This window comes from Aerosakkonema sp. BLCC-F183 (assembly GCF_041929145.1).
GTDB lineage: Bacteria > Cyanobacteriota > Cyanobacteriia > Cyanobacteriales > Aerosakkonemataceae > Aerosakkonema.
This window is the reverse complement of record NZ_JBHFNU010000111.1, coordinates 1-57671: the sequence shown is the minus strand read 5'-3', so window position 1 is coordinate 57671 and position 57671 is coordinate 1. Positions and strand designations below refer to the sequence as shown.

Here is a 57671-nt window from a genome sequence, read left to right as displayed (position 1 = left end):
CGGTCGGAGTGCCATCCAATTCTGGAACGAACCCCTTGAGTGGCTGTGGATTTTAGCTTGGGCGGTAGTAGGTGCTGCATTGGCTTGGTTACAGCGAGATATAGGAGTCACTAAAAAAGAAATCCTTCTGCTATCCGCTGGCTTTGTAGTTGCTGGCGGCAGTCTGGTCGGCGGCAGTTTTTTAGCATTTATAAATGGTTGGTGGATTCCCGTAATTCCCCCGCTTTTGGCAATGGGAGGTTCTGTTGTTGCTATCACCGCTTATGTTGCCAAAACCGCTAAAGATATTCGCAAAACCTTCGGTCGCTATCTCACCGATGATGTGGTCGCCAATTTATTAGAAAATCCCACAGGAGCTAAACTCGGCGGCGAACGACGAAAAATTACCATATTAACTTCAGATTTACGAGGATTCACAGCCACATCCGAACGATTGCCTCCGGAAGAAGTAGTTAAAATTCTCAACATTTATTTGGGATATATGGCTGATGCCATTACCGAATATAAGGGCACCATTGATGAGTTTATGGGCGATGGCATTTTAGTTTTATTTGGTGCGCCTACAGCCAGAGAAGATGATGCGGAAAGAGCGATTGCTTGTGCTATTGCCATGCAGTCGGCGATGATTCCCGTTAACGAAGAGATGAACAAGTTAGGTGTTTCGCCCTTAAAAATGGGGATCGGGATCAACACTGGTGAAGTAGTTGTGGGCAATATCGGCTCAAGCAAACGCACTAAGTATGGTGTGGTTGGCTCTCAGGTGAATTTGACTTATCGCATCGAATCTTATACCACAGAAGGTCAAATTCTCATATCTCAATCTACCTTAGATACAGTTAAAGCCAAACTGAGAATTGACGGCAAAAAGCAGGTACAGCCGAAAGGAGTAAAAGAGCCGATTACTATCTACGATATTGGCGGGATCGACGAACCGTATAACCTCTATTTAAATAAACAGGAAGAACTATTCTTTTCCCTTTCTGAAAAAATGTCGTTGCAATATGCTGTTCTGGATGGCAAGCACGTCAGCGACGCGATGTTAAGCGGCTGTTTGGTAGAGCTTTCGGCTAAGGGAGGAAAGATAACTTGTGAAAGTGGAATTCCTCCTTTAACGAATATCAAACTGAACTTTTTAATGGCAGATGAGTCAGGCAAACCTAGTGAAGATGTCTATGCCAAAGTTATAGAGAAGAAGTCAGATAGCGGCGGTTTTTACATTTATTTTTCGGCGATGCCGCCAGAGATAGAAAAGATGATTGAGAATCTCTATAAATCGATTTCTTCTGGCCATTGATAGAGCGATCGCTCATACCCATTTATACAGGAATCATAGCGCTGCGAGATGCGATCGCATCAGGTGGGCTAAGGTGGGCATTGTCCACCCTACTGGTAATCTTGTGCGGGAACGAGTCGCCAATTACTATTTCCTTCTATTTCCAAAACTTGCTGGTGAAATGCCAACAAACTGGGACGATGACCGACACTAATTAAAGTTGTACCGTTCGCTTGCAAATGCTGATAAAGAAGTCGCTCGTTTTTGACATCCAAAGCGCTGGTAGATTCATCTAAAATGGCATAGCGAGGTTTTGTCAGCAGCAATCGCGCAAATGCCAAACGCTGTTGTTCTCCCAAGGATAAAATATTTGCCCAGTCTAATTCGACATCAAAACCACCAACTCTTTCCGGTAACTCAGCTAAATTTACCATCTTCAAAACTTCATAAAGTCGATCGTCTGGAATATGGCGATCGGTTTTGGGATACAATAGCTGGAGGCGCAGGGAACCCAAAAGCATATAAGGTCGCTGGGGTAAGAATAACATTTCTTCCAGTTGCGGTCGCACCAAACGCCCGGTACCAGCAGTCCACAAACCGGCGATCGCTCTCAATAAAGAACTCTTTCCCGAACCGCTTTGCCCCATAATTAACAACCCTTCTCCCGGTTGTACCGCAACTGAAACATCTCTGACTAAAAGCTTTTCTTGCTTTGGGGTAAACAAAGTAATATGTTCCAAAGACACCTCAGAATCGACAACTGTATCGATCGAAGTAGCGCCAGAACGAGGCGAAGAATGCGGTGCTGATAAAGTTTCTTCAAAGGTTGTTAAGCGATGCACTCCAGCCGCAAAAGCACTCAGATTATCGAAATTATTTACTATAATCGACAAGGAATCTAAAACATTTTTAAAAGCCTTAATTGATTGCAGGATTACTCCAAATTTAACTTGTCCGGCAAAATACATAGGAGCCACAATTAAAGCTGGTATGGCATTGTCAATATTGTTATAACCTCTGGTAATAAGCTCTAGATTTCGCTGCCAATTAATGATGCGATCGAAGTTGCTGTAAACTTTATCAAAACGCTCTTTCACTTGCCCTAATTCTTGAGCTTCGCCCCGATAAAAAGCAATGGATTCGGCATTTTCTCGCACATGAATTAAGCCAAAACGAAAGTCAGCTTCTCGTTTGAGTTGAATAAAGTTTAATTTTATTAATACCCTCATTCCCAAAACTACGATCGCAGTACCCAAAGCTGAGTATAGGCTGACTACAGCCACTAGGGTAGGAGAAATAGACCAAAGAACGCCTATAAAAAGAATCAGGTCAAAACCCTCACCTATGATAATTAATAAAAATGTGAGAGCGCCCTTGGTAAACGATTTGATATCTTCGGAAATTCGCTGGTCTGGGTTATCAACTTTGTTGTTATGTTCGATTTCGTAGTAAGCGCGATCGCGGAAATATTTATTCAGAAAATTATCGGTCATCCACCTCCGCCAGTGCAAGCCTAATTTTTCTTCTACATATCGGCGTGCTGTCTGTACGGGAGTAGCTAAAACAAACATACAGAAGTAGATGGATAGTACTTGAAAAAATGTTTCTACTTGCTTTTCAGAAATCGCGGTCATAAAGTCTCTTTCCAGATAAATTCTGTATACCTGAATTAGACTGACCGCTATTCTCAAAACGACCAATGCTAACAGCAGCGCGATCGCTCCCTTTTTTTCTGGCGAAACCCAGTAAGGTTTGGCGATGGCCCACAACTGTTGCCAAAAGTTTCTGTTAAGCAGATTCAAATTATCCGCTCTATTCATAATATTAATTTTAATTCCACTGTAACTCTTCGTTCTCTTGGCCCGCTATTTCTTGAAACAAGCTTTGAATAGCCGGATCGAGTTCCTGCTTCCAACGATCGTCTAACTTAATTCCCAAGTTATGATTCCGGTAATAATCGATCTTCCAGTTAGAACTATTGACAAAAGCTTCTTTTCCCTTTTCTGCTTGTCCTTTGGCAACTAAAAGCAGAGTACCGTCATTTCCACCCAACGGATGATGCTCGTGTTGGTAGAAATTCAGCATATCTGGCTGATAATCTATTTCTAGAAATTTACAGATATTGCCAACGACTAAATCTGGATTTGTTGCTAGTTCCTCATAACGAACTTTCATTTTTTTGTTTTCAAAACGATCGAACAAAGCATTGCTTCTCCGAATTTTGGCAACCCACTTCTCGATTAATTCTTTAATATCTCTTTCCGGATACCTTTTTATATAGGAATTAATAGACGCTCTCCCATCTCTCTGCATTAAAATCAAAAAAGTTTCTACAGAAGAGTTTCTCACAGTTGCCATTTGCTGTTCTATCCAAGGGCCGTTCTTTGTCGAGTCTATGATGAAGGGTTGTTTCGTCTTATCCGATATTTCTTCGTACAGCTTTGGGCTGTATTCAATATTGCCCCAAATCGCGCATTCTGGGCCACATATTTTACAAACGCCCTTACCATAAGGCTTATTTGCTTCTTGTAAGATTCTAGTATTTTCCGTTTCTCCACAGAAAAAACCATCCGAGTGACTGCCCAAAATCAAGCCCAGTAGAGTTGTGCCTGAGTGTCCTACGCCAGTGATAAAACAGACTTTCATACTATTCTTCAAAAAATACCTCCGGCAATTTCTTACTTTTAGAGCGCTTACGCTTCGTTCTTAAGCTCGTCAATAAATTTTCTCATGTGCAAGATTTTCGGCATTGCCTCTTCCTCAGTCCAAACATCAAGATATTTTTCGTACCTGATGTTGTACTCTGGGGGCAGTACATAGATTTGCAAGTCGCTTTCCCATACCAGTTCTCTTAGAGTTAACTGATCTTTTCCGAGATTTGCCTCATGAAAAGCTGTTTTCCAGCTTTCCAAAAACTCGATCGCCTTTTCTGTTTTTCGATAAAGAATAACGCCGCCGTTCAACTGCGGAAAAGCCGCAGAAAATTCCCGACGCCATTTCCTTTGGCTTTTAGGGCCCGATCTTCTGTGGGCATGACTCATTGCAATATCGAATCGATCGAGCAACTCGAACATTTCTGTTATATCGCTGACTACCCTGGTATCGGCGTCTAAATACAGAGTTCTCTGAAACGGAGTTTCGGGCAAATAATCCACCTTCGATCGACGATGTGGATTGACAATTTGCCCTACCGAGTCAAATACTCCAGCATCTTTACATAGATCGGGCAGATCGGCCCAAATGTGTATTTTGATGCGATCGCCCATGTGTTCCCTAGCACTTTTGGCGCTTAGGATAGCAGCCCTTATATACAGTTCTTTTGCCGCTATGTAAACGAGACCGCAATCATCTGAAGCCAATCTTTCGCTAGTTTTGGACGTATTTCCACCTTGCTCCATAAAAACCTTTTCCTTTTTCTACAAAAGAGAAACTTCATCTATGCTAACGATTCTTGTTAAGCAATTTTATCGACTTGCAGGCGACAATATTGTCTCCACAAGCTCTGGGGTTGCTTCCGTTTCGGTTTTTTGCGGGAATTGCAGAGCGTGCAATTGAGCGTACCTGCCGCTTTGAGTCAGTAACTCGGCGTGAGTGCCAGTTTCTACGATGCGTCCTTGTTCCATTACAACTATTAAATCGGCATTTTGGATAGTGGAAAGGCGGTGAGCAATTACCAAGCTTGTACGATTTTTAAATAACCTTTCCAAAGATTCTTGAATCAAATTTTCTGATTCTGTATCCAGAGCCGAAGTTGCTTCATCCAGTACAATAAAGCGAGTATTCTTCAACAAAACTCTGGCAATAGCCAAACGCTGTCTCTGTCCCCCCGATAGTCTCACTCCCCGTTCGCCAATTATAGAATTATACCCTTCTGGGAAGCTCATAATAAAGTCGTGAGCGTTAGCTGCTTTCGCTGCTTCCACAATCTCTTCTTCAGTCGCGTCTAACTTGCCGTAAGCAATATTATCGCGCACCGTACCGTACAGAAGAAAAGTTTCTTGAGAAACTATACCGATTTGCTCCCGCAGCGATTCTACAGTTAAATCTCGCAGGTCGTATTCATCAAGCAAAATTCGTCCCTTTGTTGGGTCGTAAAAGCGAGCTGCTAGTTTGGCAACCGTGCTTTTTCCCGCACCGGAAGAACCAACTAAAGCGACAGTCGTACCGGGTTTGATTTCTAAATTAAAGTCGTGCAGGATAGGCTCACCTTTATTGTAGGCAAACTCCACATTTTCAAACTTCATTCTCCCCAAAACGGAAGAAATAGTCAGCGCTTCTTGTTTTTCCACTACCTCCGGTTGGGTATCCATAATTTCAAAAACTCGCTCTGCCGCTACTAGAGCCAGTTGCAGGAGATTCATTAGTTTAGTGGAACGTTTGATCGGTTGAGTAACTAAATTAATGTATCCCAGAAAAGCTGCCAACTCGCCAATTGTGATCCGACCGACCATCACTTCCCAAGCGCCGAATACCAGCACGACAACGTTACTGAGGTTATTCAAAATATCGATAATTGGGAAGAACAAAGACCACAAGCGAACGGCACGAATATTTGCTTCCATGTAGCTGCGACTCTGTTCGGAAAAACGGTCTATTTCATACTTTTCATTGCCGAAAGATTTGATAACGTTAATATTTGTTATTGTCTCTTGGATTTGATTGTTTACTGCTGCTGCTTGTTGCTGCACATCTCGGTAAGCACCTCGCAGCACTTTGGCAAAAAATCGGTTAAGATAAATCATCAACGGCCAAGTAATTAGCAGTAGCAGCGTCATTTGCCAATCGGCGGTGAAAAGATAGGCAGCAATCACCACAAACGTGAAAATGTCGGCAAATATGTCAGCTATATCGGTGTTAACTAAGTTGCCGATCGCATTCACATCTTGAGACAATCGCGACATCAGATCCCCTGTCCGCTGATTGTCAAAGAAACTGATGGAGAGCTTTTGGATGTGTCTGTATAGGTCGTTTCTGATGCTGTCGATCGTTCTTTGTCCGAACAGCGACATCATGTAACTGCGTAAGAAATTCAGCACCCCTACTACCAGGGAAATAGATACGATCGCACCTGCTACCCAAGGCAAAGCTTTAAAATCTTTTGTTGGTATAATATAGTCGATCGTGTAGCGAGTAATCTGCGGAATCAACACCTGAACGCAAGAAAGGCAAAAAATTACTAACAAAGCGACAAAGAACGGTAACTTATTCTGCCAAACGTAGCTGAATAGGCGTCCGATTAACTGAGTGAACGATGCTCTTGTCTGTAATTTGTCCGGTTCTTCTTTGGCAATTTTAAGAATTATGTTTGCTTTCACTTTTTTTCCTCTTGCGGAGTTAAAACTAAAGGTCGCCTATATCTTTAATCTATACCTAATTATTCACTAGCTTTTTTACGAGCTGGCTCTTTCTTCAGATACAATCATCTTTTCTAGAAGATTTTTTGTAAATTTTGATTCAAATGACACTAGGGACTTTACGTACATCTTTAGTAAGATTAGCGTAATGATTCTAAAATTTTCAAGAGGAAAATTATGAAAAATTCTTTACAGCTAAACTCAGCAATATTCGGGATGCCTTTGTTTGTCGGTGTTATCGCTGTTGGTTGGGGATCGGAAGCGATCGCATCTGAAACAGATGCAACTGCCTATAGCATAAAAATACGAGAAACACAAGTATCCCAGGTAGTGCCTGCCACCGTTTCCGGTAACACCACTTTAGATCGAATTCGACAATATAGCAAAGACAGCCAGACCAACAGACGATCGACCGGGATGGGCCAAATCACCTCAGTTTCCCAACTAACAGACGTACAACCCACAGACTGGGCCTTCCAAGCCCTACAATCCCTAGTAGAGCGCTACGGTTGCATCGAAGGATATCCAGACCGCACCTATCGAGGCAACCGCGCCATGACCCGCTACGAATTTGCCGCCGGTTTAAATGCTTGCTTAAACCGAATTCAAGAATTAATTGCCGCCGCAAGCAGTGGCGGCGTGACCCAAGAAGATCTAGAAAAAATCCGGCGTCTCCAAACCGAATTTAGCAGCGAACTGGGCAGCTTGCGTGGTAGGATCGACACTCTAGAAACTCGCACGACGCGACTGGAAGCGCAACAGTTTTCTGCCACCACCAAGCTACAGGGTACTGCAAATTTTCTGCTACGCGATAGCTTTGCCGGAAACAACATTTTTGATGCCAGCAATTTCACTGCCATTGATGCCAATTCTCAGCCCGTATTGCAATATAACGCTCGTTTAGATTTTGTCAGCAGCTTCACTGGCAAAGACCGCTTGAGAGTTCGCCTGCAAGCAGCAAATACCGAATCTTTAAATAGAAACATTGACTTTGGCTCGTTGTTCCAGGAACCGCTGAGTTCGGACGAGGGAATATTCGATGAAGAAGGGGAAGAATTAATAGTAGAAGAAGAAGAAGAAGAAGAATTGGATCTCCCACCAGAAGCCGAACCACTTCTAGATAAAATTGATGAAATCGCAGCACAAAGGGATAACCTTATCGAACAAGGAATCGATAAATCTGCACCGGAAATTACCACACTGGAAGCACAGATTGAGGATATCGAAACGCAGATTGACAAGCTGGTAGAACAAAGTGATAGCTCTTCAGGTACTCAGGATTCCAGTTCGGGAAAACCTCGCCGCCAGCGCAATCGCAACACGGTGCGTATGCGCCTCTTAGATTACAGATTTCCCATCGGCAGAAATCTCCGCGTAAACATCTTCGCCATCGGAGGCAGACACTCTACCTATGCCGATAAAATTACTCAAGGTGCTAGCAATCCCCTTTATAATATCGGCGAGTCTGGGGCGGGAATTGGGATTAATTACCAGTTGAGCGACCTGTTCAAAGTGGAATTAGGTTACATAGCCGGACAACCTAATTCCCCCGATGTGGAAAAAGGTTTGTTTGATGGCAACTATTCAGCTTTGGCACAGCTAGTAATGGAGCCAAGTAAGAAATTCAAGCTGGGATTAACTTACGTTAATAGTTATACAGTCGATCGCAAATTGAGATTTGGGGGAGCAGGATCTTACCTGAGCAATCTTCTCCAAGGCGAAGATGTGGAAACTCCTACTTTAAGCAACTCCTTTGGTATAGCCGCTTCTTATAGAGTTAGCCGCCGATTTATTGTGGGCGGTTGGGCTAGCTACACAAATGTGGATTTGCTTGCATCTGGGGGAGCAGAAATTTGGAATTACGCACTTACCTTCTCTTTACCGGATCTTGGCAAAAAAGGTAATCAAGCCGTGTTAACTGTGGGGGTAGACACAACGCTCAGGGGTCTTTTTGACAGCGATATTGACATTCCCCAAAGTGATAATGCGCTGTTTGTCAATGCTTCTTATAAATACCGACTTACCGATAATATCTCGATTACTCCCTCATTGCGGTGGCAACCTGCGATCGCGCAAGATTTTGATAACGATGATATTTTCCTCGGAACTCTCAAAACCACTTTTTCTTTTTAAACAGGACTGGTAATTGGTAGTAGGTAATTGGTAAATTGTTAATTGTCCGTTGTGCGTTGTTATTTACTACTACCCACTACCCACTGGCATTAAAATTATTATTCTTTGTCCTTACCCAATTATGTCAAACCACCACAGCCATCACAGCCATCACAGCCATCACAGCCACGAACCAGCAAATTATAACCGCGCCTTCGCGATCGGCATTGCCCTTAACGCCGGCTTTGTCATCTGCGAAGCCTTTTTTGGCATTTTCAGTCACTCCCTAGCCCTGCTAGCCGATGCAGGCCACAATCTCAGCGATGTTTTGGGACTGCTGCTAGCTTGGGGAGCTGCTATTCTCACCCGTCGCCCCACCACCCCCCGTTACACCTATGGCTGGCGTCGTTCTTCAATTTTGGCAGCTTTATTAAATGCGATTTTCCTCCTTATTGCCACAGGTGCGATCGCTTGGGAAGCCATCCAACGCTTAATTCAACCCACCCCGGTAACAGGTAGTGTCGTGATCGGAGTCGCAGCTGTGGGAATTGCCATCAATACAGCAACTGCCTTACTTTTCGCATCCGGACGCAAGGGAGATTTGAATATTCGCGCCGCTTTTTGGCATATGGCTAGCGATGCTTTAGTATCTGTTGGCGTTGTACTCGCTGGGATCGCCATTTTGTCAACTGGTTGGTTGTGGTTCGATCCAGTTGTGAGCTTAATTATCGTTGTAGTTATTGTCTTCGGTACTTGGGAACTGTTCAAAGATTCGCTTAATTTAGCGTTAGATGCCGTACCGGAAGGTATCGAACCGCTGGCAGTACAAACTTACTTATCTGAACTCGCCGATGTAACTCAAGTTCACGACCTCCACATCTGGGGTATGAGTACGACAGAAATTGCACTAACCGCTCATTTGGTGATGCCGGAAGGACACCCAGGCGATCGTTTTTTAGCACGGGTAGCCCAAGAGCTTCACGATCGATTTGCGATCGAACACGTTACCCTCCAGATAGAAACTGGCAGTGACGCGAGCCTCTGTCCCCAGATAGATTGTTCTAATTGATGTAAGTAAAAATCAACCCTCGTATTCTCATACGCAGCCAGATTCCTGACTAAGTAAAAGTCAGCAAATTGTATAGCCCGATACTCAGTAATATTTCTGCCCATACCTGGGTCAGGCTGAGTGCAAGGACTTATCGCAGTTTGTGGATGAGTGAGGTACATAATTTTTTCCACTTCCCGACTCCCTCCCACAATAACGAGGGTAATCGAAGCGGATTTGGTATACATCGGTGCGATCGTTTTCCAAAATAACTGTCAGTCAGATCGCATCCAGTTTTCAAATTGATGCGCGTAAAATTTATCCCCTGATAGCCTTTCGTTAAATACAGACTCTACAAAAGTACTATCTCAATATTTACACAGAGCCATTTTCAAAAGCATTTAAGTGTATTTATCAATTTACATAACAAAAAAAATTATTAAAAATTAAAGAAAAAGCGCGTTGATTGAACTGGCTTAATCAGCAGACAAAGAGAAGGAAAAGAAAATGAAAGCACACTTTTTCAAAGCAGTAACTGCTGTGACAGCATTAACAGCAGTTATGGCAACTAACGACATTGCTAAGGCAGCTAGCTTTACTTGCTCTACCATCTATGGTGCAGGTAATGATGCTACTCGCATCTGCTCTACTTCCTTAGCTCCCAGTCTCACAGATATCATCGACGAATCTCTTTTTTTGCCACAATTCAATTCATCAGAACTAGGCACACTCAATAGTGTAACCCTTGAATTTACAGGCTTGCTTGCAGGAGGCGCGGGTTTTGAAAGTAAAGATGCAAAGTCAACTACCATCACAGTAGAGTTGGGCGGTTTGCTCACATTACAAGACTTAAACGGGCAGTCTTTATTTGCATTAAATCCCAAAAAATCATACAATTATAGCGTCACAAACTACGACGGTATAATAAATTTTGCTGGCACTTCCGGAAAGACGATCGACGGAGTAACAGCCCAACAAACCGGACAAAAAATTTACACTGGTAGCGAATTAGCTACCTTTATTGGTGCGGCAAACATAGAATATTTGTTTTCCGCCGAAGCTAAATCGAAAGTAACAGGAACAGGCAACATCATTTCCTATGTCGATACATTTGCCGGTGCGGATTTGAAAGTATCTTATCAGTACACCCGCAAAGTTCCCGAACCCTCTGTTATATTTGGACTTGGTGCAGCCGTCATACTTGCAATCCTAGTAGAAAGAAAGAAATTTAGTAAGAAGGCGTCAAATAAACTAGAAGTTGAGCTACAGACAAAAATCGATACCGAATTATAGCATAGTGCATCTAAGTTTGGCAATAAACTCACCTAAAAAGAGGTATAGTCTGTTCTAGCAAAGTTTTATTTTTGCTGACAATAAGCTATTAAGGCATTAGTATTTATTAGCATATTTTTCAGTGCCTGCAATGCTTCCGGTTTGTGCCGAATATGAGCCTCGATAAACAAACCCACAATTTCGCTTAGCAGAGAACGAATTCTCTCTTCCGGTTGAGTAGCTGGCAAATCGAAAAGCGATGAACCAGTCGTGGCATCTGGCGGATAAGTAATAGAAAAATGATTCGCTCCTTCTAAAAGTACCAAATAGCAATCTTCTCGCCCCCCAACAATCGCCTTATCAAAAGTTTCCTCAATCGACTTACCGGGATCTGCCTTACTCAGTCCGTACATTCCCCTGCTAGCAGCAATTACCCCATCTCTAGTGCCACCGATCAGAAGCATTGGCAACTCAGAAGGCAGAGGTAAAAAAGTACCCGGTGCAAACCCCAGCATAGTAGCGGCGGCGCTGTGGGCACCATAAGAAAAAGCTGCCGCTACTTGAGGATAAAATCGCGGGTCAGCATTTTCTAATGCTAATCTGCCACCACCGGAATGTCCGCCCAAAACGATTTTTTGCAAGTCCAGCATTCCTGCCAAAATTCCCTGCATCTGGAGGCGATCGAGTTCTGCTAATATTGCAGGTAAAGCCAAGGCAGTCGCACCAGTGCCGTAAGTATCAGGTGCGGACATTGCTATGTTAACGCCTGGAGTGATACCGACTATTCCTGGCAAATATTCAGCCACCCAAGCAAATGTAACTACCACCAATCCGCGTTCCACAAGCTCAACCGCCAACCATTGATATAATGCCGGTTCGCAGTTAAATCCGCTAAAAAAAATCACAACTGGAAATGGAGCCTTTGCGGAGTCGGCAGGTATAACGCCTTGATAAGCTTGGATATTTTCACTTGCTATTCGCGCTGGATATAGCACCTTTAAAAAAATTGTGTCGTGGGGTGCAGTGGTATTCTCTACTTTAACTGACCGGAAAAAAGCGCGAACTGTCATATTAAGTGCCGAGTGCTTGAGTATGTAGTTAACTAATTGTAGGGTGTGTTAGCTGTCTTCGTAACACACCTCATTTCCACAAACTACTCACTTTAGGCATTCCCTCAGCGAATCAGTTGTTTGATTTCTCTCCAAATGGCAAATCCTTTAGTATCGGAATGGCGTTGTGTGAAGATACCGTAACTGGGACTAAACAGCAGCGCCAGTACAAATAATCCCGATGCTACCAACACAATAGCTGGGCCAGAAGGCAAATTAAAAAAGTAGCTCAAATACATTCCGCTGATACTGGAAATAATCCCAATTATCGCACCCAAAATCATCACTTGATGCAATCTTTTCACTAATAAATATGCCGTCGCTCCCGGTGTTATTAATAGCGATAAAACTAGGATAACTCCTACAGCTTTCATGCTGGCAACTATCGTTAATGCGATCAGCAGCATTAAGCCAAAATTGAGCAGATTAACTGGCAAACCAGCGGCTTGAGCGCCCAAGGCATCGAAGGTATAAAAAAGTAATTCTTTATATAGCAAACCAACAACAAAAAGTACAATTCCGGCAATGAATGCAGTCTGCCAAACTTCTTCACTTGTAACGCCTAAAATATTGCCGAATAAAAAGTGATTCAGGTCAATTTTGTTATCTTTTTGGATAATAGTAATTAAGGTAATGCCAAGGGCAAAGAAAGCCGAAAAAACTATTCCCATTGCGGCATCTTCTTTGATAGGCGATCGCGTCCTAATCCAAGCGATCGCCATCGTACTCAAAACCCCAGCCACAAACGCGCCAATAAAAATATTGATTCCCAACATAAAAGCGATCGCCAATCCCGGCAAAACCGAGTGACTGATGGCATCTCCCAGCAAAGCTAACCGCTGCACCATCAAATAACTGCCGACGACAGCGCACAGCAAGCCGACCAAAATGGCAATGATGAGCGATCGCTGCATAAAACCGTACTGTAACGGCTCAATTAAAGCTGACAACATACTAATTCAGGATAAAAAATGAAGGCGTAATGTATCTAGTCACATCTGAATTACGATCGGCTCCAAATCAAACAAATTTAAATTAGGCTGGGAATGCTCGAACATTCGCTTCATTATGCGGCGAGAATCGACAGCTTTTTTATGACCGACCTCCTGGATGATATCTCGATCCAAATCATTTCTCAATAACTCGCATTGTTCGGGTGTCAAAACATTGCGAATTACAAGAAAACCATTAGTATGGAAGAACTCTATCCATTCCTGGAGTTGCTCTGCTGTTGGCGCATTCCCAGCTAAACACTCTGTCATCATTTTCTCTGCAACTAAGCAGCTGCGCTAGCAAAAAACATCACCTGACCCCCGTAGGCGCGGTACAGATTTTCTTGAGTTAATACCTGTTGACGAGAACCGGCAGCAATTAAATCTGTATTCAACAAAATCAAGTCATCAAAGTTAGCGATCGACTCGCCTAAGTCGTGGTTAACGACAATCACAGTTTTGTCTGCATTGGCGAGTTCGTGGAAAATATTAAAAATTATAGACTGAGTTTTCTGGTCAATGCCAGCAAACGGCTCATCAAAGCAGAAAACATCTGCTTCTTGTGCTAATGCTCTCGCTAAAAATACCCGCTGCTGCTGTCCTCCCGATAGTTGTCCGATCGGTCGATCGCGATATGCACTCATCCCCACCCGTTCCAGCGCATCTTGAGCTACGCGCCGAGAAGTCGCTGAAAAACGACGAAACCAACCAGTTTTAGAGATTCTACCCATCATCACCACATCCCAGACAGTGGCGGGGTAAGTCCAGTCGATTTGCGATCGCTGCGGGACATAAGCAACTCTCTCCCTTCGATCCATCAAAGGTTTACCCTCATCAGTGTGGGAGAGGCGTCCCCGCCTGTCAGCGTCAGTATACAGCACCGTACCGCCGCTAACGGGAATTAACCCCAGCATCGCCTTGAGCAGAGTACTCTTTCCCGCACCGTTTGGGCCAATAATCCCAGTTAGCCGTCCGCTGTTCACAACACAGCTAATATCCCGCAACGCCTCTACCGTGCGGTACCGAACGCTCAGCTTGGCGATCGTTATCCTTGTTTGTAGTCCAGGCGTCTCGCCTGCGACATCTCTGAGATGGCATCCCATTTGCCCCCAATCACCGTTCCCCGACCAAGTAACCGTGTTCATATTCCCTTTCCATACTGCCTTCTATGAGCATAGTCTAAAAATGAAAAGAATATGAAAACATCTATTAAAGGACACAATACTAAAGATAGAAAAACGCGATCGCTCACATGGGACGCAAAAAATACGAATGGCTGGCAACAGCTGGGGTATTGCTGGCACTCTGGCTGAACGGATGCACTCAAACCACCTCAAACCCTGTGGGACAGGCGTCCTCGCCTGTCAACCCTGTGGGACAGGCGTCCTCGCCTGTCGTAGTAGCAACCAGCACCATCATTGCCGACTTAGCAGAAGAAGTAGGGGGAGACGAAATTCAAATAAAAGGAATTTTGCAACCGGGTGCCGATCCCCACGTTTACGAACCCGTACCGGCAGACAGTCTGGCGTTAGAGAAAGCAAATTTGATTTTGTATAACGGCTACAACTTAGAACCGGGATTGATTAAGCTAATGAACGCGACTGGTGGGAAAGCGCGTCAGTTGCCAGTCGGGGAAGTGGTGAAACCGTTACAGCTCGACAAAGGCAAAGGCGAAGTAGTGCCAGATCCCCACGTTTGGGGAGATGCAGAAAATGTAATGGGGATGGTGAATGCCATTCGCGATGCCTTGATTGAGCTATCGCCAGAAGACAAACAAAAATTTACCCAAAATGCGGCACGGCTGACCGATGAATTGAAACAATTGGATATCTGGATCGCACAACAAATTGCGACTATTCCACCTGAAAAGCGGAAACTAATCACAACTCACGATGCCTTTCAATATTATTCCCGCGCTTATAAAATAGCTGTTGCCGGTACTTTGATCGGCATCAGTACGGAGGAACAACCCAGCGCCCAAACAGTGCGGCAACTGGTAGATTCCGTGAAGGGGACGGGTGTGCCGACGATATTTGCCGAAACAACAATTAATCCGGCTTTGATTAAGACAGTAGCTCAGGAAGCCGGGGTAAAATTAGCGCCCAAGCAACTTTATTCCGATTCGATCGGTGCTAAAGGTAGTGACGGAGATACCTACATTAAAATGATGGTTGCCAACACGCGATCGATCGTAGAAGCTTTAGGAGGAAAGTATACACCTTTTCAACTAAATGGTAAAGCCAAAACCACTTCTTGATGCTAAAACTGGTACAGTTTGTTAAAGAAGAGTTGCAGGAGTGGCTAATTATGTGCGTCCAGTGTGTGGTTTATTCGACCTTTATGCTTTTCATGCCCGCCCCACAACCAGCTAATGTAGTGCCGGTTAGCGTTCCAGCGCCTGTGTACAGCCAGGTTAGCACCGGGACGGTAGCAAAGGATGGCCAAGCTGCGATCGTGCAAATGCTCAAACAGCTGCCTAACTCTGCCGATATGAGCTTGCTGAGAGAAGAACTCAACTCTTTATACGCCCGACTGGGTACAGTCAAAGATGACACCCAAGCACAAAATATCATCGATAACAGTTTGCGTTCTTTGTCCGATCGTCTCAGAGCGCAATCTAATTATGACCGAGTAGCTGAAGTTCTGACCGCAATGCTGGAAGTGGAGGAAGGGTCGTCAGTTAAAAGTTTAGGCTTGAAGCTATTCCACGGCAAAAACAACAGCAATATTAATCTTAAATCCCCTGGTAAATTAGCAGGCTGGTTGCGCTAACGATCCGGGTTCCAAGAAATAATGAGTTATGAGTTATAAATTCAAAATTGAAAACTCATAACTCATTAAATTTGAGATTTAAAACGAATTCATATCATGTACCTTAACATCGGCAATATTGAATGGAAAGTCAAGAACGACCTATTGCTGTAGATTTATTTGCCGGTGCCGGTGGCATGACGCTTGGCTTTGAACAAGCTGGGTTTGATGTGTTAGCTGCTGTAGAATTAGACCCTATTCATTGTGTGACGCATCAGTACAATTTCCCATTTTGGCGCGTTTTATGTCTGAATATTGCTAACACTAACGGTTCGGAGATTAGAAATATTTCCGGTATTGGCGATCGCGATATCGATGTTGTGTTCGGCGGTTCCCCTTGCCAAGGATTTTCTCTCATGGGAAAACGCGGTTTAGACGATCCGCGCAATGGGCTTATATTTCAATTTCAGCGTTTAGTTGTCGAACTAAATCCTAAGTTTTTTGTATTCGAGAACGTACCGGGACTTACCCTTGGCAAACATAAAGAATTTCTCCTAAATATCATCGCTTATTTTCAAGATAATGGCTATGAGGTAGAAGAAAAATACCGAGTCCTCAATGCTGCTAATTACGGCGTACCGCAAAATCGTTCCCGGTTATTTCTCCTGGGATGCCGTCAAGGATTATCTTTACCTAAGTACCCCGAACCGATAACAGCAATTAACAAACTAATATCCCATAAAAATAAAAAAATATTATCCTCTTATCTTCCACCTGTACCAACAGTTTGGGACGCGATAAAAGACTTGCCAAAAGTAGAAGATTATCCGGAATTGCTCAAACAAGATTCAACCATCGCAGAATATGGCGAACCGAGCGATTATGCGCGTAAACTTCGCTATTGTGCAGATAGCGATTATGGTTACGATCGCGCATTCGATCCGCAAATTATTACCTCAAGTAGGCGGACAAATCACTCACAGGAATCCATTGAGAGATTTAATAATACAGAACAAGGTAAAATAGAAAAAATCAGTCACTTTTATAAATTAGATCCAAACGGAATTTGTAACACTCTCAGAGCGGGAACAGCTAGCAATTTGGGTGCTTTCACTTCACCTCGACCGATTCATCCATTCCTACCGCGATGTATCACCGTGCGAGAAGCAGCGCGACTGCATTCCTACCCGGATTGGTTCAGATTTCATGTTACAAAATGGCACGGGTTTCGACAAGTGGGAAATTCTGTTCCACCTCTATTAGCAAAAGCAGTAGCTACAGAAATTATCCGCGCTTTGGGGGTTTCACCAGTTAAACCAACTGGGGAAAAAAAACAGTTGGTAAAGGCAGAATTATTAGAACTTACAATGTCTGAAGCTGCTAAACATTGCGATGTCGATCCGCACGTAATCGAACCGAGAAAAAGACGCGATCGCCATATGACTGAGATTCCCGAATCCGTCGTCTAGCGTCAGTTTGTGGAATTATATCTAATTTACTTATTTTTGTGATAAAAATTAACAATAGGTCTCAGGGAGAAACAAAGATGGCGGCAGACCTGCCAGATATTGATATTGCGACCTTTATCGATCACGCCCTGCTGAATCCCACTGCTACCCCAAACCAAGTCCGGCAGTGGTGCGAAGAAGCAGAACGATTTCATTTTGCCACGGTTTGCATACATCCTAGCTACGTGCGGTTAGCAACCGAACTTCTGCACGGCAAGGCACCTTCGGTATGTACGGTAATCGGTTTTCCCGTCGGCGCAACAACTTCGGCAGTGAAAGTTTACGAAGCGCAAGAAGCGGTAGAAAACGGTGCCGCAGAGTTGGATGTAGTAATCAATCTGGGCTGGTTGAAAAGTGGCAAAACCAGCGAAATACATCGTGAAATAGCCGAAATTTGCGAAGAAACCGATAAACCCGTCAAGGCTATTTTAGAAACTGCCCTGCTGACAGATGCAGAGAAACGACTGGCAGCTGAAATATGTATGGATGCGGGCGTGCAATTTTTGAAGACTAGCACAGGCTGGTACGCAGGCGCAACAGTTGCAGACGTGAAATTGCTGAAAGAAATAACGAAAGGAGGTGTTGGTATTAAGGCATCGGGAGGTATTGGCACTCATACGCAGGCGATCGAATTAATTGTAGCCGGAGCGACCCGCTTAGGCACATCTCGCGGCCCCGATTTGCTCCGTCAGCGCGATAACCTGGAGAAAGAGACAGGGGATGAGGGGAAAGTTAAATACTAAACATTAAAAATTCCCTTTCTATTACCCAGTACCCATTCCCCCGTTGCCCCAAGTTATGAGCCGAGTATACAAAGCTACTGGTATTAATCTCAAAAGTATGCCCTTGGGCGAATCAGACCGCCTGCTGACGATTTTGACGCGGGAGTTTGGTTTGATTAGGGCAGTAGCGCCCGGTTCTCGCAAGCACAACTCAAAACTGGGTGGAAGGAGTGCGTCGTTTGTGGTGAACGAGCTGCTGATAGCCAAAGGGCGATCGCTCGATAAAATTACCCAGGCAGAAACATTAGAATCTTACCCAGGTCTGAGTCAAGATTTGGCCAAACTTTCTGCCAGCCAATACTTGGCGGAAATAATACTGTGTTGCGCTTTAAGCGAACAACCTCAAGAAGAACTTTTTAGCTTGCTAAACACACATCTGGGGCGTTTGGAAAAGTTGCCCAGCACAACTTCAAAAAACTCATATACAGTTTTAGCTCATCTGGCCCATGCGGTCTTTCATATCCTAGCCCTCTCCGGGATTGCACCGCAGCTTCAAGCGTGTTGCCTCACCCAGCAACCCTTGATACCGGACTTCACCGCCCCAGAGTGGCGTGTCGGCTTTAGCACGACAGCTGGTGGGACGGTAAGTTTGTCAGCGCTAGCGCGTTTGCAGGCAGAAGGACGATTGTCGGTGCGCGGACGCTTGCAGGTGTCGCGATCGCTGTACACTGCACAAGAAGGACCAGTTAGTGTCGGGGAGCGAAATGCCATCCCCTCTCAGGGAGGCATCACCACCCAAACGGCAGAGAGTCAAGGTGAAATCGTCCCGCCCTTACAAACTGCCGGATCGGAGCAAGAAATGCTCACGCTCAACAACCAGCTTTCCGCCATCGAGCTGGCACTACTCCAGCACCTACCGAAGCCCCAACTACCGTTCGTGCAAGAAAATTCATTCCATCTGTATTTCTCAGACCCCAGCTGGCGATCTGTGGAACGAATTTTGCGACAGTATACGGAATATCATTTCGGACGGCAGATTCGCTCCGGTGCTTTGATGGATACCTATTTTGCTTGAGAGCCGATTTGCCCCTCACTCATGATGCAATGGTCTGATTCCGATCTGGAAACACCGATTTTGTCCGTCAGCCCCCCATCCTTAAGGGAGGCAATACCGGAATTGGGGAATAGGAAAGATTTTCAGCATACCCCAGTTCTCAAATCCCAATCCCTGATGCCCGAAAACCACAACGATCGCCCAAAGGAAAGTGTATCGATGCCAACCTCGGTTACTGATGTGTCTTTGAGTGCAGAGAGGCGATCGCAAAATCATCTTGAGCTTGCCGAAACTGCTGCCAAAGAAATACCTACAAACAACGGCTTCGTTCCAGCCGCCTCTAACGGTGCCGCTATCACCCAATCTCCGTCAGAATTGACCGCCAAAACCCAGGAAGCTGAGGAAACTACCCCAGAACTAGGCTTTGTACCGGTGCTGAAAAATCGTAACTTTCTGGCACTGTGGAGCGGTCAAGTTTTTTCCCAGCTAGCAGATAAAGTTTATCTGGTGCTGATGATTGCTTTGATCGACTCCGCATTTCAGACAGAAAATCAGACCATGAGCGCTTGGGTATCGGGAATTATGATGGCCTTTACCATCCCAGCAGTGCTGTTTGGTTCTCTGGCTGGTGTATTTGTCGATCGCTGGCCGAAACGAACGGTATTGGTGGCCACAAATCTCCTGCGCGGCAGTCTGGTGATTTCTTTACCATCGCTGCTGTGGCTTTCTAAAGGTTGGCCATCTTTGGGAGGTTTACCGGCGGGATTTTGTCTGATGCTGTTGGTGACATTTTTGGTTTCTACCCTAACCCAATTTTTTGCACCTGCGGAACAGGCTGCAATTCCCTTGGTGGTGAAAGGTCGCCATTTGCTATCGGCAAATTCGCTTTACACCACCACGATGATGGCATCCGTGATTATTGGCTTTGCGGTAGGGGAACCGCTGTTAGCGATCGCAGATACCCTCACGCACAACTTCGGTGCGGCAACAGATATCGGCAAAGAATTGCTGGTGGGAGGATCTTATGCGATCGCAGGTGTAATTCTGCTGCTGCTCAAAACTGGTGAAAAAACGGATACCCAAGAACACGAACCGCCACATATTTTGGCAGACCTGCGCGACGGATTGCTTTATCTCAAACAACAGCGTCGCGTCCGCGCTGCGTTGCTGCAATTAATCATATTATTTTCTGTATTTGCCGCTCTATCAGTACTCGCAGTCAGTGTAGCCGGACAAATCCCGCAAATGAAAGCTTCCCAGTTTGGTTTTTTGATGGCGGCTGGAGGCGTCGGTATGGGCATCGGTGCGGCAATTTTAGGTCATTGGGGCCAACGTTTTTCCAGTACCTGGCTGAGTTTGTGCGGTTCTGCGGGTGTGGCTGCCTCTTTGATCGGTATGTCCGTATTTACACGCAATTTGTGGATGGTGCTGCTGTTGGTAACGCTGATGGGCGCTTTTGGCTCTTTGGTAGCTGTGCCGATGCAAACCGCGATCCAAAAAGAAACTCCTCCAGAAATGCGCGGTAAAGTGTTTGGCCTGCAAAATAATGCCATTAATATTGCTCTGAGTTTGCCTTTGGCGCTGGCTGGTGTGGCAGAGACTTTCTTGGGTTTGCAGACTGTTTTTCTAGTTTTAGCTGCGGCGGCGATCGCAGGAGGGGTATTTACCTGGTATATTTGCCGTACTACCTCTCACACGTTAACAAAAGCTGACAAACCCAGTTATTAATGGCCGATCGCTGATAGTTTGTTGTTCCCAGTTTGTTGTCGGCAACGATAAACGATGAATAACGAACCATGAACCTTAGCCATTAACGCCATCTCCTTTAGCCCTTAGCCTTTAGCCTATAAATGCTGCACATCGCTTGGCTTGGAAAAAAAACACCCTTTTGCGGCAATGTCACCTACAGTCGGGAAATTACCAACGCTTTGCTAGACAAGGGACACCGGGTTAGCTTTCTCCATTTTGCCCAAGAACAACCCGATACCGTCAACTGGCCAGAGTGTTCCGAAGTTTCTCTGCCTTTTCTTTACAAATCTCAGGTTTATACGATTCCCACACTGAAGTCTAGCAAGGTCTTGATGGACTCTCTGCGGGATCTCAAACCAAACTTGGTTCATGCTTCTCTGACTCTATCTCCCCTAGACTTCGTACTTCCGGAAATTTGCGAGCAGCTCGATATCCCTTTAGTGGCAACGTTCCACACTCCCTACGCTCGCAAAGGGGCAAAAATTAAGTCGGGAACGCAATATCTGGCTTACCAACTCTACGCTCCTTTCCTAGCTAACTACGATCGCACGATCGTCTTTTCGGAAATGCAACGAGAGTTATTGGTTAAAATGGCTGTACCCGCCCCACAAGTAGCCGTAATTCCCAACGGGGTTGATGTCCAAAAATATTCCCCCGGCCCTTCTCAGCTCAAGTCTGAGTTTGATGCAGAACGCATCTTCGTTTATCAAGGTCGAATTGCCCCCGAAAAAAATGTGGAAGCCTTACTCAAGGCTTGGGTACAAGCAAAAATGGGGCCGGATTGCAAGTTACTTATTGTCGGGGATGGGCCTTTACGAGCGGCTTTAGAGCCTTTTTACGATTCCGAACACGGTATCCTTTGGTTGGGATTCGTCGCCGATGAGCAACGTCGCATCGAAATCCTGCGCGGTGCGGATGTTTTTATACTGCCTTCTTTGGCAGAGGGACTTTCTCTGTCTCTTCTGGAAGCAATGGCTTGCGGAGTCGCTTGTATGGCTACGGATGTCGGCGCAGATGGTGAGGTTTTGGAGGAAGGATGCGGTGTAGTTCTCAATCCCCAGCGGGTGAGGTCGGAGTTGCAAACTCTGTTACCTTTGCTGAGAGACCATCCAGACTTTACAGTTCGATTGGGACAAAAAGCAAGAGCGAGAGTTTTAGAACGCTATACCCTTAGCCGCAATATCACCCAATTGGAAAAACTTTACGAACAAGTGTTGCAACAGAGGAGATTTCAGTTCAGCAGTCGTGCTTGATTGGAAGAAATTTTGACTTACAGCATAAAGTGGCGAAAAAAGACGCTTTATGCTTCAAAAACAGCTAAACCAAGTTAGACTTCACAAGTCACTTTTGAGTCTTCTACTAGAACAAAAATCATTCCCATTGAATGGGAAAAAGGCCAGCGTTGCTGGCCTTTTTCCCAAGCGAGTGCATGACTTGAAATTGGGCTGGGAAAGAAACACGCAAAGTAATATTGAGTATCGTTGGAAAATCAGAGTGTAAGGCACGATATCAAATCTTTTTCATTTCGCTAAATTTGGCGTGAATTTTTTCCAACTCATCTTCGATGTTTTCAATAACTTCTGGAGAATGAAGGCGCAGCATTAAGAACCACGCACCTCCAACGCAAAGGTACATCAAGAACAAGTAAGGGAAAACGTTAAATGGGAATGGTGGTGCGGGGTATACGCTACCGACTATCGGGAGCAGCATGAAGAGAACTGCTAAAACTGCGATCGCAATATCGAGTATATTCAATACTCTCTGTTTGTAAAGATAAACAGGTGCAGCAATTGCGATCGAAATATACGCAGTTAAAAATCCATAGGTAGCCAGAGTTCCCATGTATGTAATAATGTCCAATATTTGCAGACTAAACAAAGACATGGATGCGGGTACAATAAACAAAATAATAGATAACATGGTGATAGCAATGTGAGGCGTTCTGTTGCTTCTGTGCGCTAAACCCATCGCATTATGAAATATGCCGTGTCTGGCCATTGTAAACAGAATTCTCGAACCGGCATTGATGCAAGCGATAACGCAGCTGAAGAAAGTTACTAGCGCTCCAATTGTAATTAGTAACCCTAAAAATCCTACGCCTGCTATATTAGCTACATCGTTGATGGGGGAATCGCTTTTGTCTAAAGGCGTACTGTAACCGCTAAAAGCTAGCACTTCGGTGTAGGCAAGTAAAGTAAAGAATAAGCCGCAAAGTATGGGTGTTAAAACTACAGCGGCGGGAATAAATTTGAGCGGATTTTTGGCTTCATCTCCAAGGGCTGTTGCACTTTCAAAGCCTGTATAACTGAAAATGGCAAGTATAAGTCCAAGTATTAATCCATCTGGCTTTGTATCTTTGAGGGAAAGTTGTGACATATCGATCGCAAAGCCATGTTTAAATAAAACTATCAGTGCTATAAGCAATAGCAAACTGACGGAAAAAGCTTCCAGTCCCAGCATTAATTTAGTTGATAATTGGATATCTTTGTACGCAAGATACCAGCCAACGCCAGTACAAATTGCAAACAAAAATATCGGCGATAATTCGAGCCCGATTAAGCTTAGCAAGACATTGGCAAAGTTGCTGAATGCAGCTACAACAGCCATGCCTGCAAATAAATAAGCTAGCAAAAGACTCCATCCAGAAATCACTCCCATCGTTGAGCCAAGACCCATACTAATGTAGGCGTAAAGCGAACCTGGAGATGCAGAACGACGAGCGAACTGGCTAATATTAAGGCCGACAAATACTACGCCTATCATGGCGATCGCAAAAGTTAACCAAGTTCCGTTTCCGGCGTTGGCAAACACTAATCCTACAGATACTGTCGGCGCTGCGGTGGGTGCAACGTTGGCAAATGACTGAGATATAATTTCCGGGAAAGAGAGACATTCAGCTCGCAAGCCGGAAACATTCTGGTTTGTTCGATCGGAGACAGGTAAATTTTCGCTCATATTTAACTGTAGGGTGTGTTAGGGACGGGTGAAGAATTAAGTATTTCAACCAATAATTAAATTGTCGTGTCTAACGCACATCTCCCAAATTGTTAACACAAATAATAGAAATATCCTCGAAAAGAATTTTAAACGCAGGTAGGATGCCTACCCCACCAGAATTTTTGGAGATGTCTAATAAAAATTTTACCTGCTCGACCCGAAAGAAGCTAACTTTCTGGCAAAGACCATCCTATACGGGTGGGCTGTTCGTAAATGCGTTTGAGGGTGTTGATATCTCTGGATGAAATAGGGGCTGGATGGCGTACCTGTGCAAAGTATAGGGTATCTGTTTCTAAAGGACTGTGACCCCAAATACCGAGTGCGTGACCGAGTTCGTGGCGGGCGCTGGGTAGGATATAATCGGGGGCTTGGTTGGGACTAATCTGAATATTAAATCTTTGTGATAAAACTGTGGCAGAATTTGGGAATTTGCGAAGATAAAACTCGTAGAGGGTTTCGGCGGAACGAACGCGAGGCAATTCAAAGCGACCTGTGCTGGGGTTTAAGGTGGCTCTGAGGGGAGGACGCGATCGCCAAATTTTGATATCCGCTTCATCTGGGGAGTTGACTACTTGCAAAGGCAAGTAAACGTTCCATTCCTGTACTGCCTGCAAAACGGCCTCTATCCATTTTGGCGATCGCTCGCTGTTGATTGCAGCCGATTCCTCTTGCTTCTGGACGTAAACCTTGACGGGCAATTGCGACCAAACTAAATAACCCATTTCCGTTGACTTTACTTCCGAGAAGTAGTCGCCGCTGTTGGTTGTGTCCTGCCACTGCGCCAGCGTTGCTGGGAGAGGATGTGCCTGGAGAGGCGGTAATTTTGCCTCCGCAGGCATTGCTGCTAAGCGATCGACTGCCATAATTAAGATGGCAGTACAGATTGCTAGTGCGATCGTTAATTTGCGCGGCATTTGTGTGCTGGAAGTTTATCCGAAAAATCTGTTTGATGGAATTTTAACCGCAGACGTAGGCGATAGCCTTCCCGTTGGCGAAGCCTGCGCGTTAGCGCATAGGGTACGCAGATGCGATCGATCTGGTTTCGCCACTTTCAGGATTTTTCGGATGTGAGTTATCGGCCTAACAAATTGGCACTCAAAAGTACCGTTAAACCCATAAAAATAACGGTCAGACCCCATGTAACGCGGTTTAGGGTTGTTTCTGCACTCTTGGTGCTGCTAAACAATTGCGCTTGACCTCCAATAGCCCCTATGCCATCTCCTTTGGGACTATGCAGCAACACTAAAACGGTCAGACCTAAAGCAGACAGTGCCCAGATAATTTCTACAATTTTGACAATGGTCATTTCAATTTTGGATTTTGGATTTTGGATTTTGGATTGAGGATTGCTAATTTGGAATTGGGTATTGTTTCTTGTGCCCAATTCCACCTGGCCAATCCCTATTAGTAAATTATAGAGAAACTCGCATCGGTGTCCGATTCGCTTTGACTTGCAATTCTGTGGGCTCTATCATGGAACGGCCTGTCATCTCCGTTGGCTGAGGCAGCTTTAAAATTTCTAGGATGGTGGGTGCCACATCTGCCAAACGACCGTCACTTCGCAGCTGCACGTCTGTACCGTGTCCGGGAATTTTTACACCTTCGCCTTCGACGAGGATAAAGGGAACTGGGTTAGTTGTGTGTGCAGTCCAGGGGTTACCTTGTTCATCCCACATATACTCGGCATTACCGTGATCGGCGATAATAATGGCGGTGCCACCGGCTTTGTTAATGCTTTCTAAGAGGCGACCCAAACATCGGTCTACGGTTTCCAGGGCTGTAATGGTGGCTTCCCATATACCCGTATGTCCCACCATGTCCGGGTTGGCGTAGTTGATGGCTATGAATGAGTAAATGCGTTTTTCGATCGCCTTTGTCGCCACATCTGTCACTGCTTCGGCGGACATTAACGGTGCGCGATCGTAGGTTGCTACCATCGGACTTTGCACGAGTTCCCGGTCTTCCCCCTCAAAGGGTTCTTCTATACCACCGTTGAAAAAGTAGGTGACGTGGGCGTATTTTTCCGTTTCGGCGGTACGCAATTGCTTTAAACCGTGTCTGGCAATCACTTCTCCCAGCAGGTTACTCAAATTCTGGGGCTCGAAAGCTATCAGTACTGGCAAATCTGGCTCGTACTGGGTAAAGGTGAGAAAAGTGAGGGGACGAATTTGCTCTCTGGGAAAACCGTTGAATTCGGGATTGACAAAAGCGCTGCTCAATTCTCTGGCCCGATCCGGACGGAAGTTAAAGAATATTACACCATCTCCCGGCTCTACGGCTCCGGGGGCTATTCTGATGGGGATGACGAATTCATCGGTAACGCCTTCTGCATAGGAGGCTTGCAATACTTCGACGGCAGAACTCGCCACGCCTGCACCATCTTGGGTCATCACGTCGTAGGCTTTTTGAACTCTATCCCAACGGCGGTCTCTATCCATCGCGTAGTAGCGACCGCTGATGGTGACGATGCGTCCTAACCCAACTTTATCAATATAATCTTGAATTTTTTGAATCGCTTCCACACCCTCTTTGGGGTTGGTATCGCGACCGTCGGTGATGGCGTGGATGCAAACGTTGGTAATTTCTTTTGCTTTTGCCAAATCGAGCAATCCCAGCAGATGACTTAAATGGGAATGCACACCGCCTTCCGAACACAATCCGACTAAGTGCAACTTGCCACCACTGCTTTTGACTTCCTGGCAAATTTTTACTAAGGCTGGATTGTTCAGCAAGCTGCCATCTTCTACGGCATCTGTGATACGAACTAACTCTTGGGGTACGACCCGCCCTGCCCCTATATTCAGATGCCCCACTTCAGAGTTGCCCATTTGCCCTTCTGGCAAACCTACTGCTTTTCCTGATGTGCGTAGTAAGGTATGGGGATAGGCTGCCCACAGGCTATCCATTACGGGTGTGTTTGCAGCGGCAATGGCGTTGCCGTCGGTTTCTTCACGGTAACCCCAGCCATCTAGGATTATTAGCACTACGGGCGAAACAGGCGCTTGGGCCATACTCGATCGCTCTTTGTATCGGATACTTCCGAAATGATATCACCGACTTACGGGAAGATTGCTCAACTTTCTAGAGACTTTTGCAACTTCGCATCTTGGTTGACAATCTCGTAATTCGCTGAAAATGCTTGTGTTTACAGAGATTTTCTATTTATTCTCTTTGATCCCCGATCGAAAATTAGCTTGTCTGGTGGTAAATTGAGAATTTTCTTAACATTTATTTACATTTTCTTGTGTTTGTTAACAAGGTATTTTTAGCTGCTTTTAGGGGAATTTGGGCATAAATCGGCGACAATGCAGCGATCGCACGTTGGTTTTTTGGCATTGCAGATCGATCGCCCATGATGTGTCAGAAAAACAAAACAATTCCCCCATTCTGACTGGGGGAGCAACTGCATCAAGTCTTTCTCGATTTTGTCGATGTCGGTTTGTTTGCTCAATCCCAGGCGATCGCTCAGTCGTTTGACATGGGTATCAACAGTCACACCCACATCGATTTTGTAGGCGTAATGCAGCACCATTGTAGCGGTTTTGCGACCGACACCGGGTAACATTACTAACTCGTCTATGTTTTGCGGTACTTGACCGTCAAACCGCTCTACGAGAATCCGGCAGGTGGCTTGTACATTCTTGGCTTTGCTGCTGTACATACTCAGAGGCCGCAGTATAGTTTCTAACTCAGCGTAGTCGGATTGAGCGATCGCAGCTGCATCGGGGAAGCGGGGAAAAAGTTGAGCGGTGACTCGATTGACGCGATCGTCTGTGCATTGCGCCGCCATAATTACAGCCAGCAGCAGTTGCAAAGGCGTTTCGTAGTTGAGAGGACAGGGGGAATTGGAATAGAGTGGTTTGAGACGGTTGAGAATTTCTACAGCACGTTGTTCCTGAGTTAAGGAGGTCACCGGAATTTCCTCGTTTCGGATGGATTTAGTTTAGGTTCTCGCGTTTTTGTGGTGATAGTAGCTGCAATTAACCCCGATGCGTTCGGTTTCTGCCTGTTTTGGTAAAGCCAAGCTTCCAAATCCGAAACAGACTCTATTCTAAAACCGACTGGGAAAGCAGCTACCTTTTGCTGAATTTCGTTGCTACCTACATATTTGTACAGTTTCATCATTTTTTGACTGCACAATAGGCTGCTTATTTGCGTTTGGCGGCTGCTTTTTTTTCCGCTTCTTTAGCAGATTTCGCCGCTTTTTTGGCGGCTTTTTCGGCTGCGATCGCAGCTAATTTCGCCTGTTCTTTTTCCTCCTCAATTTTATCCAAATAGTAGTGATAATCTCCCAGATAAACGCGAAATTCGCCGTCGCGAATTTCCACAATTTTGTTAGCAACTTGGGAAATAAAATAGCGATCGTGCGAAACTATAATCGCCGTCCCATCATAGTTTTGCAGCGATTCTTCCAGCATTTCTTTGGCTGGGATATCGAGGTGGTTTGTCGGCTCATCTAATATTAGTAGATTTGCCGGACGCAGCAGCATTTTCGCTAAAGCCAAACGCGCTTTTTCTCCACCGCTTAAAGCGCCAACTTGTTTGAATACCGTATCGCCGCTAAACAAGAAACGACCTAACAGCGTGCGAACTTCTTCGTTTTTCCAATCTGGTACTTCGTCGTGGATGGTATCCATGACAGTTTTAGTCAGATCTAAAGCTTCTGCCTGATTTTGTTCAAAGTAACCGGGAATAACATTGTGTGCGCCTAATTTCACTTTACCTTCAGTGGGTTTTTCCATACCCATAATTAGCCGCAACAAAGTCGATTTACCAGCACCATTGGGGCCGAGAAATGCGATGCGATCGCCTCGCTCAATCAGCAATTCCGCACCTAAAAACAATATCTTATCATCGTAAGTATGCACCAAATCTTTAATTTCGACAACTTCGCGACCGCTGCGAGGCGCTGGTGGGAAGCGGAAATGTAGCGTTCTTAAAGAACCTTCCGGTGCTTCAATCTTTTCGATTTTCTCTAATTGTTTTTCGCGGCTTTTGGCTTGGGTACTGCGAGTAGCGCTGGCGCGGAAACGGTCAACGAAAGCTTGTTGTTTTTCCAGTTCTTTTTGCTGACGATCGTAGGCGGCTAGTTGCGCTTCTTTCGCTGACGCTTTTTGGAGCAAATAGGCGGAATAGTTACCTAAATATGTAGAGGAAACGCCGCGTTCTGTTTCGACAATTTGAGTGCAGAGGCGGTCGAGAAACTCGCGGTCGTGGGAAACAATTACCATCGGAGTGATTAAACCTTTCAGGTAAGTTTCCAACCATTCGATCGTTTCCAAATCGAGGTGGTTCGTCGGTTCGTCCAGCAGCAACAAATCGGGTTTTTGGAGGATAATTTTACCCAAACTCATCCGCATTTGCCAGCCACCACTAAAAGCGCTGACGAGACGATCGCTATCTCCTTGCTCAAATCCCAATTCAGGCAATATCTTATCAATTTGCGATTCCAAACCGTAACCGTCTAAAGCTTCAAATTGCCGCTGCAACTTATCCATTTTGCGGAGAAGTTTGTCTAACTCTTCTGGCGTAGCAGTTTCCAGATCTCGATGTACCTGCGCCAGTTCTTCATGAACTTTATTCGCTTCCACAAAAGCACGCCAAAATTCCTCTTTGACAGTGCGGGTGGGGTCAACTTCAAATTCTTGGGTGAGATAAGCAATGTGCAAACTGGCGGGACGGATGATTTCGCCTGCGGTGGGTTCGATTTCGCCTGCGATAATTTTGAGTTGGGTAGATTTACCCGCACCGTTGACGCCGACTAAGCCGATGCGATCTCCTGGCTTGACTTCCCAGTTGACATCTTTGAGGACTTCGCCGGTGGGGTATATTTTACTGATATGTTCGAGTCGCAGCATTCAGAGTCTCCAAGGAAGTAGCAGGGGAAGTTTAGCGCCACACGAGTGCGATCGCTATGGCCGAAACAATCTTAACAAAATTTAATGCAGGTTGAGACACCCAGAAACCCGGTTTCTTCTTTTAACTGTCAGTTTTGGGGATAATCTAAAATCTAAAATCCCAGAATCCAAAATCGAATGACCGAGCAACGCACGGATTACGATAGTCCTTGGAAAGAAGTTATCGAAGCATATTTTCCGCAATTCTTGGAATTCTTTTTTCCTCTAGCTTATGCTGCGATCGACTGGACGCGACCTTACGAGTTTCTGGACAACGAACTGCAACAACTGGAACCAGATGCAGAAATTGGCAAGTGTCTGGTGGACAAGGTGGCAAAGGTTTGGTTGCTGGATGGCGAGGAAGTTTGGGTATTAGTCCATGTAGAAGTCCAAGGACGCTATGATATCGAATTTGCCAAGCGGATGTACACCTATAATTATCGCTTGTTCGATCGCCACGAACAGCGAGTCATCAGTTTGGCAGTTTTGGCGGACGATCGGGAAAATTGGCGACCCGATCGCTATGGTTACGAGTTGGGTGGGTGTCGGGTCAGCTTGGAGTTTCCGATCGCGAAACTTTTGGACTACGAAGCGCAATGGGAAAGCCTAGAACAAACTACCAATCCCTTTGGGATGGTGGTGATGGCCCATTTGCGGACAAAGGCGACACCACAAAATCCAGAGAGTCGTTTACAGTGGAAATTGAACCTAGTCAGACGGTTGTACGATCGCGGATACAGTCGCGAAGATATTGTGCAACTGTTTCGATTTATTGATTGGATAATGGTTTTGCCAAAAGAGTTGGCGTCTAGTTTTAAACAAGTAGCGAGAAGTTACGAGGAGGCTAGTAGAATGCGGTACGTCACCAGTATCGAACGGCTGGCAAAAGAGGAAGCGATTATCGAAACTTCACGAGAGAATGCGATCGATATCCTCGAAACGCGATTTGGAGATGTGCCAAGTTCGATAGTCGAAGCGATTAATGGCATAGATCGGGTATCTGTGCTGAAAAGGCTTCTTAAGATTGCGGTCGTAATTGGTTCTTTGGCAGACTTTCACAAAGTGTTAAACGAGATGCCGTCTGCGGAATAAGTTAATAGGGACACGGCATTGCCGTATCCCTAGCTTAGCAAACTGACTATCGCAAATATTAACGTAAGTTGCTAGTTATTTACATAAAAGTATGTAGTTGGGCTTTAGCCCTCTTATGAAACCGGGCATAAGTGGGATAAAGCCCAACTACGTACCAAAGAGTAGCCGTAATCTTATAAGTAGCAACTTGGGTTATTATGGCAAAGTTTTTACCGTGACTACCTGCGGTGGCGTGGCGTCGGGAGGATAGAGAAAATCAACAGTTACTTGGCGAACTTGGTTGGGAAGTATGTTTAAAGTAACTAAAGGTTCTCCTAGCTGACCTTGACGCTGCACTAAATGATAGAATTTATCTTGGTTTATTCCCGCATCGTTAATGTAATTAACCCGCACTGTACCGCGAAAGAAAACTTGTCCTTGGGGTGGTTCAACGAAGAAAAGGCGATCGCGATTGTTTTCTTGTTTAAAAGGTGTTTGCATCGATACGGTAACTGTTTTGGCAGTATTGCTATTGTTAAATAAAGGTAGGGTGAAGTGATAGCGCACGCCGTAATTTCCATGCGCGGCTAAAGCTGTATCGGGATAGCCTACCGCCATTTGTGCGCTTTGTACTTGCCTGGTGCCAAGAGTAATATAATTAACGGTACTGATGGGATAGGAAAAAGCATTTCCCGGTGTGGGAATGGTGAGATTTTCTTCTCCTTGTCGATCGGTAATGCGAGTATTCCATTCGGAACCGATCGAAACTCCCGCGACTCTCCCAAAAACTTTTTCTAAATTTTCACTATCTTGTTTTTCTGGGTCGATGGGCGGTCGATCGCGTGGTTCTGCCAATCTGCCGGAAATTAAGAGATTTTGCCATTCTTCTAGGGTTGGTTCGCGATAAGTTGGAGGTGGAGATAAATAATTTTCGGGATCGAATACGTTTATATCTTCCAGACTAATTTCGATAGGATTGGGAATCGCATACATGGCTAAATTTGCCATATAAACTGGGGCGCTACTTTGCAAGCGCATGAAGACGGTGCGACCGCTCGATCGCAAAATGGGTAAACTAAATAGCATCTGGGTTTGTTGCGGTGGAATTATCAGCTTGGAAGGAAAATTTGGCTGGTTTTTGCCGCGCAAAATCTCTCCCATGACCCGCGATCCTGGCCCAGAAAATACGCTGCCAATGGGATCTTCTACGATTGTTGGTAAATCGATAAATGGCGCATCCGGGTTGTTAGCATAACTGACAGCTTGCAGAACTTCGATCGTCACGGGTTCCGAGTTCGGATTGTAAACGAGTAAACCTTGATACATGGAACGTAGGTCTACGGACGATCGCGCAATGTGATGGGAAAATAAATCGAAGCGTCCCACCAAAGGTTTGTTCAGGTGTGCTTGGGGGAATGCTTTGCCATCAGCAGGAAAAGTGGAAAGCAAAATTCCCTCTGTCTGCACTACTTCTGGGCTATTGCTGTTGAAAACCAAAACCCGATCGAGTTGTCCCGGTAGAGGACGAATTTCGCTGGTTTGGGTAACGAAACGGCGATCGACAATTGCTGGTTCTGGAATTTGCGCTACTGGAAAAAATGGTAAAAAGAAGAACATGGGCAAATGAGGAAAGCCGACTTTTAATACTATATAACAATTTGTAACTTAAGCTAGAGAAATGGTATCAAGAAATATTATCGATAAAATCGAATATAGTTGATGGTTTATTTATGGTGTTTGGAAGCTAGGGAAATTAAAAGATTTTTGGTAAAGAGGATATACAAGCGATCGCAATTAAAGCCAAGGTAAGTTCTGTCGCTCAATTTCAACACTAATTTTTGTCGCCAGCTTTCCCCCAACCGCTTCGTGTTCCCCCGTAGGTTCCATATCAATTAGTTCTCCATCAGCGAGTTCGTAGCGTGGGTTGTCACCGTACCGATTCAGAAATTCATCAAAAGTCAGGAATCTTGATGAAGTATAAGTCATAAGCTACCTTCGCTTCGTCCGATCGTACCGAATCCTTTTACAGGCTACATCAAATTTCTTTCAGCAGAGGCGATATGCCTACAGCAGGCTACGCCAACGTATTTTAATTAATGGATGGGAAAGTGCGATCGCAAATATTCGATCGTCAATAATCGTAAGTAATCCAACATCCGAATATAAGCTTTCATTTGCGGTAATTCTCCATTTGTTGAGAAGTAAAATTGTGCGATCGCAGAAATATCAAAAACTCCCATATTTTCCAACCGCTCAATTGCTTCCTGTTCGTTATTAACACAACCTTGCACTTGGATTTGGCTAGCATAGCCTCGGATATCCACCGTTAGCAACTCGATTTCTTCTAATACTGTAAATTCTTCTTCCGAAACAGGAGATAGATCGGCAAGTTGCTTTCGTTCTGGTTTGGTGTTTTGATAATCAACTGTTAACTGTTCTAAGAGATGGCTAATATAGTTTCTTTTAATTTCACTATTTTGATCGTTAACTATTGCTTCAGTCATCGTTAACTCCATATTAGTATATGAAAAACAGTAACTTATTCTTATAAAAAATTAGCAACTACTAGCTGCCAAATGCCTTCCAAATTCTTTCGGGTGTCATCGGTAATTGGGTTAATCTAACACCAGTAGCATGAGCAACGGCATTGGCGATCGCAGGTGCAGTACAATTAGTACAAATTTCGCCTATTCCTTTTGCACCAAATGGGCCGTAAGGGTCGGCTTTTTCTACTAAGAAAACTTGCATTAGGGGTATGTCTTGTGCTGTGGGAAGTTGATAAGTTCTGAACCTGGGATTAAGCGTGTTTCCTTGTGCGTCAATTCGCAGTTCTTCCGATAAAGCATAACCCAATCCCATCACCATACCACCGATAGCTTGACTTTCACAAATTCTGGGATTGATTGCTTTGCCGATATCGATCGCTTGTACGCAACGGAGAACTTTAATATGTCCTGTTTCCGTATCTACTTCTACTTCCACACCTTGCACGGCGAAGGTCATAGAACATTTATCAGCCGCATATTCTAATTCTACTTCTAAAGATTCCTGTTGGGCTATTTCTTGCAGAGAAATTTCTGCGTTTGAGGATTGCACTGTGTTAGCGGTTAGAATTAATTCTTCTGTTTGACAATTCCCAATATTAGCAGCAACTGCCAAGATGCGATCGCGTAATCTTTGAGCAGCTAAATTTACAGCTTGACCGGAAATATAAGTAGTTGCTGAAGCGTAAGAACCAGCATCGTAAGGCGTGGTTTGAGTATCTCCCGCGATGATTTCAATATCGGCAATGGCAACGCCAAGCACTTGAGCGGCAATTTGTCTTAATGTCGTATCGGAACCTGTACCGACATCGATCGAGCCAGTTTTGAGCAAATATTTTCCATTCTCTTTTAAAGATAGTTTGACGCCAGCAGCATGAATTTTAGCTAAACCGCTGGCTTGCATTCCCACTGCAAATCCAAAACCGCGCCGCAGATGACCGTTTGCGATTGGTTGTATTCCCGGAATATAGCCAAGTGCTTGCGTGACTTTCTCAAAACATTCGGGAATGGCATAACTGCCAATTACATGGAAATGGTCATCACCTCTAGTTCCTAAACTGAGGATATCTTCAGAATTGATAATATTTTTGAGGCGCAATTCTATTGGATCGATATTTAGTCTTTCGGCGATTTCATCTAATTGAGATTCTACTACAAAGCTGCCTTGGGTTGCACCGTAACCGCGAAATGCTCCGGCTGGCATTGTGTTAGTATAAACGGCATAACCGATAAATTTTTGATTGGCGCAACGATACAAACCGAGAGGGAAACAACCAGTGAGATAAACTACTGTGGTAGCGTGATTTCCGTAAGCGCCTGTATTGGAAATTGCGGTCATATCTTGAGCTACGATCGTACCATCTTTCTTGATTCCAGTTTTCAGGCGAATTTTCATTGCGTGGCGGCTATTCGTAGCCGTAAATTCTTCGTGGCGGGTGAATTCCCATTGCACGGGACGACCTGTTTTTAAGGTAGCAAAGGCACAAAGGTCTTCACTTAAAATTTCCTGTTTGTTGCCAAAGCCGCCGCCGATTTTAGTTTTGAATACTCTGATTTTATCTTTGGGTAAATCGAAGAGTTTGGCTAGTAATGTTTGGCAATGAAAAGGTACTTGCGTGCTGGAACGAATGACTAAATTGCCATCTTCGTCTAGCCAACTAATGCTGATGTGTGGTTCCAAGTGTGCGTGCTGAACTGCTGGCACATTGTAGGTATCTTCGATGATGAAATCCGCTTCGGCAAAGCCTTTTTCGATGTCGCCTTTTTCTAAGATAACTTTTCCGGCAATGTTGCGATCGCGTTCCGGTATTTGACAAGATTCCGGTTCATCGTGAATTACCACCACATTTGCTTCCATCGCTTTCTCTGGGTCGATGATATGTGGTAAAATATCATAATCGACTTCAATTAATTGACAAGCTTTTGCTGCAATAGCGACAGATTCGGCAACGACAGCAGCAACGCGATCGCCTACAAATCTTACCTTATTATCTAATAAATAATGGTCGAGAGGATCTGGTTGCGGTTCCGCGTGTCCCGCCGTGGTGTAGGGAATTCGCGGTACATCTTCGTGAGTGAAAATGGCATGAACTCCTGGGAGTGCTTTCGCTTTGTCGGTGCGAATGTGGCGGATGCGTGCGTGCGGATGAGGAGAACGCAATACCTTTAAATGCAATAATCCAACCGGGGTATAATCTGGTGTATAAACTGGTTTTCCCGTGACAATTTCTATGCCATCTTGTTTGGGAATACTTTCACCCACCGAATTTTGGATTTGGGATTTTGGATGTTGGATTAAATCTGCTTTGCTGACCAGCAGAATACTTTCAATTATTGGTTGATAACCAGTACAACGACAGATATTTCCTCTCAAAGCAGAACGCAATTCTGTTTCCGTTTTACAGTTGATTTTTTCTGCCGTCATTATCGCGCCAGGAGTGCAGAAACCGCACTGAAAACCTTGCTTTTCTAGAAACGCTGACTGCATAGAAGACAACTTTCCATCTTTTGCCAAACCTTCGATTGTAGTGACAGATTTTCCTTCAATTCGCATAGCTGGATAAATGCAGCTATGAATCGGTTTGTCGTCTACCCAAACAGTGCAAGCGCCGCAATCTCCCGATTCACAAACGCGATGCACTCCATACCAACCGAGATGGCGCAATAAACTTAAAAGCGTCGTTCCGGCTACGGTAGTTTCAGTATAGGTTTGTTCGTTAACTTGAAATGTTATGAATTCTGACATAGTATTTCGGCGAGCGATCGCTGCATTAAAATTTGAGTTAAGTGTTGGCGATAAGCTGCACTAGCTTTATCATCTTCGATAAATTCCGACGGAGGAATTTGAGATAACAATGCTTCGGCAATTTCCCCTGATGTGGGGATATGGGAAAACTCTATCAGCCGTGGTGCATAAACGCAAGCACCCAAGCCAAATCGCACTTGTGATGTTTTTGGGTTATAGGCTGTTGCGACAATTGAAAGCGCATAAGCAGCGGTAGTAACGCCGATGCGTTTAAAGTTAACCAGCCATTCTAAATTAGATTGAGGAATCCAAATTTTTCGCAAAACTTCTCCAGGTTGCAGGATGGTTTTTTGTGCGCCAGTTTGGAATTCTAAAGCGGAAATTTGATAAGGTTGGTAAGTGCGATCGAATATTTCATAACTTGCTCCCAATGCTACCATCACAGGGGCAAAGTTACTGACAGGTAAAGCCAGACAAATATTCCCTCCTACCGTCGCCATATTGGTAACTTTAAAAGATGCCAAATGGTGAACTGCGCTTTGCAATGCTTTTATTCCCGTCCAAGTTTCCGGATAGGAAAAATGCAATAATTTCTCCATTTTGCAGGTAGCGCCAATTGCCAAACCTGACGGCGTAACTTCTATTTCTCCCCAGTTTAAATCGTCTAAGTCTACTAAAACTTTGAGATGGGGTTGCGGTTCGGAGAACAGCCACGTCCCGCCTGCCAACCAAGCCCATCCGGTTTGCCAGTTGGTCAGGGCTTGTAAATTTTTAGGACGTAAGTAGGTTTCGATGTAATGCAGATCCATTTAGTTATCTAATTTTAGCGGATATAGTAATTAATTTAAACCGGATACATTTGGTCTAATTGTATCAAAGTTTGCAGCAAAACGTTAGCGCCTTGGCTGCATTGCTCTGCTGAAGTATATTCTAATTCCGAGTGACTGATTCCGGCGACGCTAGGTACGAAAATCATCCCCATATCGGTAAATTTGCCAATTTCTTGGGCATCGTGACCGGCGCGGCTGGGGAGATGGTGATAACTTAATTGTAATTGACGGCAAGATTGTGCGATCGCATCTTTTATTTCCGTTTTGGCTAAGGTTGGTTCTACCCGCAAAGTCGGCTGCATGGAAATTTTCGTTTGCGTGTTGGCTGCAATTACTGATATTTGCTTTTGCAAGTTTATGGCTAGATTATATATATTATATAGATAAATATCGCGAACATCTAGGCTCATTTCTACTTTGGCGGGGATGATATTGACAGCATTCGGCCAAACGTTAAAAGCGCCCACAGTTGCTACCATATCTCCCTGGCTATTTATCGCTAAATTATTCACAGTTAAAACAACTTGACAAGCCGCAACTAACGCATCCTTTCTCATTTGCATTGGCGTAGTTCCGGCATGATTAGCCTTACCAGTAACGGCGATATTAAATCGATTTTGTCCGACAATTCCCGACACTATACCTATTTGTTTACGCACATTTTCTAGGACGATCCCTTGTTCGACGTGCAACTCTAAGTAAGCAGCTATTTCAGATTTACTGCGCTGCGCTGTGTTAAGCTTATCCCAGTTACCACCAATGCGTTCTAAACAAGCTTGAATTGAGGTGCCATCATCGCGGCGATAATATTCCGGATTGCTGACAATATTACCGGACATAGCTTTACTGCCAAGCATCGTGCTTTCTTCATCTGTAAATACAATTACTTCCAGCGGATGGATTAATTTGATATTGTTTTCTTTGAAAACTCGCACAACTTCAATTCCCGCCAAAACACCCAGCGTTCCATCATATATTCCCCCTGATGGAACGGTGTCTATGTGGGAACCTGTTGCCAAAACTGGTGCTTTTTCCACTTGTCCGGGATAAGTGCCAATCATGTTACCGGCAGCATCAATTCGCACGTTCATCCCTGCTTCTGTCATCCATCTTTTCACCAATTCCCGTGCTTGCAAATCTTCTGGACTGTAAGCAATGCGGCGCACCCCTCCATCGGGCAGTTTCCCGATTTCCGCCAAACGAGAGATGCTGTTGTTTAGCCGTTCTTGATTTACGTAGATAACAGAATTTACCGTCATAGCCAAAACTGGTAATTGATTTTGACACTCTCCCGTTAAGCTAACGCTATAACGGGAGATTCTTGTTTCATAGAGAAACGCTTTTTAGTGGAACCACTAACGAGACTTACATCCTCTCCACAAGCTTGAAATTCGGTATGGCCTACCGTATTTGTTGATAGAATCCTAATCCCCTCTTCCCTCAAATTTTTCGTGGCGTTCCCATCCCTATCGTGATGGTTTCCACATTCAGGACAAGTCCATTCCCTATCTTTCAAGGTAAGGGAATCATTCTTAAACTTGCAATAATTACAAAGCTTCGTACTAGGGAAGAATCTATCAACCTCTACAAGAGTTCCACCAACTCTTTTCAACTTGTAGCCTAAGAAGTTTACCAGCATTCCAAACCCAGCATCTAAAACAGATTTAGCCAATTTGGTGCGTGCTAGTCCTTTTACACAAAGGTCTTCTACTACAATGACTTGGTTTTCGTCAACTAATTTACGAGAGAGTTTATGCAGGAAATCCTGTCTTGTATTTGTGATTTTCTGGTGAACCTTGGCTACTCTTTTAACCTGCTTTTTTCGGTTATTAGAGCCAAGTTTTTTTCGAGATAATGATTGTTGTTTCCGTCTTAATCTCTTGGCGTATTTCCTAGTAGGTTTAATTGGCTCAACCTTGTAAATGGTTTCTCCATCAAAAACCGTTACCAGGGAGTTAAGACCTAAATCAACTCCCGAAATTTTACCCTGTTTAGCTTTTGGGGTATCTTCGACTTCCAACGAAATAGCGGCAAAATATTTATCCGTACTGTCTTTTGTGACAGTTACGGACTTGATTTTGCCGCTTATCTTTTTTGAGATTACTGCTTTGACAATTCCCAACTTGGGGAGTTGGATCCCATTACCTTTTACCGAGCAACCTGCTGGGTATCTCACCGATTGCTTCTGATGTCTGCTTTTGAACTTCGTCAAATTAGCCCGATGTTCAAAGAAGTTCTTGAATGCTGCTTCTAGGTTTCTGAGCGATTGTTGTAATGCGGAAGAAGACGCTTCTTGTAGCCACAGAAAATCTTCATGTTTCTTCAATTGCGTCAGGTCTTTCGCCATATCGCCATAGCTCATTCCCTTCCCAGTCTCTTGATATTGAGTGTTTGTCTTGTTTAGGTAATAATTCCAAACGAAACGGCAACAGCCGAAGTTTTTGGCTAAGGCTATCTGCTGTTCTTTGTTTGGATACAATCTTACCTTTAAAGCTGTTTGCATCTCTCTATCAATCCAGGGTTGTTAATAGTTTAGCGTTGAGAAACGCTTTTGTCAAACCATACTGATTCGCTATGGCTCAATTAATTAGCTGGTCGCAAGAAGACTCCCGTTAAGCTAACGCTATAACGGGAGTTTTCTTGCGACATTATGATAAAATTTTAACGCAGAGTTACGGGCAACGTATCGAACCCTTGGGAAATTATGATGCAAATGTTCATATTGAACATTTTTAGGTAAACGGCATCATCAAGATGTCGGCGATACGAAAATTTTAATTATGCTGTGTCCTTACAGGATATTCGACCCGAAATCACCAAAAAAATGATATTAATTATAGAAAGCGAAAGAAAGGATGAAAGTCAAATGGAATCAAAGCGCTTCTTTATTTGCGGTTCGGCGCTACGGGGTCAACCCGATCACCAAAATTTGCAATCTGCCAAGTTTATCAAGGAGGCAGTTACCTTGCCAAAATACCGGATGCACGCTGTAGAAAAAGATTGGCATCCCGGTGTTTATGAGGTAGCAGAAGGAGGCATTGCTATTGCAGGTGAGGTTTACGAATTGACGGCGGAACAATACGATTATTTACTTTCTACAGAACCACCTAATTTGTATGCAGGAAAGGTAGTTTTGTCAGATGGGGAAGAAGTTACCGCGATGCTGTACCCGCGAGAGTTAGCAGAACAATATCAATGGCCTGATGTTTCTGATTTTGGCGGGTGGGCAGCTTATAAAAAATCCAAACAGTAGTTGCTGAGGTGGGAACTTAATTGTCTTTCAATAAGACATTATTGGTGTACCTCAATATTATGCCAACGCTCGTGCGATCGCAAATTAAAATCCTCGCCTTCATTCCTCTCCTAGTTTCTGTTCAACTCCCTTTGTTGTACTATTTTTCAGCCTCATCTTTGGCAAGCCAAGTCGAGGCTGAAACAGTACGCGATCGCCAAGCTGAAGCAGATAGATTGCAACAACAAGGTTTTGCACAAGCGCAAAAAAACCGCCAATACGAGGCGGCTTTAAACTCTTGGCAAAAAGCGCTCACAATTTATCGAGAAATTAAAAATCGTCTTGGCGAGGCCCAAGCTTTGGGAAATATTGGATATGCTTATTTTCTGATCGACGATCGGGAAAAAGCTATTCAATTCCTTCAGCAGGATTTAGCGATCGCACGTCAAATTAAACACCGCCAAGAGGAAGCAGATGCTTTAGGAAATATCGGCACTGTTTACTATTCTCTGGGAGATTATCGCCAAGCAATTGATTACTACAACCAAAGTTTAGCCATCCAAAGGGAAGTGAAAAACCGCCAAGGCGAAGCGATTTGTTTGCAAAATTTGGTGACAGCTTATCGTTATCTCGGTGAATACGATAAAGCGACTGGATACGAACAACAAATTTTTGCGATCGCCAACACTCAAGCAGAGGCGAATTCAGCAACGCGCCTCTGGCAACAATTCAAAATAGTGGAAAGATACCCCAACCTTTAGTACAATTTTCTAATTGTAGGTTGGGTTGAGCGATAGCGAAACCCAACACTGTACGATCGGAATTATTTTGGCTGGAATGGATGATTTTTAATCCAATGTTCCGCAATATCAATCCGGCGACAAATCCAAACTTTTTCGTGCTTTTGCACATAGTCTAAAAATCGCGCCAGTGCAGCCGTTCTTCCCGGTCGTCCCGCCAGCCTGGTATGCAATCCCACAGACATCATCTTCGGTGCTACTTCGCCTTCTTTGTAAAGCACATCGAAAGCATCCTTGAGATAAGTAAAAAAGTCATCGCCGCTATTAAATCCGGGCGCAACCGAAAATTTCATATCATTATTATCGAGAGTGTAAGGTATCACGAGATGCGGTTTTCCTTCCACTTCCACCCAATAAGGCAAATCATCATTGTACGCATCAGAATCGTAGAGAAAACCACCTTCTTCTACAATTAACCTGCGCGTATTTAAACTCGGTGCGTAACGACAATACCACCCCAACGGACGACTACCAGTGGTTTTTTCCAGCGACTTAATCGCACGCTGAATATGTTCCCGTTCCTCCTCTTCACTTAATAAGTGATAGCCGATCCAGCGCCAACCGTGACAGCAGATATCGTATCCAGCCTCAACAATAGCGTCTGCCGCCTCTGGATTGCGCTCCAAGGCCAATGCAGCACCAAAAACGGTAATTTTGATCTCGCGTTCTGCAAACAGCCGCATCAACCGCCAAAACCCCGATCGGCTGCCATATTCGTACACCGATTCCACGATTAAATCCCGATTTCCTGGCCCCATCGACGCACCGGGAACTTCCCACAAATAAGTTTCCGAACGATCGTCCCCATCGGGGATAGAATATTCCGAACCTTCCTCGTAATTCATGACGATTTGTAAAGCAATGCGGGCATCTCCCGGCCATTTTGGGTGCGGTGGATTCGCACCGTAACCGACCATATCGCGGGGGTAAACTGTAGTCATGGCAACTTCCTCTTTTTGTTATTTTTGTTACAGTTATTTGGTACAATTTTTTGGGATTTTAAAGAGCGAGGCTTTTTAATATTATCAATCTAAAATCTCAAATCGATATGAACTACGAAATCAGCTACGGTAAAGAAGAAGTTACGGTTTATCGCACTTACGGTAAACCGATGTCGGGATTGACAAAAATACCTGAGTCGGCGTTTGCTGGCAAAGAAAATATCCTGTTTGCTGTCGATGTTGGCGTGGAGGTGTTTGGCGATAATTTTCTGCCAGCTTATACAGAGGGTGATAATCGAAATGTGGTCGCTACGGATACGATGAAAAACTTTGTTTTGCAAAATGCGATCGCATACACTAACTCTACCCTAGAAGGTTTCCTTTATTTCCTCGGTCAGCAATTTTTGGCGACTTATCCCCAAATGTCTTCCCTGCGGATAACGGGAAAAGAACAACCGTTTATGGCGGCGTCAGTTCCGCAAGATGGTACTTTTACAGATAGCAATGTTTTGTTTAGTAGGCTGCATGACGATAGTGCGATCGCAACTTTCTATATTAACCGCGATGGCGATAATATAAAAATAGTATCTCACGAATGCGGACGAGTTGGATTCCAACTCATTAAGATTACGGGAAGTTCTTTTGCCAGTTTCGATCGCGACAACTATACCACATTACCCGAACGGATCGATCGACCCCTATTCATCTATCTCGATGTTTTCTGGAAATACACCGATGCGGGAAATGCAATCAACCCCGATTTATCCCAATACATTGCACCCGAACAAGTGCGCGATTTGGTGCAAGTTGTCTTCCATGAATTTGTCAGCAAATCGATTCAGCATCTCATTCACGAAATGGGAACTAGATTGTTAAATCGTTTCCCCCAAATGGCAGAAGTTTCCTTCACCGCTCAAAATCGTCTTTGGGATAGCGCATTTGTTTCCGAAGATAACGAAAAAATCAAATCTTATTGCGATCCGCGTCCTCCCTACGGAATGATTAAATTAACAATAACCAGAAATTAATCAAGAATGGCAGGTAAACTCACCACTCACGTACTCGATACAGCGAAAGGTATTCCCGCTGTAAATATGAAAATAGAATTGTGGTTTCTTACCCCGCAGGATGATGGTAGAAAGTTACTTAAAATAGTGCATACAAATCAAGATGGACGTATTGATGCACCATTACTTTCTGAGGGTGAATTAGAGGTAGGTGTTTACGAGTTGATATTTGAGGTGGGAGAATACTTTACCGCACAGTCAATTAAAACGCCTCAACCACATTTTCTCGATCGCGTTCCGGTGCGTTTTGGGATTGCGGATATTGACGCGCATTATCACGTCCCTTTGTTGGTGTCGCCTTGGTCTTATAGTACTTATCGCGGGAGTTAATAGGATTTAGGTTTAACCGCAGATATCAGCAGATAAACGCAGATGAACGCAGATGTATATTAGAATTTTGGTTGGGAATATAGGGTAATGGAATATCAAATAGCTGAAATAAATGAATTGAGTCAGCCAGATTTTATCGCCACTTTGGGTGGAATTTTTGAAGATTCGCCTTGGGTTGCTGAAAGAGTGTATGATAAGCGACCTTTTGCAGATTTATCATCTTTGCATCAGGCGATGGTGGAAGTGGTGCGAAATGCAAGTTTGGAGGAACAGTTGGAACTAATTCGATCGCATCCGGATTTGGGTAGTAAAGTTAAAATGAGTGAATCTTCCGTGCAAGAACAAGCGGGTGCGGGATTGGATAGGTTAAGTAGTGAAGAGTATGAGAGATTTCAGTTGTTAAATAAAGCATATAAGGATAAATTTGCTTTTCCTTTTATTATTGCGGTGAAAAATCATACTAAAGAAAGTATTCTAGATGCGTTTTCGATGCGGTTAGAAAATAGTCGGCAAGCTGAAATAGAACGCGCTTTAGAAGAAATTTATCAGATTGCTTGGTTACGTTTATCAAACTAAGAAACGCCTGGAACGTTTATTCAGCACTGCTAACTTGCACTTCTTTCTCTTCTCTAATCTGCGCCATTCGTTTTTGGTATTTTAAGGCGATCGCAGTTGCTAACTCAGACATTTCTCTTGCTTTCTGTTCGGCGTCTTTAAAAACTTCCAGCATTTCAAGTAATGTTTTTTCATCCGGTAATTCTTTCATGGTAATCCCCTTAAGAAGTTGAGAATTTGTTCGACTCGTGTTTTTGCTTCTATCACCCGACCTAGCAGGTTTCCCAAATCTTCACCAGACTCCTGAATCACTTCTGCTGGTACATTGACTGGTGAGAGAGTCTGCGCGATCGCTTGGATTTGACTTCGAGATGTTTCTGCGAAAAATAGAAGTGCGTTAAGGTAGGCGAAATACTGAACAAGTATAACATTTTCTGGAAAATTAGACATAACTCGCCTGAGTATATCTAGCCCCACAGTTGCTTCTTGCACCATCTCATCAATTTCCTGGTGTAATCTATCAATGATAACTTGGATTTCTGGCGGTATCAGCATCTCTCTTATTGCGCCCCCGACGAAAGTTTTCCATTTTGCCAATTAGAGAACAGCTTATCTCATCCGTGCATCTATTTATATTGCTGTGCGCGATATTCGCACAAGCACAAATAATGCCCTTCCGGTGTCAAAACCTGCTTTAAACCGCCTCAATTCCGTTGGGAGTTTTTTTCCTCCTAAATTACGTGCAACGCACGCGCAGCAGCGTCTTCAAATCCAGAAACCTTGTAAGGAGTTGGTTTTTCTCCCGACAGGGACAGGAGAGGAGTTCTTGAATCAAGGCGAGATAGGCTTGACGCCGTTGTTCGTTCATTGCACTATGCCCGCTACGTAAATTTTTGTTAAATCAACTATTGTCATCTATCTAAAGTAGTGTTTTTATAAAAACAGCAGTATTCTTTTCGATAGCCTGGGCAATTAACAAGTTTTCTTGACTAAGTGATGCGTCTATTGAAGCTGCCCTCATCCCTCGCATTGAGGATAAATTTGTCCATTCTTCAGGAGTGCAATTTGTGTCTGACAATTTTTTGGATTTGAACAACGCAGCCAATACATTTGCAGCCAGTTCCGAAAATCCCCTTGGTCTGCCCATTCGCGGTCTTGGTGGCAGCGATCGCATCAGCGGTTGGGGCAATGCGGATGTTATCTTGGGCAACACTGGGGCTGATATCATCTCTGGTTTCGAGGGGGCAGACGCCCTCTATGGCGGTCGTGGGGCTGATTTGCTTTTCGGCAACCAGGGAGCAGACCAGATCCTGGGAGAACGGGGCAATGATGTCATCTTTGGGGGGCGCGATAATGATGTCTTGTTGGGCGGGGAGGGTGATGATTTCCTCGCAGGAGATGCTGGGACGGACATCCTGACTGGGGGCGATGGCTCCGATGCGTTTGTCTTGGATATCCGCCATAGCACCACCGATCGCGCCCTCGCCGATGTCATCACCGATTTTAGTAAAGACGGCGAAGATGTATTTGCCCTGACTGATGGGGCAAATGATGCCCTTACGGAAGCAGATCTAAACCTGGAAACCGTTGGCTCTGATACCTTTATTTCCTTGAAGGCTACGGGAGCGATTTTAGCGCGGGTTCAGGGAGTGAGTGCGGAACAAATCACCGGAACTTTCAGTACTGTGCGTGCTACCCTCGACGATACCGAACCTGGGGCGACTACACTGAGCTTGATACCAGGGAAAGCGACTGTTCAAGGACAAGTGGGCGATGAGGATTATGTAGACTTTTTCCAATTCCAGGTAACAGAAACGAGCATTGTTGACTTCAGTCTGACTGGCTTGAGTGCAGATGCGGATCTGGCGCTGTATCAGGATCGCGATGCCGATGGGGAAGTGGGAGAGGATGAAGTTATCTCCCAGTCTGTGCGATCGGGCAATGCCAATGAAACGATCGAAAATGTCACCCTCAACCCCGGAAATTATTTCCTATCAGTGGAACAATATGAGGGAGACACGAACTACAACCTCAATGTGGCAGGGGTTGCAGGGACTGTAGCCCGGGATTTGGCGGGTTCTCAAGCCAGTACCGCTCGCCAGTTGCCACCGGACGGTGAGGCAGAATTGCATGACTATGTTGGTGGAACCGATGCGGTGGATACCTATCGCTTGGAGGTGATCAATGAGGGATATCTGGATGTGTTCACCGATTACCAGGAAGCTGCTGTCAACCTGAATTTGTGGAGCGATCGCAATGGCAACAACCAGCTGGACATCGATGAGATCGTTGCCCAGGGGACGAATGAAATTCAGCTGGATAGCATCAACCCAGGCACCTATTACGTCAGCGTGACTGCCCCTGGTGTGCCAACACCCTACGAAATTAGTGCCATTAACTCCCCCGGTAGCCGCGTTGATACGGAAAGCTATAACACGCTCTTCCCCGGTCTCCCCACCACCGGAACCCTCAGTCAAAAAGATGACTCCGATCCGAACGATCCGGATAACTACGCCGATCCCTATCTCTTGCCCGATCTAGGGGCTGGGTTAACGGTGACGGTGACTCAGGAATCAAAGGATTTCGATGCTTATCTAAGAGTGGTGGATCTGATCACTGGCGAAGTAGTTGCAGAAAACGATGACATCGACACCGCAGGCGGCAACTATGATGCTCGAGTGAGTTTCACGACACAGCAAGAGGGTCAATATGTGGTGTATGCCTCCAGTGTTGATGCTCCGGGGGTTGGGGACTACAGTTTGAATGCGACGGTGACGGGGACGCCGACGCAGACCTCTATCAGCACTGCCAGTGTAAGCAATTCATCGTCGAGTTCTCAAGAGCTGACACCGCTAACGAACCTTACAACAAATGTCGGTGGAACACCGGTAAAGTTTGACTTGGTTGTTCAGCCCCTCACTGGAGGTCAGATTAATTCAAAACCAATAAACGCCATGCACCAAGGTGGATTCGGCGATTGCTTCTTTATGGCAGCCCTGACAGCCACCTTCGGCAAAATCGAAGATCTCAGCACTGCTGCCTCCAAGGAGAGTACGGTGCTTAATAGTGCTATTACTAACGATGGCAACAACTACACCATCTCTTTCAACGACTATCAACGCCAATCAGTGCCCATCACCGTGGACAACCAGGTGCTTGCCTATCCGACGAAATTCAATTACAAAGGCCGGATGGTAGAACTTAATGTATCAGATATGTTGTATGGGGCAAGATGGGCTCAATCCTCCAAACCGACCGATGCGTCGGGACAACCCATCTGGGCTTCCATTTTTGAACGGGCTTTTGCTAATTTGCAAGGAGGATACGAAGCCATAGCCAACGGTGGTGATCCGGGGCTGGCTCTTGTAAATATTACGGGTGGTCAAATCAGCGAACTTTTTAGTTGGAAGAATGACTCCCCCACGAATCCAGAATATAGCGTGTATAACTCTCCAAGTATAAGATTGGATCCAACGCATGGGTGGGTGTTCAGCGGTTTTCCGTCAGGCACGACGCCTAATGAAATCTTTAAGAGCATTCAAACTGCATTGGATGGGGGTGGCTATGTCGTGGCTGGAACACCCGGCACCAATGACCAGAAGCCATTATATAATGGGGTACTACAGGAAGGTCATGCTTACAGTGTCCACAATGCTTATGTTGATGCCCAGGGTCGGCAGATGATCTTACTGCGGAACCCCTGGGGACAAGACAATAGTGGAAAAACGATAACAGAGGAGAATGGAGAACAAAAAATACTACCAGTATTTGCAGAAGAAGACCCGAGTCGAAACTTTGACGATGGGTTTGTGGCTATCACCTTCGATGCGTTTTTGAAGAACTATTACAGCTTGCGTCTGATGAAGCCGTAGTCCCCATAGGATAAGTTAATTATCCTGTCAGTTTCTTATCACCCAACCGTTAAGTAAGTGGGCGGACGGAAATAAACTGACATCTAGGCAATGAGAAACCCGGTTTTTCAAAGAAACCGGGTTTCTGGCTTGGGTTTACAGCTTTCCTGTTATGTGACGGCTGCACTATTAATATTGCCGAAAAAGTCTATAGATACGTTGCCTTTGGAAAGTCAGACCTACTGGGGGAGAGGTTTAAAAAATAGCGATAGATGGAGTTTTGAGATTTTCGGAGATGTCTGATTATAAGCTGCGTCTAAATCGGAAACAGCAAGGCGACTCGAAACGATTTTCATTCACCCCACCTAGCAAAAGCAGCAGCTACTTCCTTGTCGCTGGGGCTTTGGCGCTGAAGCGCAACAACGTACCTTTTATTTGATATGGTCTAGCTGCCACTGGTATACTTGTAGGTAAGAGTCGATCGCTTCTTTGAGTAGGTCAGTGCGATCGCGATCGAACACCGATGCAATTTCATCAAGTGCTTTTATTTTCTCAGTATCCAGGCTAAAAGTGATGATTTCTTGGCTCACAGTCAACCCCAACAGGTAGTAATATCATTATTTTATTTAATTGAGGCGGTTTTGGATTAGATGAGTCAGCCCGCCATCCCACCAAAGATTCAAACCCCTGCGCCATAGCGAATGTCCTCTTTAGAGGACTGGTGGTAAGAAACTGAGTTTGTGTGGTTTTTCAGTCGGTTTTAACCGACTTTCGCTATTAGACAGGGAATTGATTCCCTGTCGGTCTGTTGGGCTATCGGGCTGTCGGGCTTTTGGATTGCGATCGATCTTGGGTTATGGTTTGGTGGGGATGTGCGATCGCGCTTTTCCAAATATATCCCAAATCTAGTAAATTGTCCGTTGAAATCTTCTACCAATCTACTTTTTCAATTACCACAGCGTAACGCATTATTCCTCCAATTGCAATAGGTTGGTTTTCACATCGGCGAAATCCAACCTACAATTTTTTATTAATTTTCCCAATACCTATATTTCTATCTCAATCCGGTACTGCGAACAATAACGCTAGCACCTTTCCTTACCGTTAACGTTGAGGGCGCGTTACCGTTCTCAGTTATCGGAGAAGTAATCGCATAAGAATATTCTCCATTGCGCCAAGCCCTGGTGCAAACTCCATCTCGGCAACTAACTGTACCGTTCCTTAAAGAGATACAGCGATTTTTAGTATCGCATCCTCGATAAGTTAAATTCCCCGTTCCGTTTACACCATTCCAGGAGTTTTCATTGCCAATAGTTATCTGCCATTGTGCGTTCCTTAGAACTGTATCGGCAAGACTTGGCGATGTGAATGCGAAAAATCCGCTGGCGATCGAACTTAGGCCGATCGCAGAAATTAAGCACTTGTTTGTAAAGTTTTTTAAGTTCATAATCAATTTGTGTCACTACTTTTAAAGTTAACCCAAGTTTTAGCTCTGGTAATTCACCCATTGTAGCGATTTTTGCCATAACCATAGTACCTTATTAGGGTACTATGGTTATGACTCATGAAAAATTTAGTGCAAAATTGCTACTGAATTTGACCAGCGATCGTAAGCACGAGCAAGTTTACCATCATAATTATTGGCGCGGTAACTTTCGCCATTGTAATTGTAAGCAAACTTAGCCCAATTCCGATTTTTTAAGAAACCTGCCAGATTTTTACTTTGCACATACGCCACAAAAGCTTCTAATTGTTTGCCTTCGGAAGCGTACATCGCCGCCACGAAATATTCTACATCGTTGAAACCGCAGAGATTGTGATTAAATCCCATAATTTGAAACAAACCCCAGGATGCCGATTTCAGCGCCGCTGACCGATTTAAGCTGATAGCTTCCTCTAGGCGCGGGTATTCCTTAGCGCCACCTTTATACAGTTCTCGCTTCCATTTTAAGCTAGAAATATGAGGGTGACTCAAGTCATACCGATGATTAGTAAATTCTGAGAACTTGTGAGCTTCAAACAGAATTTTCGGTCGTCCATCTTTGAGAAAACCGTTACCGTTGCTTTCTACTTCTACCACCGCTTTGATAACAGGTATCTCACAATTTAGTAGGTCAGCAGCTTTGGTATAATCGCGATCGGATAATAGGCGCGATTCCAGGGGAAGAGAATTTGCTTGGATGAGCAGTTTAGCTGTTTCCTTGGTAATGACGCCGCTGGGTAAATGGAAAGCATTAGTAAAAGCATCGAGAGCCGCTCTTGTTTTAGGGCCAAATAACCCATCTGCACTTTGAGGCGGTAACAGTGAAAGCGAACTGAGACGGACTTGAACTTGCTGGGTTAGTTCTCGATCCATTTGTTCAAATTTAACAGAATTGTCTTGGTTGTAAATATCTTGGAGTTTCATTTTATTAAATCCCGATCCGGGCTGAATAGTTTATCTGATTTCTCTTAAGTAGGGTGGGCATTGCCCACCCTGTTACTACTACGAAGCTGGGAAAGCTTGAGCTAACTTGTCGCCAGCAATAACGGTTGTGAAGAAGACGTATTTGTTGTTTAATTGATAGCGAACGTCTTGCTTAATTAGTGCCATAAACTCCCGGTGACCTTGGCGAGATTGACCGACTAAACAACCAGCACTAGCTCCTTCAACTTTAGACATATCAAAACCCCAATGCTGGTTGATGAAAAAGTTAGCACCGATATCGATCGCATCCCCATTCCGAATACCATCTTTGTTGCGATCGCGATATACTTTCACCGTTCCACATTGTACCAGCGCTTCATGAGGATCGCGACCGCTACCGTAATGCGTTCCTACTTGCCAAGCTTGGTATTGTCCAAAATCAATTCGGGCGACACCATTAGCATTTTGAGGATGTTGAGTAGACCAATTTCCGGGTTCGGTTGTTGCTAGCCAGTTCCCCACAATTTTGGGAGTTCCTGTAGCTATTTCAATCACCATCCGGCGATCGTTCCATTCATTGAAAGTATCCCGGTTGGGTTGGCCATCAGCAGAAGCGCCTTCGAGATAAACAATGTTGTAGCGCTTCTCGCCCACCGCCACAAAGTAGTGCTTATCGCGCATATACTTAATAATCCGGCTGGCTAAATCGTTGCTCAACTTCAGCGGAATTGCTTCCTTAACTTCCAGCAGCGCTTTGCTAGTTTGTGGCCCCAATCCCGCCTCTTGAATCTTCAGGATAGATTGCAAGTATTTCAGCGCTTGTGTGGAAAAGAAACCAAACTTACCGTCAACTGGTGGATCGAGCAAACCGAAACGAAACAGGTTAATTTGGACTTCTTTGGCAAGTGCAGTGTCTTGGGCTAAAGTTTCTAAAGAGATAGTGTTTGTGTTGGCAATAATATCGCGCAGTTGCATAAAAACCTCGTTAAATATCAAGAGTTGCTAGTTTCCAAATCGGACTTGTTTGGGCCAGGTAACCAGTTCGGTGTATAAACTGAATTTTCAGCTTGCACCCGTCCGGCTAGAGTTGCACCAGTCGTAGCCAAAATAATCACGATATTTACAGTGCGATCGACCGTGATTTTCTTTTCTTTGACCGCTTCACCAACAATCGGCGCAATTGCCGCTACCGCTGTTAATGCTGCTGCCCAGAAAGTTTTGCTGGCAAAGATGCTTTTGGACTTTGTTTCTGATAAGATTGGTTGGTTGATAGCGTTCATTTGATTTCGACCAACTCGTTTGCTTCATGAATTAAATCTAACTTCGTTCTTTCTGGTGTGCAGTGAGGAAAAGTAGTAAATAGTCACAAGCTTTTGCTCAATAACCAAGGGGTTAAACTCACCCAAAAAGGCGAGCGCAGTCAGAAAAAGTAAGTTAATATTATAAAAATCGTTGAAATCTCTATTAATAAAATGAATGTTGCCGAAGGTCTAGTTATCGTAGATCGAGTTCTGCACTCAGAAAAGCTCGATGATGTTCAAGAGCAGATACTTCGCCGCTCCTGGGAAGGAGAGACTTATTCAGATATGGCAAAGGAACTCGGCTACAATCCGGAACATATCAAGAATCGTGGTGCTGAGTTATGGAAAATCCTTACTCAAGCTTTCGGGGAGGAAGTAACTAAAAGTAACTTTAAGTCAGTTTTGCGTCGCTGGTCGCTGCAAAGCCCCTTAGAAGAAGCTACCTCTCCCCCAATTCCTCTCCTACAAAAAGAGCCAAGCATTATAACTCCCCCCTCACCTACTAGGGAAGAGGGGTCTGAGGGGTTATCTCATAGAGATATCAAGCATTATCAAAATTGGGGAGAAGCGCCGGATGTCTCCGTTTTCTACGGTCGCACGGAAGAACTGGCTACCCTAGAACAATGGATAGTAAAAGAACGCTGTCGTCTGGTGTTGCTACTCGGTATGGGGGGAATCGGTAAAACTTCCCTATCTGTAAAGTTGGCAGAACAGATTGAGGATAAATTTGAATTTACGATCTGGCGAAGTCTCCGCAATGCTCCTAAACTAGAAGATATCCTGACAGATGCGATCGAATTCCTTTCCCATCAACAAGAAACCGAATTACCCGAAACCGTAGATGGTAAGATATCTAGGCTGATTCATTATTTACGCCAACATCGCTGTCTATTGGTACTGGACAATTTCGAGACCGTACTGCGCGATGGCGATCGCGCCGGACACTATCGAGAAGGATTTCAGGAGTACGGCGATCTTTTGCGACGATTGGGAGAAGAACGCCATCACAGTTGCTTAGTGCTGACCAGTCGGGAAAAACCTAGAGAAATCTTTAGATTGGAAGGAGAAAAACTACCCGTTCGCTCCTTATCTCTGCCAGGTTTAAAAGTTCAAGAAGCACAAGCACTAATTAAGGCGATCGGTTCATTTTCCGGTTCGGAAAATGAATGGAGCGCCGTAATTAAATATTACACAGGCAACCCACTAGCCTTGAAGATGGTGGCGGGTGCAATTCGAGATGTATTTGATGCTAAAGTTTGTCAATTTTTGAAATTTTTAGAACAAGGAACAGGGGTTTTTGATGATATGCGCGACCTATTAGAACGTCAATTCAGTCGCTTGTCAGATGCAGAAAAAGAGATTATGTATTGGCTGGCAATTAATCGCGAGCTTGTTTCTTTCTCCGAACTGCGCGAAGACATTATATCATCAGAATCGAAAAGAGAACTCCCTAATGCTTTAACCTCTCTGAGACAGCGAGCCTTAATCGAGACGAGCGCATCGTGGTTTACGCTACAGCCAGTAGTAATGGAATATGTCACAGACCAATTAATCGAGGCAATTCAGGAAGAAATAGAAACGCTAAAACTAGAATTATTTAATAATATATCTATTTATAAAGCGTTAAGTAAAGATTGTATTAGAGATGCCCAATTGCGCTTTATACTAAATCCAATTAAGGAAAGGTTACAGGAGTATATAAAGGGCAAAAGCCTGGAAGGACATTTAATTCAACTGCTCTCAGAAATGCAGAAAACTCCGCAGCTAGAACCGGGATACGCAGCCGGAAACGTCCTGAATTTGCTTATTCAAATGAAAGCCGATTTAAGCGGATATAACTTTTCCAATTTAGCAATATGGCAAGCATACCTGCAAGGCGTAAATGTAAGGAACGTGAATTTGTCAGGTGCGAATATAGCTAAATCCGTTTTTATGGAAACCTTCGGCATTATTATGTCCGTAGCAATAACGCCGGATGGGAAACTTTTAGCTAGTGGCGATGTAGATGGAGAAATTCGCCTGTGGCAAGTTGCTAGCGGTCAACTAATTTATACCCATCACGCACACGCAGATTGGGTATTTTCAGTTGCTTTCAGTCCGGATGGCAAAACTCTCGCTAGCGCCAGTGCCGACCAAACAATTAAATTATGGGATATTTCCGATCTGGATAATATTCAACAAAGTTTTACTCTGAATCAAGAGGGAGAGCATAGAAATTGGATACGATCGATCGCCTTCAGTCCCAATGGTCAAACTCTCGCAAGTGGCAGTGTCGATACCACAGTTAAATTGTGGGATATATCTACAAATAAATGCCTCAAAACTTTGCAAGGACACAACAAAGGCATCTGGTCAATTGCTTACAGTCCCGACGGTCAAACTTTAGTAAGCGGTAGCGACGATACAACCCTAAAGTTATGGGATATTAATAGTGGTAAATGCCTCAAAACTTTGACAGGACACAGACTTTCCGTTTTGTCAGTTGCCTTCAGTCCCGACGGTAAAACAATCGCCAGCAGCAGTTTCGATCGCACAGCAAAACTCTGGGATAGCAGCACAGGTGAATGCCAATACACTTTAACGGGACAGCAGGGACACAGAGATATCATTCGAGCGGTTGCCTTCAGTCCCGATAGTAAAATAGTTGCCAGCGGCAGTGCCGATACTACCGTAAAAGTGTGGGATGTCAGCACTGGTCAATGCTTAAATACCTTGCAGGGACACAAAAGCTGCATCTGGTCACTTGTCTTCCATCCTTTGGGTAAGACCTTAATAAGTGCTGCGGACGATCGTACCTTAAAACTCTGGGATACTCGCACAGGTGAATGTTTGAATACCGCACAGGGATACAGCAATTGGATACAGTCAGTCACCTTTAGTCCCGACGGTAAAACTCTCGCCAGCGGTAGCACTGACTACATCATCAGATTGTGGGATATTAACACAGGTAAATGTGTCAAAACCTTGCAGGGACACAAAAATTTGATCCAGTCAGTCACCTTCAGTTCCGATGGTAAAACTCTCGCCAGTAGCAGCGCTGATTTTACCGTGAAAGTATGGGATGTCAGCACCGGTAAATGTCTGAATACTTTTACAGAACATCACCTTTGGGTTTTGTCAGTTGCCTTTAGTCCAGATGATAAAATCCTGGCAAGCGGTAGCAGTGATGGAACGGTAAAATTATGGAATCCCCGCACTGGTAAATGTTTGCAAAGTATTGATTTGCAAGAAGAACAACATCAGGAACACGAACTTTGGAGTTGGGAAGTAGCTTTCAGTCCCGATGGTAAAATTCTCGCCAGTGGCGGAGAAGATTCAGCAGTAAAACTCTGGGATATTTCCAACATCGAAAACTGTCAGCACGTCACCACTTTGCGAGGGGAAGTCGGTCATCATAAGGGAGTTTGGTCAATTGCTTTCCGTCCTCAGACCGATAACTCGCGTTCAATTCTAGCAAGTTGTAGCGAAGACGCAACTATAAAGATATGGGATATTTCCGATCTCAACAACTGTCAGTGCTTAACCAGTTTGGATGCACACGACAAAGGAGTAGAAGCGATCGCGTGGAGTTTTGACGGTAAAACTCTCGCCAGTGGTGGTTGCAATAATACCGTAAAATTATGGGATGTGGGTAATTTCGATAATTGCCAGCGCATCAAAACCTTAGAGGGACACGAGCGAAAAGTGCGATCGGTCGCCTTCACTCCAGATGCTAAAATTGTAGCCAGCGGCAGCGAAGATGGCACCATTAAGCTTTGGGATGCGAACACAGGTAATTGCCTGAATACCCTGATACCGGAAAGACCCTACGAAGGAATGAATATTACTGGCGTTATCGGCTTAACTGAAGCTCAAAAAACCACACTGATCGCTCTTGGCGCAGTCGCACAAGAACAATAAAGGTATTTGCAAGGTTTGGGGTGCTAGAGGCGGTTTTTTTTGAACGCAACTGCGGATAAAATCGCCCCTACCATAGCTAGTAGACCGAGTGTCAAGAACTGAATCCATATTCCAGACATATCATACCCTATCAAAGCAAGGATTTACACATCTTACCAGAGAGAGTTCCTAAGTTAATTATCAAGTTGCCAGTTATACTCAAGAGTAAGATGCGCGGCTCAATTGCACAAGCCTTTCTAAATTCCCAACACCACGAGTATTTGATAATTGCAAATTTGAGATTTTAGATTTTAAATTTAAAGGAAATCTACAATCTCAAATATAAAACCTAAAACTCACATGACACCTACCAGTTTATTGATTTTGGCTGCCGCTGGCCTATTTGCGGGAATTTTAGCCGGATTTTTGGGCATTGGCGGCGGTACGGTACTTGTACCCTTTTTGGTCGCATTTAAGTATACGCCGGTGCAAGCCGTTGGCACTAGCAGCCTGTCGATTTTGATTACAGCTATTTCTGGCAGCATACAGAACTGGCGCATGGGTTTTTTCAGCTGGCAAAGGGTGTTGGCGATCGGATTTCCCGCTGTAGTGACAGCACAAATCGGCGTTTGGATAGCCAGCCGCATTCGCCCCTCTTTTCTGCTAGTAGCATTTGCACTACTTTTACTCTTGAACATCTACTTAGTCCATCTGCGTCAGCGTCTAAGTGCGAGAGAGTCTGTGGGAGATCGGGAGCATACTCAGTCCCCGATCGCCAAAAGTATTGCTAGAATTGCCACTGGGGGTGCAGCAGGCATACTGGCTGGTTTGTTTGGTGTTGGTGGTGGAGTAATTATGGTGCCCCTACAAATGCTACTCTTGGCAGAACCTATCAAAGCTGCCGTTCAGACAAGTTTAGGTGTCGTAGTAATTACAGGTATGTCAGCTTGTGTCGGTCACTTCTTAAAAGGCAATGTCTTACTTTTAGAAGGACTGATTTTGGGATGTGGTGGCTTCTTAGGATCTCAGATTAGTACGCGCTTTCTACCCAAATTGCCCGATGAAATTGTCAGTTTAGCTTTTCGCGCTCTGCTGGCAATTCTATCAATTTATGTATGCTGGCAAGCATGGCAAAAATATAATATAAATCAGTAAAATTTTGAGCCTGAGCGACAGCCAATGAAAAAAGACCGCCACCGCCTCAAATTGCCGCGCCTTGCGAACTTGTATATCTCTTTGGGAGGCTCGCACGACCGCCGCTTCAATGTCATCCGTAAAGGCTCATCTCATTCCCACTGGCGCGATTCATACCACTGGCTGCTCACCCTTTCTTGGCCAAAATTCCTCGCAGTAATTGTGCTGTTTTATTGCGCCGCTAACGGACTGTTTGCCTTAGCATATTTGGCAGGAGGAGATTGCATTGCAAACGCCCGGACTGGCTCATTTTTTGATGCCTTCTTTTTTAGCGTTCAGACGATGGCTTCGATCGGCTACGGGGCGATGTATCCCAAAACCGATTACGCGAATTTTGTCGTGGCGATCGAAGCTTTGATCGGTTTGATGGCCCTGTCTATGGGTACGGGGCTAATGTTCGCCCGCTTTTCTCAACCCACTGCTAGGGTTTTATTCAGTCGCAACGCCGTAATTGCTCCTCATAACGGCGTACCGACGCTGATGTTCCGCACTGCCAACGAACGCCACAACCAAATTTTGGAAGCCCAAGTGCGGGTGAGTTTAATGCGCGATGAAGTGACTTTAGAAGGGCAACATCTGCGCCGCTTCCACGACCTCAAACTGATTCGCAGCTCGTCCCCCATCTTCGCGCTCACTTGGACGGTGATGCACCAAATTAACGAGACAAGTCCTTTGTTTGGGGCGACACCTGAGTCGCTAGCAAATAATAATATTGAGTTTATAGTTATGCTAACCGGGCTTGACGAAACGGTTGCCCAAACTATACACTCCCGTCATTATTATACGGCAGAAGATATCCTTTGGAATATGCGTTTTGTCGATGTCTTTTCCAGGACGCCTGACGGAAGGCGTGCGATCGACTACTCTCACTTTCACGATGTTGTCGTTATGCAGGATAATAATAGATAACTTTCAGCTATTTTCCAGTGCGATATAAGTTCCAAGGAAATCATCATGAATCTGACTGGATATCAACTCAACACGGAATTATATAACGGGTCGAGAACTATTGTGTATCGCGGTGAACGCGAGGCGGACTCGCTACCAGTAGCGATCAAACTACTAAAAAACCCCTATCCCAGTTTC

The 57671-nt window shown here is 44.7% G+C and carries 54 protein-coding genes (1 of these 54 running past the window's edge); 23 read left to right on the top strand and 31 right to left on the bottom strand.

All coding sequences use genetic code 11. The annotated features are described in order from the left end of the window. Window positions 1-1294: the 3' portion of a CHASE2 domain-containing protein gene (locus tag ACE1CD_RS32755; protein ID WP_374827422.1), read on the top strand. 1040 nt of this gene lie to the left of the window's left edge; the window shows 1294 of its 2334 coding nt (coding positions 1041-2334); its start codon lies off the left edge, out of view; its stop codon occupies window positions 1292-1294. Window positions 1295-1383: 89 nt separating this feature from the next. Here the strand turns inward: ACE1CD_RS32755 and ACE1CD_RS32750 are convergent, their stop codons facing one another. From ACE1CD_RS32750 to ACE1CD_RS32735, 4 genes are all read right to left on the bottom strand, one after another. Further along, window positions 1384-3093, bottom strand: a complete 1710-nt coding sequence (locus tag ACE1CD_RS32750) for an ABC transporter ATP-binding protein/permease (RefSeq protein WP_374827421.1) — start codon at window positions 3091-3093, stop codon at window positions 1384-1386. A gap of 10 nt (window positions 3094-3103) precedes the next feature. Next, entirely contained in the window at window positions 3104-3919 is an 816-nt protein-coding gene (locus ACE1CD_RS32745; RefSeq protein ID WP_374790374.1) for a sulfotransferase, read from the bottom strand. 47 nt (window positions 3920-3966) lie between these two features. Next, entirely contained in the window at window positions 3967-4671 is a 705-nt protein-coding gene (locus ACE1CD_RS32740) for a putative nucleotide-diphospho-sugar transferase (RefSeq protein ID WP_374790373.1), read from the bottom strand. A gap of 66 nt (window positions 4672-4737) precedes the next feature. Then, on the bottom strand, window positions 4738-6588 hold the full coding sequence (locus tag ACE1CD_RS32735) for an ABC transporter ATP-binding protein (protein WP_374790371.1): 1851 nt from the start codon (window positions 6586-6588) through the stop codon (window positions 4738-4740). Between the two features lie 216 nt (window positions 6589-6804). Between ACE1CD_RS32735 and ACE1CD_RS32730 the strand changes: the two genes are divergently transcribed. The 3 genes from ACE1CD_RS32730 (at window position 6805) to ACE1CD_RS32720 (ending at window position 11080) form a co-directional block, all read left to right on the top strand. Beyond that, the gene (locus ACE1CD_RS32730) at window positions 6805-8760 is read left to right on the top strand and encodes an iron uptake porin (RefSeq protein ID WP_374827420.1); all 1956 of its coding nucleotides are present in this window, start codon (window positions 6805-6807) and stop codon (window positions 8758-8760) included. 121 nt (window positions 8761-8881) lie between these two features. Then, entirely contained in the window at window positions 8882-9808 is a 927-nt protein-coding gene (locus ACE1CD_RS32725; protein ID WP_374790367.1) for a cation diffusion facilitator family transporter, read from the top strand. Between the two features lie 486 nt (window positions 9809-10294). Further along, window positions 10295-11080 (top strand): choice-of-anchor E domain-containing protein, encoded by a 786-nt coding sequence (locus tag ACE1CD_RS32720; protein ID WP_374827419.1) that lies wholly within the window; start codon window positions 10295-10297, stop codon window positions 11078-11080. A 65-nt stretch (window positions 11081-11145) separates the two neighbouring features. Here ACE1CD_RS32720 and ACE1CD_RS32715 read toward each other — a convergent pair whose 3' ends face one another. From ACE1CD_RS32715 to ACE1CD_RS32700, 4 genes are all read right to left on the bottom strand, one after another. Then, window positions 11146-12129 carry an alpha/beta hydrolase family protein gene (locus tag ACE1CD_RS32715; protein WP_374790363.1) on the bottom strand — a complete coding sequence of 328 codons (984 nt, stop codon included), beginning with the start codon at window positions 12127-12129 and terminating at the stop codon, window positions 11146-11148. A gap of 104 nt (window positions 12130-12233) precedes the next feature. Next, window positions 12234-13121 (bottom strand): metal ABC transporter permease, encoded by an 888-nt coding sequence (locus tag ACE1CD_RS32710; RefSeq protein ID WP_374790361.1) that lies wholly within the window; start codon window positions 13119-13121, stop codon window positions 12234-12236. Window positions 13122-13160: 39 nt separating this feature from the next. Then, complete coding sequence (locus tag ACE1CD_RS32705) at window positions 13161-13430, bottom strand: hypothetical protein (RefSeq protein ID WP_374827418.1); 270 nt, start codon at window positions 13428-13430, stop codon at window positions 13161-13163. Window positions 13431-13444: 14 nt separating this feature from the next. Then, the gene (locus tag ACE1CD_RS32700; protein ID WP_374790451.1) at window positions 13445-14263 is read right to left on the bottom strand and encodes a metal ABC transporter ATP-binding protein; all 819 of its coding nucleotides are present in this window, start codon (window positions 14261-14263) and stop codon (window positions 13445-13447) included. 149 nt (window positions 14264-14412) lie between these two features. On the opposite strand from ACE1CD_RS32700, the gene ACE1CD_RS32695 reads away from it, so the two are divergent. The 7 genes from ACE1CD_RS32695 to ACE1CD_RS32665 all read left to right on the top strand — a co-directional run bounded on the left by ACE1CD_RS32695 (window position 14413) and on the right by ACE1CD_RS32665 (window position 22197). Then, window positions 14413-15417 carry a metal ABC transporter substrate-binding protein gene (locus ACE1CD_RS32695; RefSeq protein ID WP_374827417.1) on the top strand — a complete coding sequence of 335 codons (1005 nt, stop codon included), beginning with the start codon at window positions 14413-14415 and terminating at the stop codon, window positions 15415-15417. Next, a complete protein-coding gene (locus ACE1CD_RS32690) occupies window positions 15417-15932 on the top strand; it encodes a hypothetical protein (protein WP_374827416.1) in 516 nt (171 codons plus the stop codon). Before ACE1CD_RS32695 ends, ACE1CD_RS32690 begins: the two co-directional genes overlap by 1 nt. Before the next feature lie 122 nt (window positions 15933-16054). Continuing rightward, the gene (locus tag ACE1CD_RS32685) at window positions 16055-17380 is read left to right on the top strand and encodes a DNA cytosine methyltransferase (RefSeq protein WP_374790353.1); all 1326 of its coding nucleotides are present in this window, start codon (window positions 16055-16057) and stop codon (window positions 17378-17380) included. Window positions 17381-17457: 77 nt separating this feature from the next. Continuing rightward, window positions 17458-18162: a deoxyribose-phosphate aldolase gene (gene deoC / locus ACE1CD_RS32680; RefSeq protein ID WP_374827415.1), complete on the top strand. Its 705-nt coding sequence runs from the start codon at window positions 17458-17460 to the stop codon at window positions 18160-18162. Window positions 18163-18217: 55 nt separating this feature from the next. After that, window positions 18218-19216 carry a DNA repair protein RecO gene (gene recO / locus ACE1CD_RS32675; protein ID WP_374790349.1) on the top strand — a complete coding sequence of 333 codons (999 nt, stop codon included), beginning with the start codon at window positions 18218-18220 and terminating at the stop codon, window positions 19214-19216. Between the two features lie 21 nt (window positions 19217-19237). Continuing rightward, window positions 19238-20923, top strand: a complete 1686-nt coding sequence (locus ACE1CD_RS32670) for an MFS transporter (RefSeq protein ID WP_374827414.1) — start codon at window positions 19238-19240, stop codon at window positions 20921-20923. Between the two features lie 125 nt (window positions 20924-21048). Continuing rightward, the gene (locus ACE1CD_RS32665) at window positions 21049-22197 is read left to right on the top strand and encodes a glycosyltransferase family 4 protein (protein WP_374827431.1); all 1149 of its coding nucleotides are present in this window, start codon (window positions 21049-21051) and stop codon (window positions 22195-22197) included. A 256-nt stretch (window positions 22198-22453) separates the two neighbouring features. Here the strand turns inward: ACE1CD_RS32665 and ACE1CD_RS32660 are convergent, their stop codons facing one another. Together ACE1CD_RS32660 and ACE1CD_RS32655 are read right to left on the bottom strand one after the other, a co-directional pair. Next, a complete protein-coding gene (locus tag ACE1CD_RS32660; protein ID WP_374827413.1) occupies window positions 22454-23899 on the bottom strand; it encodes an APC family permease in 1446 nt (481 codons plus the stop codon). A 209-nt stretch (window positions 23900-24108) separates the two neighbouring features. Beyond that, window positions 24109-24804 carry a peptidase gene (locus ACE1CD_RS32655; RefSeq protein ID WP_374790344.1) on the bottom strand — a complete coding sequence of 232 codons (696 nt, stop codon included), beginning with the start codon at window positions 24802-24804 and terminating at the stop codon, window positions 24109-24111. Window positions 24805-24811: 7 nt separating this feature from the next. Here ACE1CD_RS32655 and ACE1CD_RS32650 point away from each other — a divergent pair, with 7 nt between their 5' ends. Next, entirely contained in the window at window positions 24812-25012 is a 201-nt protein-coding gene (locus ACE1CD_RS32650; RefSeq protein WP_374790342.1) for a hypothetical protein, read from the top strand. A gap of 1 nt (window position 25013) precedes the next feature. Here the strand turns inward: ACE1CD_RS32650 and secG are convergent, their stop codons facing one another. The 5 genes from secG to ACE1CD_RS32625 form a co-directional block, all read right to left on the bottom strand. Continuing rightward, the gene (gene secG / locus ACE1CD_RS32645) at window positions 25014-25247 is read right to left on the bottom strand and encodes a preprotein translocase subunit SecG (RefSeq protein WP_374790340.1); all 234 of its coding nucleotides are present in this window, start codon (window positions 25245-25247) and stop codon (window positions 25014-25016) included. Window positions 25248-25353: 106 nt separating this feature from the next. Next, the gene (gene gpmI, locus ACE1CD_RS32640) at window positions 25354-26952 is read right to left on the bottom strand and encodes a 2,3-bisphosphoglycerate-independent phosphoglycerate mutase (RefSeq protein ID WP_374827412.1); all 1599 of its coding nucleotides are present in this window, start codon (window positions 26950-26952) and stop codon (window positions 25354-25356) included. A 254-nt stretch (window positions 26953-27206) separates the two neighbouring features. Next, window positions 27207-27854: an endonuclease III gene (nth, locus tag ACE1CD_RS32635; RefSeq protein ID WP_374790336.1), complete on the bottom strand. Its 648-nt coding sequence runs from the start codon at window positions 27852-27854 to the stop codon at window positions 27207-27209. Then, window positions 27851-28066, bottom strand: coding sequence for a hypothetical protein (locus ACE1CD_RS32630; RefSeq protein WP_374790334.1), 216 nt, complete (start codon window positions 28064-28066; stop codon window positions 27851-27853). The genes nth and ACE1CD_RS32630 overlap by 4 nt, the downstream gene beginning before the upstream one ends. A 23-nt stretch (window positions 28067-28089) precedes the next feature. Next, window positions 28090-29799, bottom strand: coding sequence for an ABC-F family ATP-binding cassette domain-containing protein (locus ACE1CD_RS32625; RefSeq protein ID WP_374827411.1), 1710 nt, complete (start codon window positions 29797-29799; stop codon window positions 28090-28092). 177 nt (window positions 29800-29976) lie between these two features. On the opposite strand from ACE1CD_RS32625, the gene ACE1CD_RS32620 reads away from it, so the two are divergent. Beyond that, a complete protein-coding gene (locus tag ACE1CD_RS32620) occupies window positions 29977-30930 on the top strand; it encodes a transposase (protein WP_374790330.1) in 954 nt (317 codons plus the stop codon). 195 nt (window positions 30931-31125) lie between these two features. Here ACE1CD_RS32620 and ACE1CD_RS32615 read toward each other — a convergent pair whose 3' ends face one another. From ACE1CD_RS32615 to ACE1CD_RS32585, 7 genes are all read right to left on the bottom strand, one after another. Then, complete coding sequence (locus ACE1CD_RS32615) at window positions 31126-32526, bottom strand: DUF3370 domain-containing protein (RefSeq protein WP_374827410.1); 1401 nt, start codon at window positions 32524-32526, stop codon at window positions 31126-31128. A gap of 177 nt (window positions 32527-32703) precedes the next feature. After that, window positions 32704-32895, bottom strand: a complete 192-nt coding sequence (locus ACE1CD_RS32610; protein ID WP_374790326.1) for a Uma2 family endonuclease — start codon at window positions 32893-32895, stop codon at window positions 32704-32706. Window positions 32896-33002: 107 nt separating this feature from the next. Next, a complete protein-coding gene (locus tag ACE1CD_RS32605; protein ID WP_374790324.1) occupies window positions 33003-33413 on the bottom strand; it encodes a hypothetical protein in 411 nt (136 codons plus the stop codon). A 61-nt stretch (window positions 33414-33474) separates the two neighbouring features. Then, a complete protein-coding gene (locus tag ACE1CD_RS32600) occupies window positions 33475-36198 on the bottom strand; it encodes a molybdopterin-dependent oxidoreductase (RefSeq protein WP_374827408.1) in 2724 nt (907 codons plus the stop codon). Continuing rightward, window positions 36183-37007: an FAD binding domain-containing protein gene (locus ACE1CD_RS32595; protein WP_374827407.1), complete on the bottom strand. Its 825-nt coding sequence runs from the start codon at window positions 37005-37007 to the stop codon at window positions 36183-36185. The genes ACE1CD_RS32600 and ACE1CD_RS32595 overlap by 16 nt, the downstream gene beginning before the upstream one ends. A gap of 35 nt (window positions 37008-37042) precedes the next feature. After that, a complete protein-coding gene (locus ACE1CD_RS32590) occupies window positions 37043-38287 on the bottom strand; it encodes a Zn-dependent hydrolase (RefSeq protein ID WP_374790317.1) in 1245 nt (414 codons plus the stop codon). A gap of 35 nt (window positions 38288-38322) precedes the next feature. Next, entirely contained in the window at window positions 38323-39531 is a 1209-nt protein-coding gene (locus ACE1CD_RS32585) for an RNA-guided endonuclease InsQ/TnpB family protein (protein WP_374790315.1), read from the bottom strand. Window positions 39532-39894: 363 nt separating this feature from the next. Here ACE1CD_RS32585 and ACE1CD_RS32580 point away from each other — a divergent pair, with 363 nt between their 5' ends. Both ACE1CD_RS32580 and ACE1CD_RS32575 read left to right on the top strand, forming a co-directional pair. Beyond that, window positions 39895-40281, top strand: a complete 387-nt coding sequence (locus tag ACE1CD_RS32580) for a gamma-glutamylcyclotransferase (protein WP_374790313.1) — start codon at window positions 39895-39897, stop codon at window positions 40279-40281. Window positions 40282-40340: 59 nt separating this feature from the next. Next, window positions 40341-41021: a tetratricopeptide repeat protein gene (locus ACE1CD_RS32575; protein ID WP_374827406.1), complete on the top strand. Its 681-nt coding sequence runs from the start codon at window positions 40341-40343 to the stop codon at window positions 41019-41021. Between the two features lie 62 nt (window positions 41022-41083). Here ACE1CD_RS32575 and puuE read toward each other — a convergent pair whose 3' ends face one another. Continuing rightward, window positions 41084-42001 (bottom strand): allantoinase PuuE, encoded by a 918-nt coding sequence (puuE, locus tag ACE1CD_RS32570; RefSeq protein WP_374827405.1) that lies wholly within the window; start codon window positions 41999-42001, stop codon window positions 41084-41086. Between the two features lie 107 nt (window positions 42002-42108). On the opposite strand from puuE, the gene pucL reads away from it, so the two are divergent. From pucL to uraD, 3 genes are all read left to right on the top strand, one after another. Further along, a complete protein-coding gene (gene pucL / locus ACE1CD_RS32565; protein WP_374790307.1) occupies window positions 42109-43029 on the top strand; it encodes a factor-independent urate hydroxylase in 921 nt (306 codons plus the stop codon). A 6-nt stretch (window positions 43030-43035) separates the two neighbouring features. Further along, on the top strand, window positions 43036-43398 hold the full coding sequence (gene uraH, locus ACE1CD_RS32560) for a hydroxyisourate hydrolase (RefSeq protein WP_374827404.1): 363 nt from the start codon (window positions 43036-43038) through the stop codon (window positions 43396-43398). Between the two features lie 87 nt (window positions 43399-43485). Then, on the top strand, window positions 43486-43974 hold the full coding sequence (gene uraD / locus ACE1CD_RS32555; RefSeq protein WP_374827403.1) for a 2-oxo-4-hydroxy-4-carboxy-5-ureidoimidazoline decarboxylase: 489 nt from the start codon (window positions 43486-43488) through the stop codon (window positions 43972-43974). A 16-nt stretch (window positions 43975-43990) separates the two neighbouring features. On the opposite strand, the gene ACE1CD_RS32550 is transcribed toward uraD, so the two are convergent. The 3 genes from ACE1CD_RS32550 to ACE1CD_RS32540 all read right to left on the bottom strand — a co-directional run bounded on the left by ACE1CD_RS32550 (window position 43991) and on the right by ACE1CD_RS32540 (window position 44821). Further along, window positions 43991-44164, bottom strand: coding sequence for a hypothetical protein (locus ACE1CD_RS32550; RefSeq protein WP_374790301.1), 174 nt, complete (start codon window positions 44162-44164; stop codon window positions 43991-43993). After that, window positions 44161-44508 carry a hypothetical protein gene (locus ACE1CD_RS32545; RefSeq protein WP_374827402.1) on the bottom strand — a complete coding sequence of 116 codons (348 nt, stop codon included), beginning with the start codon at window positions 44506-44508 and terminating at the stop codon, window positions 44161-44163. Before ACE1CD_RS32545 ends, ACE1CD_RS32550 begins: the two co-directional genes overlap by 4 nt. A 181-nt stretch (window positions 44509-44689) precedes the next feature. Next, the gene (locus ACE1CD_RS32540; RefSeq protein ID WP_374827401.1) at window positions 44690-44821 is read right to left on the bottom strand and encodes a hypothetical protein; all 132 of its coding nucleotides are present in this window, start codon (window positions 44819-44821) and stop codon (window positions 44690-44692) included. A gap of 199 nt (window positions 44822-45020) precedes the next feature. Between ACE1CD_RS32540 and ACE1CD_RS32535 the strand changes: the two genes are divergently transcribed. Continuing rightward, window positions 45021-47825 carry a C2 family cysteine protease gene (locus ACE1CD_RS32535; protein WP_374827400.1) on the top strand — a complete coding sequence of 935 codons (2805 nt, stop codon included), beginning with the start codon at window positions 45021-45023 and terminating at the stop codon, window positions 47823-47825. A 410-nt stretch (window positions 47826-48235) separates the two neighbouring features. On the opposite strand, the gene ACE1CD_RS32530 is transcribed toward ACE1CD_RS32535, so the two are convergent. Next, the gene (locus ACE1CD_RS32530) at window positions 48236-48394 is read right to left on the bottom strand and encodes a CopG family ribbon-helix-helix protein (RefSeq protein ID WP_374827399.1); all 159 of its coding nucleotides are present in this window, start codon (window positions 48392-48394) and stop codon (window positions 48236-48238) included. A 148-nt stretch (window positions 48395-48542) separates the two neighbouring features. On the opposite strand from ACE1CD_RS32530, the gene ACE1CD_RS32525 reads away from it, so the two are divergent. Then, entirely contained in the window at window positions 48543-48713 is a 171-nt protein-coding gene (locus ACE1CD_RS32525) for a hypothetical protein (RefSeq protein ID WP_374827397.1), read from the top strand. A 145-nt stretch (window positions 48714-48858) separates the two neighbouring features. On the opposite strand, the gene ACE1CD_RS32520 is transcribed toward ACE1CD_RS32525, so the two are convergent. The 4 genes from ACE1CD_RS32520 to ACE1CD_RS32505 form a co-directional block, all read right to left on the bottom strand. Further along, the gene (locus ACE1CD_RS32520) at window positions 48859-49251 is read right to left on the bottom strand and encodes a hypothetical protein (protein WP_374827396.1); all 393 of its coding nucleotides are present in this window, start codon (window positions 49249-49251) and stop codon (window positions 48859-48861) included. A 126-nt stretch (window positions 49252-49377) separates the two neighbouring features. Beyond that, window positions 49378-50211 (bottom strand): N-acetylmuramidase domain-containing protein, encoded by an 834-nt coding sequence (locus ACE1CD_RS32515; protein ID WP_374827395.1) that lies wholly within the window; start codon window positions 50209-50211, stop codon window positions 49378-49380. A gap of 78 nt (window positions 50212-50289) precedes the next feature. Continuing rightward, window positions 50290-51186 carry a peptidoglycan-binding domain-containing protein gene (locus ACE1CD_RS32510; protein ID WP_374827394.1) on the bottom strand — a complete coding sequence of 299 codons (897 nt, stop codon included), beginning with the start codon at window positions 51184-51186 and terminating at the stop codon, window positions 50290-50292. 17 nt (window positions 51187-51203) lie between these two features. Then, window positions 51204-51491, bottom strand: a complete 288-nt coding sequence (locus tag ACE1CD_RS32505; protein WP_374790293.1) for a hypothetical protein — start codon at window positions 51489-51491, stop codon at window positions 51204-51206. A 192-nt stretch (window positions 51492-51683) separates the two neighbouring features. On the opposite strand from ACE1CD_RS32505, the gene ACE1CD_RS32500 reads away from it, so the two are divergent. The 3 genes from ACE1CD_RS32500 (at window position 51684) to ACE1CD_RS32490 (ending at window position 57494) form a co-directional block, all read left to right on the top strand. Beyond that, window positions 51684-55412, top strand: coding sequence for an NB-ARC domain-containing protein (locus ACE1CD_RS32500; RefSeq protein WP_374827393.1), 3729 nt, complete (start codon window positions 51684-51686; stop codon window positions 55410-55412). A gap of 339 nt (window positions 55413-55751) precedes the next feature. After that, complete coding sequence (locus ACE1CD_RS32495; RefSeq protein ID WP_374827392.1) at window positions 55752-56546, top strand: sulfite exporter TauE/SafE family protein; 795 nt, start codon at window positions 55752-55754, stop codon at window positions 56544-56546. Window positions 56547-56570: 24 nt separating this feature from the next. After that, window positions 56571-57494: an ion channel gene (locus tag ACE1CD_RS32490; RefSeq protein ID WP_374827391.1), complete on the top strand. Its 924-nt coding sequence runs from the start codon at window positions 56571-56573 to the stop codon at window positions 57492-57494. Window positions 57495-57671: the final 177 nt, after the last annotated feature.

Bases quoted from the DNA above. Each gene is read 5' to 3' on its own strand.
- ACE1CD_RS32750 (WP_374827421.1), bottom strand. From the start codon at position 3,093: ATGAATAGAGCGGATAATTTGAATCTGCTTAACAGAAACTTTTGGCAA.
- ACE1CD_RS32745 (WP_374790374.1), bottom strand. From the start codon at position 3,919: ATGAAAGTCTGTTTTATCACTGGCGTAGGACACTCAGGCACAACTCTA.
- ACE1CD_RS32740 (WP_374790373.1), bottom strand. From the start codon at position 4,671: ATGGAGCAAGGTGGAAATACGTCCAAAACTAGCGAAAGATTGGCTTCA.
- ACE1CD_RS32730 (WP_374827420.1), top strand. From the start codon at position 6,805: ATGAAAAATTCTTTACAGCTAAACTCAGCAATATTCGGGATGCCTTTG.
- ACE1CD_RS32725 (WP_374790367.1), top strand. From the start codon at position 8,882: ATGTCAAACCACCACAGCCATCACAGCCATCACAGCCATCACAGCCAC.
- ACE1CD_RS32720 (WP_374827419.1), top strand. From the start codon at position 10,295: ATGAAAGCACACTTTTTCAAAGCAGTAACTGCTGTGACAGCATTAACA.
- ACE1CD_RS32715 (WP_374790363.1), bottom strand. From the start codon at position 12,129: ATGACAGTTCGCGCTTTTTTCCGGTCAGTTAAAGTAGAGAATACCACT.
- ACE1CD_RS32710 (WP_374790361.1), bottom strand. From the start codon at position 13,121: ATGTTGTCAGCTTTAATTGAGCCGTTACAGTACGGTTTTATGCAGCGA.
- ACE1CD_RS32705 (WP_374827418.1), bottom strand. From the start codon at position 13,430: ATGACAGAGTGTTTAGCTGGGAATGCGCCAACAGCAGAGCAACTCCAG.
- ACE1CD_RS32700 (WP_374790451.1), bottom strand. From the start codon at position 14,263: ATGGGATGCCATCTCAGAGATGTCGCAGGCGAGACGCCTGGACTACAA.
- ACE1CD_RS32695 (WP_374827417.1), top strand. From the start codon at position 14,413: ATGGGACGCAAAAAATACGAATGGCTGGCAACAGCTGGGGTATTGCTG.
- ACE1CD_RS32690 (WP_374827416.1), top strand. From the start codon at position 15,417: ATGCTAAAACTGGTACAGTTTGTTAAAGAAGAGTTGCAGGAGTGGCTA.
- ACE1CD_RS32685 (WP_374790353.1), top strand. From the start codon at position 16,055: ATGGAAAGTCAAGAACGACCTATTGCTGTAGATTTATTTGCCGGTGCC.
- deoC (WP_374827415.1), top strand. From the start codon at position 17,458: ATGGCGGCAGACCTGCCAGATATTGATATTGCGACCTTTATCGATCAC.
- recO (WP_374790349.1), top strand. From the start codon at position 18,218: ATGAGCCGAGTATACAAAGCTACTGGTATTAATCTCAAAAGTATGCCC.
- ACE1CD_RS32670 (WP_374827414.1), top strand. From the start codon at position 19,238: ATGATGCAATGGTCTGATTCCGATCTGGAAACACCGATTTTGTCCGTC.
- ACE1CD_RS32660 (WP_374827413.1), bottom strand. From the start codon at position 23,899: ATGAGCGAAAATTTACCTGTCTCCGATCGAACAAACCAGAATGTTTCC.
- ACE1CD_RS32655 (WP_374790344.1), bottom strand. From the start codon at position 24,804: ATGGCAGTCGATCGCTTAGCAGCAATGCCTGCGGAGGCAAAATTACCG.
- ACE1CD_RS32650 (WP_374790342.1), top strand. From the start codon at position 24,812: ATGGCAGTACAGATTGCTAGTGCGATCGTTAATTTGCGCGGCATTTGT.
- secG (WP_374790340.1), bottom strand. From the start codon at position 25,247: ATGACCATTGTCAAAATTGTAGAAATTATCTGGGCACTGTCTGCTTTA.
- gpmI (WP_374827412.1), bottom strand. From the start codon at position 26,952: ATGGCCCAAGCGCCTGTTTCGCCCGTAGTGCTAATAATCCTAGATGGC.
- ACE1CD_RS32630 (WP_374790334.1), bottom strand. From the start codon at position 28,066: ATGATGAAACTGTACAAATATGTAGGTAGCAACGAAATTCAGCAAAAG.
- ACE1CD_RS32625 (WP_374827411.1), bottom strand. From the start codon at position 29,799: ATGCTGCGACTCGAACATATCAGTAAAATATACCCCACCGGCGAAGTC.
- ACE1CD_RS32620 (WP_374790330.1), top strand. From the start codon at position 29,977: ATGACCGAGCAACGCACGGATTACGATAGTCCTTGGAAAGAAGTTATC.
- ACE1CD_RS32615 (WP_374827410.1), bottom strand. From the start codon at position 32,526: ATGTTCTTCTTTTTACCATTTTTTCCAGTAGCGCAAATTCCAGAACCA.
- ACE1CD_RS32610 (WP_374790326.1), bottom strand. From the start codon at position 32,895: ATGACTTATACTTCATCAAGATTCCTGACTTTTGATGAATTTCTGAAT.
- ACE1CD_RS32605 (WP_374790324.1), bottom strand. From the start codon at position 33,413: ATGACTGAAGCAATAGTTAACGATCAAAATAGTGAAATTAAAAGAAAC.
- ACE1CD_RS32600 (WP_374827408.1), bottom strand. From the start codon at position 36,198: ATGTCAGAATTCATAACATTTCAAGTTAACGAACAAACCTATACTGAA.
- ACE1CD_RS32595 (WP_374827407.1), bottom strand. From the start codon at position 37,007: ATGGATCTGCATTACATCGAAACCTACTTACGTCCTAAAAATTTACAA.
- ACE1CD_RS32590 (WP_374790317.1), bottom strand. From the start codon at position 38,287: ATGACGGTAAATTCTGTTATCTACGTAAATCAAGAACGGCTAAACAAC.
- ACE1CD_RS32585 (WP_374790315.1), bottom strand. From the start codon at position 39,531: ATGCAAACAGCTTTAAAGGTAAGATTGTATCCAAACAAAGAACAGCAG.
- ACE1CD_RS32580 (WP_374790313.1), top strand. From the start codon at position 39,895: ATGGAATCAAAGCGCTTCTTTATTTGCGGTTCGGCGCTACGGGGTCAA.
- ACE1CD_RS32575 (WP_374827406.1), top strand. From the start codon at position 40,341: ATGCCAACGCTCGTGCGATCGCAAATTAAAATCCTCGCCTTCATTCCT.
- puuE (WP_374827405.1), bottom strand. From the start codon at position 42,001: ATGACTACAGTTTACCCCCGCGATATGGTCGGTTACGGTGCGAATCCA.
- pucL (WP_374790307.1), top strand. From the start codon at position 42,109: ATGAACTACGAAATCAGCTACGGTAAAGAAGAAGTTACGGTTTATCGC.
- uraH (WP_374827404.1), top strand. From the start codon at position 43,036: ATGGCAGGTAAACTCACCACTCACGTACTCGATACAGCGAAAGGTATT.
- uraD (WP_374827403.1), top strand. From the start codon at position 43,486: ATGGAATATCAAATAGCTGAAATAAATGAATTGAGTCAGCCAGATTTT.
- ACE1CD_RS32550 (WP_374790301.1), bottom strand. From the start codon at position 44,164: ATGAAAGAATTACCGGATGAAAAAACATTACTTGAAATGCTGGAAGTT.
- ACE1CD_RS32545 (WP_374827402.1), bottom strand. From the start codon at position 44,508: ATGCTGATACCGCCAGAAATCCAAGTTATCATTGATAGATTACACCAG.
- ACE1CD_RS32540 (WP_374827401.1), bottom strand. From the start codon at position 44,821: ATGAACGAACAACGGCGTCAAGCCTATCTCGCCTTGATTCAAGAACTC.
- ACE1CD_RS32520 (WP_374827396.1), bottom strand. From the start codon at position 49,251: ATGAACTTAAAAAACTTTACAAACAAGTGCTTAATTTCTGCGATCGGC.
- ACE1CD_RS32515 (WP_374827395.1), bottom strand. From the start codon at position 50,211: ATGAAACTCCAAGATATTTACAACCAAGACAATTCTGTTAAATTTGAA.
- ACE1CD_RS32510 (WP_374827394.1), bottom strand. From the start codon at position 51,186: ATGCAACTGCGCGATATTATTGCCAACACAAACACTATCTCTTTAGAA.
- ACE1CD_RS32505 (WP_374790293.1), bottom strand. From the start codon at position 51,491: ATGAACGCTATCAACCAACCAATCTTATCAGAAACAAAGTCCAAAAGC.
- ACE1CD_RS32500 (WP_374827393.1), top strand. From the start codon at position 51,684: ATGAATGTTGCCGAAGGTCTAGTTATCGTAGATCGAGTTCTGCACTCA.
- ACE1CD_RS32495 (WP_374827392.1), top strand. From the start codon at position 55,752: ATGACACCTACCAGTTTATTGATTTTGGCTGCCGCTGGCCTATTTGCG.
- ACE1CD_RS32490 (WP_374827391.1), top strand. From the start codon at position 56,571: ATGAAAAAAGACCGCCACCGCCTCAAATTGCCGCGCCTTGCGAACTTG.